The 54,217-nt window shown below is 65.1% G+C and carries 56 protein-coding genes (1 of these 56 cut by a window edge); 22 read left to right on the top strand and 34 right to left on the bottom strand.

Translation table 11 applies throughout. The annotated features are described in order from the left end of the window. The 8 genes from C0Z18_RS20165 to C0Z18_RS20130 form a co-directional block, all read right to left on the bottom strand. Positions 1–127, bottom strand: the beginning of a protein-coding gene (locus C0Z18_RS20165; protein WP_102647201.1) for a sugar-binding transcriptional regulator. 872 nt of this gene lie to the left of the window's left edge; 127 of the gene's 999 nt are visible here — the first part of the coding sequence; it begins with the start codon at positions 125–127; the stop codon falls past the left edge of the window. 40 nt (positions 128–167) lie between these two features. Then, positions 168–1,649, bottom strand: coding sequence for a xylulokinase (gene xylB, locus C0Z18_RS20160; RefSeq protein WP_102647290.1), 1,482 nt, complete (start codon positions 1,647–1,649; stop codon positions 168–170). Between the two features lie 94 nt (positions 1,650–1,743). After that, positions 1,744–3,144, bottom strand: coding sequence for a D-arabinitol 4-dehydrogenase (gene dalD, locus C0Z18_RS20155; protein WP_102647200.1), 1,401 nt, complete (start codon positions 3,142–3,144; stop codon positions 1,744–1,746). Positions 3,145–3,403: 259 nt separating this feature from the next. After that, entirely contained in the window at positions 3,404–4,186 is a 783-nt protein-coding gene (locus C0Z18_RS20150) for a metal ABC transporter permease (protein WP_102647199.1), read from the bottom strand. Beyond that, complete coding sequence (locus C0Z18_RS20145; RefSeq protein WP_102647198.1) at positions 4,179–5,126, bottom strand: ABC transporter ATP-binding protein; 948 nt, start codon at positions 5,124–5,126, stop codon at positions 4,179–4,181. Before C0Z18_RS20145 ends, C0Z18_RS20150 begins: the two co-directional genes overlap by 8 nt. After that, positions 5,123–6,043, bottom strand: coding sequence for a metal ABC transporter solute-binding protein, Zn/Mn family (locus tag C0Z18_RS20140; protein WP_102647197.1), 921 nt, complete (start codon positions 6,041–6,043; stop codon positions 5,123–5,125). Before C0Z18_RS20140 ends, C0Z18_RS20145 begins: the two co-directional genes overlap by 4 nt. A gap of 44 nt (positions 6,044–6,087) precedes the next feature. Then, positions 6,088–6,558, bottom strand: a complete 471-nt coding sequence (locus C0Z18_RS20135; protein WP_102647196.1) for a Fur family transcriptional regulator — start codon at positions 6,556–6,558, stop codon at positions 6,088–6,090. A 126-nt stretch (positions 6,559–6,684) separates the two neighbouring features. Next, a complete protein-coding gene (locus C0Z18_RS20130; RefSeq protein WP_102647195.1) occupies positions 6,685–7,287 on the bottom strand; it encodes a LysE family translocator in 603 nt (200 codons plus the stop codon). A 104-nt stretch (positions 7,288–7,391) separates the two neighbouring features. Here C0Z18_RS20130 and gcvA point away from each other — a divergent pair, with 104 nt between their 5' ends. Further along, positions 7,392–8,306, top strand: coding sequence for a transcriptional regulator GcvA (gene gcvA, locus C0Z18_RS20125; RefSeq protein ID WP_102647194.1), 915 nt, complete (start codon positions 7,392–7,394; stop codon positions 8,304–8,306). 21 nt (positions 8,307–8,327) lie between these two features. Here gcvA and C0Z18_RS20120 read toward each other — a convergent pair whose 3' ends face one another. Continuing rightward, positions 8,328–9,026 (bottom strand): NUDIX hydrolase, encoded by a 699-nt coding sequence (locus C0Z18_RS20120; protein WP_199189504.1) that lies wholly within the window; start codon positions 9,024–9,026, stop codon positions 8,328–8,330. A 125-nt stretch (positions 9,027–9,151) separates the two neighbouring features. Between C0Z18_RS20120 and prs the strand changes: the two genes are divergently transcribed. Beyond that, positions 9,152–9,991 (top strand): ribose-phosphate diphosphokinase, encoded by an 840-nt coding sequence (gene prs, locus C0Z18_RS20115; protein WP_102647192.1) that lies wholly within the window; start codon positions 9,152–9,154, stop codon positions 9,989–9,991. Between the two features lie 35 nt (positions 9,992–10,026). Next, entirely contained in the window at positions 10,027–11,787 is a 1,761-nt protein-coding gene (locus tag C0Z18_RS20110) for a nicotinate phosphoribosyltransferase (protein WP_102647191.1), read from the top strand. Positions 11,788–11,859: 72 nt separating this feature from the next. Here the strand turns inward: C0Z18_RS20110 and kynA are convergent, their stop codons facing one another. Genes kynA through kynB form a run of 3 tightly spaced genes read right to left on the bottom strand, consistent with a single transcriptional unit; the run spans position 11,860 to position 14,791 of the window. Next, on the bottom strand, positions 11,860–12,837 hold the full coding sequence (gene kynA, locus C0Z18_RS20105; RefSeq protein ID WP_102647190.1) for a tryptophan 2,3-dioxygenase: 978 nt from the start codon (positions 12,835–12,837) through the stop codon (positions 11,860–11,862). 20 nt (positions 12,838–12,857) lie between these two features. Next, positions 12,858–14,108 (bottom strand): kynureninase, encoded by a 1,251-nt coding sequence (gene kynU / locus C0Z18_RS20100; protein ID WP_102647189.1) that lies wholly within the window; start codon positions 14,106–14,108, stop codon positions 12,858–12,860. A gap of 35 nt (positions 14,109–14,143) precedes the next feature. Further along, positions 14,144–14,791, bottom strand: coding sequence for an arylformamidase (gene kynB / locus C0Z18_RS20095; RefSeq protein WP_102647188.1), 648 nt, complete (start codon positions 14,789–14,791; stop codon positions 14,144–14,146). Positions 14,792–14,920: 129 nt separating this feature from the next. On the opposite strand from kynB, the gene C0Z18_RS20090 reads away from it, so the two are divergent. Both C0Z18_RS20090 and C0Z18_RS20085 read left to right on the top strand, forming a co-directional pair. After that, positions 14,921–15,424: an Lrp/AsnC family transcriptional regulator gene (locus C0Z18_RS20090; RefSeq protein ID WP_102647187.1), complete on the top strand. Its 504-nt coding sequence runs from the start codon at positions 14,921–14,923 to the stop codon at positions 15,422–15,424. A 140-nt stretch (positions 15,425–15,564) separates the two neighbouring features. Beyond that, positions 15,565–16,167: a hypothetical protein gene (locus tag C0Z18_RS20085; protein ID WP_146014053.1), complete on the top strand. Its 603-nt coding sequence runs from the start codon at positions 15,565–15,567 to the stop codon at positions 16,165–16,167. A 26-nt stretch (positions 16,168–16,193) separates the two neighbouring features. On the opposite strand, the gene C0Z18_RS20080 is transcribed toward C0Z18_RS20085, so the two are convergent. Continuing rightward, a complete protein-coding gene (locus tag C0Z18_RS20080; protein WP_102647185.1) occupies positions 16,194–16,703 on the bottom strand; it encodes a flavin reductase family protein in 510 nt (169 codons plus the stop codon). A 290-nt stretch (positions 16,704–16,993) separates the two neighbouring features. On the opposite strand from C0Z18_RS20080, the gene msrA reads away from it, so the two are divergent. Beyond that, the gene (gene msrA, locus C0Z18_RS20075) at positions 16,994–17,545 is read left to right on the top strand and encodes a peptide-methionine (S)-S-oxide reductase MsrA (protein ID WP_102647184.1); all 552 of its coding nucleotides are present in this window, start codon (positions 16,994–16,996) and stop codon (positions 17,543–17,545) included. Positions 17,546–17,597: 52 nt separating this feature from the next. Here the strand turns inward: msrA and C0Z18_RS20070 are convergent, their stop codons facing one another. The 3 genes from C0Z18_RS20070 to pdxH all read right to left on the bottom strand — a co-directional run bounded on the left by C0Z18_RS20070 (position 17,598) and on the right by pdxH (position 20,895). After that, positions 17,598–18,848, bottom strand: coding sequence for a DUF72 domain-containing protein (locus C0Z18_RS20070; RefSeq protein ID WP_199189503.1), 1,251 nt, complete (start codon positions 18,846–18,848; stop codon positions 17,598–17,600). 37 nt (positions 18,849–18,885) lie between these two features. Next, positions 18,886–20,106: an SAM-dependent methyltransferase gene (locus C0Z18_RS20065; RefSeq protein ID WP_102647183.1), complete on the bottom strand. Its 1,221-nt coding sequence runs from the start codon at positions 20,104–20,106 to the stop codon at positions 18,886–18,888. A gap of 147 nt (positions 20,107–20,253) precedes the next feature. After that, positions 20,254–20,895 (bottom strand): pyridoxamine 5'-phosphate oxidase, encoded by a 642-nt coding sequence (gene pdxH, locus C0Z18_RS20060; protein ID WP_102647182.1) that lies wholly within the window; start codon positions 20,893–20,895, stop codon positions 20,254–20,256. Positions 20,896–21,072: 177 nt separating this feature from the next. Between pdxH and C0Z18_RS20055 the strand changes: the two genes are divergently transcribed. After that, the gene (locus C0Z18_RS20055) at positions 21,073–21,945 is read left to right on the top strand and encodes a tRNA threonylcarbamoyladenosine dehydratase (protein WP_102647181.1); all 873 of its coding nucleotides are present in this window, start codon (positions 21,073–21,075) and stop codon (positions 21,943–21,945) included. A gap of 34 nt (positions 21,946–21,979) precedes the next feature. On the opposite strand, the gene trxA is transcribed toward C0Z18_RS20055, so the two are convergent. From trxA to tsaE, 4 genes are all read right to left on the bottom strand, one after another. Continuing rightward, positions 21,980–22,828: a thioredoxin gene (gene trxA / locus C0Z18_RS20050; RefSeq protein WP_102647180.1), complete on the bottom strand. Its 849-nt coding sequence runs from the start codon at positions 22,826–22,828 to the stop codon at positions 21,980–21,982. Between the two features lie 51 nt (positions 22,829–22,879). After that, positions 22,880–23,773, bottom strand: a complete 894-nt coding sequence (locus tag C0Z18_RS20045; protein WP_102647179.1) for a pirin family protein — start codon at positions 23,771–23,773, stop codon at positions 22,880–22,882. A gap of 96 nt (positions 23,774–23,869) precedes the next feature. Further along, entirely contained in the window at positions 23,870–25,480 is a 1,611-nt protein-coding gene (locus tag C0Z18_RS20040) for an N-acetylmuramoyl-L-alanine amidase (protein ID WP_102647178.1), read from the bottom strand. Further along, complete coding sequence (gene tsaE, locus C0Z18_RS20035) at positions 25,462–26,001, bottom strand: tRNA (adenosine(37)-N6)-threonylcarbamoyltransferase complex ATPase subunit type 1 TsaE (RefSeq protein WP_102647177.1); 540 nt, start codon at positions 25,999–26,001, stop codon at positions 25,462–25,464. Before tsaE ends, C0Z18_RS20040 begins: the two co-directional genes overlap by 19 nt. Positions 26,002–26,018: 17 nt before the next feature. On the opposite strand from tsaE, the gene queG reads away from it, so the two are divergent. The 5 genes from queG to plsY all read left to right on the top strand — a co-directional run bounded on the left by queG (position 26,019) and on the right by plsY (position 30,140). Beyond that, positions 26,019–27,335, top strand: coding sequence for a tRNA epoxyqueuosine(34) reductase QueG (queG, locus tag C0Z18_RS20030; protein ID WP_102647176.1), 1,317 nt, complete (start codon positions 26,019–26,021; stop codon positions 27,333–27,335). Between the two features lie 43 nt (positions 27,336–27,378). Then, complete coding sequence (locus tag C0Z18_RS20025) at positions 27,379–27,864, top strand: methylated-DNA--[protein]-cysteine S-methyltransferase (RefSeq protein WP_102647175.1); 486 nt, start codon at positions 27,379–27,381, stop codon at positions 27,862–27,864. Further along, the gene (gene xerD, locus C0Z18_RS20020; protein WP_102647174.1) at positions 27,861–28,859 is read left to right on the top strand and encodes a site-specific tyrosine recombinase XerD; all 999 of its coding nucleotides are present in this window, start codon (positions 27,861–27,863) and stop codon (positions 28,857–28,859) included. Before C0Z18_RS20025 ends, xerD begins: the two co-directional genes overlap by 4 nt. Before the next feature lie 56 nt (positions 28,860–28,915). Next, the gene (gene ybaK, locus C0Z18_RS20015) at positions 28,916–29,407 is read left to right on the top strand and encodes a Cys-tRNA(Pro) deacylase (protein ID WP_102647288.1); all 492 of its coding nucleotides are present in this window, start codon (positions 28,916–28,918) and stop codon (positions 29,405–29,407) included. Positions 29,408–29,480: 73 nt separating this feature from the next. After that, complete coding sequence (plsY, locus tag C0Z18_RS20010; RefSeq protein WP_102647173.1) at positions 29,481–30,140, top strand: glycerol-3-phosphate 1-O-acyltransferase PlsY; 660 nt, start codon at positions 29,481–29,483, stop codon at positions 30,138–30,140. A gap of 87 nt (positions 30,141–30,227) precedes the next feature. Here the strand turns inward: plsY and C0Z18_RS20005 are convergent, their stop codons facing one another. Continuing rightward, positions 30,228–30,713 carry a YajQ family cyclic di-GMP-binding protein gene (locus C0Z18_RS20005; RefSeq protein WP_102647287.1) on the bottom strand — a complete coding sequence of 162 codons (486 nt, stop codon included), beginning with the start codon at positions 30,711–30,713 and terminating at the stop codon, positions 30,228–30,230. Between the two features lie 233 nt (positions 30,714–30,946). Between C0Z18_RS20005 and murB the strand changes: the two genes are divergently transcribed. Next, positions 30,947–31,990 carry a UDP-N-acetylmuramate dehydrogenase gene (murB, locus tag C0Z18_RS20000; RefSeq protein ID WP_102647286.1) on the top strand — a complete coding sequence of 348 codons (1,044 nt, stop codon included), beginning with the start codon at positions 30,947–30,949 and terminating at the stop codon, positions 31,988–31,990. Between the two features lie 39 nt (positions 31,991–32,029). Here murB and argF read toward each other — a convergent pair whose 3' ends face one another. Beyond that, positions 32,030–32,959, bottom strand: a complete 930-nt coding sequence (gene argF / locus C0Z18_RS19995) for an ornithine carbamoyltransferase (protein ID WP_102647172.1) — start codon at positions 32,957–32,959, stop codon at positions 32,030–32,032. Between the two features lie 246 nt (positions 32,960–33,205). On the opposite strand from argF, the gene C0Z18_RS19990 reads away from it, so the two are divergent. Further along, entirely contained in the window at positions 33,206–33,535 is a 330-nt protein-coding gene (locus C0Z18_RS19990) for a DUF3579 domain-containing protein (protein ID WP_102647171.1), read from the top strand. Between the two features lie 225 nt (positions 33,536–33,760). Here the strand turns inward: C0Z18_RS19990 and rpsT are convergent, their stop codons facing one another. Then, positions 33,761–34,033: a 30S ribosomal protein S20 gene (rpsT, locus tag C0Z18_RS19985; protein ID WP_102647170.1), complete on the bottom strand. Its 273-nt coding sequence runs from the start codon at positions 34,031–34,033 to the stop codon at positions 33,761–33,763. Positions 34,034–34,512: 479 nt separating this feature from the next. On the opposite strand from rpsT, the gene murJ reads away from it, so the two are divergent. Next, complete coding sequence (murJ, locus tag C0Z18_RS19980; protein ID WP_102647169.1) at positions 34,513–36,063, top strand: murein biosynthesis integral membrane protein MurJ; 1,551 nt, start codon at positions 34,513–34,515, stop codon at positions 36,061–36,063. 5 nt (positions 36,064–36,068) lie between these two features. Continuing rightward, entirely contained in the window at positions 36,069–36,908 is an 840-nt protein-coding gene (locus C0Z18_RS19975) for a SirB1 family protein (RefSeq protein WP_102647285.1), read from the top strand. Positions 36,909–37,005: 97 nt separating this feature from the next. On the opposite strand, the gene C0Z18_RS19970 is transcribed toward C0Z18_RS19975, so the two are convergent. The 5 genes from C0Z18_RS19970 to lpxK all read right to left on the bottom strand — a co-directional run bounded on the left by C0Z18_RS19970 (position 37,006) and on the right by lpxK (position 40,916). Beyond that, complete coding sequence (locus C0Z18_RS19970; protein ID WP_102647168.1) at positions 37,006–37,764, bottom strand: 3-hydroxyacyl-CoA dehydrogenase; 759 nt, start codon at positions 37,762–37,764, stop codon at positions 37,006–37,008. Positions 37,765–37,914: 150 nt separating this feature from the next. Next, complete coding sequence (adk, locus tag C0Z18_RS19965; RefSeq protein ID WP_102647167.1) at positions 37,915–38,577, bottom strand: adenylate kinase; 663 nt, start codon at positions 38,575–38,577, stop codon at positions 37,915–37,917. Positions 38,578–38,848: 271 nt separating this feature from the next. Continuing rightward, positions 38,849–39,667, bottom strand: coding sequence for a 3-deoxy-manno-octulosonate cytidylyltransferase (kdsB, locus tag C0Z18_RS19960; RefSeq protein WP_102647166.1), 819 nt, complete (start codon positions 39,665–39,667; stop codon positions 38,849–38,851). Positions 39,668–39,718: 51 nt separating this feature from the next. Then, the gene (locus C0Z18_RS19955; RefSeq protein WP_102647165.1) at positions 39,719–39,916 is read right to left on the bottom strand and encodes a Trm112 family protein; all 198 of its coding nucleotides are present in this window, start codon (positions 39,914–39,916) and stop codon (positions 39,719–39,721) included. Next, positions 39,897–40,916 (bottom strand): tetraacyldisaccharide 4'-kinase, encoded by a 1,020-nt coding sequence (gene lpxK, locus C0Z18_RS19950; RefSeq protein WP_102647284.1) that lies wholly within the window; start codon positions 40,914–40,916, stop codon positions 39,897–39,899. The genes C0Z18_RS19955 and lpxK overlap by 20 nt, the downstream gene beginning before the upstream one ends. A gap of 403 nt (positions 40,917–41,319) precedes the next feature. Between lpxK and xseA the strand changes: the two genes are divergently transcribed. Then, positions 41,320–42,723, top strand: coding sequence for an exodeoxyribonuclease VII large subunit (gene xseA, locus C0Z18_RS19945; RefSeq protein WP_102647164.1), 1,404 nt, complete (start codon positions 41,320–41,322; stop codon positions 42,721–42,723). A gap of 262 nt (positions 42,724–42,985) precedes the next feature. Next, positions 42,986–43,564 carry a superoxide dismutase [Fe] gene (gene sodB / locus C0Z18_RS19940; RefSeq protein ID WP_102647163.1) on the top strand — a complete coding sequence of 193 codons (579 nt, stop codon included), beginning with the start codon at positions 42,986–42,988 and terminating at the stop codon, positions 43,562–43,564. Between the two features lie 117 nt (positions 43,565–43,681). Here sodB and clpP read toward each other — a convergent pair whose 3' ends face one another. Continuing rightward, on the bottom strand, positions 43,682–44,317 hold the full coding sequence (clpP, locus tag C0Z18_RS19935; protein WP_102647162.1) for an ATP-dependent Clp endopeptidase proteolytic subunit ClpP: 636 nt from the start codon (positions 44,315–44,317) through the stop codon (positions 43,682–43,684). A gap of 235 nt (positions 44,318–44,552) precedes the next feature. Between clpP and C0Z18_RS33240 the strand changes: the two genes are divergently transcribed. Next, positions 44,553–45,518 carry a sigma-70 family RNA polymerase sigma factor gene (locus C0Z18_RS33240; protein WP_102647161.1) on the top strand — a complete coding sequence of 322 codons (966 nt, stop codon included), beginning with the start codon at positions 44,553–44,555 and terminating at the stop codon, positions 45,516–45,518. 26 nt (positions 45,519–45,544) lie between these two features. Here the strand turns inward: C0Z18_RS33240 and C0Z18_RS19925 are convergent, their stop codons facing one another. After that, positions 45,545–46,819, bottom strand: coding sequence for a sensor domain-containing phosphodiesterase (locus tag C0Z18_RS19925; RefSeq protein WP_102647160.1), 1,275 nt, complete (start codon positions 46,817–46,819; stop codon positions 45,545–45,547). Between the two features lie 218 nt (positions 46,820–47,037). Continuing rightward, a complete protein-coding gene (locus C0Z18_RS19920; protein WP_102647159.1) occupies positions 47,038–48,489 on the bottom strand; it encodes an aminotransferase-like domain-containing protein in 1,452 nt (483 codons plus the stop codon). A 120-nt stretch (positions 48,490–48,609) separates the two neighbouring features. Between C0Z18_RS19920 and C0Z18_RS19915 the strand changes: the two genes are divergently transcribed. Beyond that, positions 48,610–48,951, top strand: a complete 342-nt coding sequence (locus tag C0Z18_RS19915) for a DUF2917 domain-containing protein (protein WP_102647158.1) — start codon at positions 48,610–48,612, stop codon at positions 48,949–48,951. A 50-nt stretch (positions 48,952–49,001) separates the two neighbouring features. Here the strand turns inward: C0Z18_RS19915 and C0Z18_RS19910 are convergent, their stop codons facing one another. After that, a complete protein-coding gene (locus C0Z18_RS19910) occupies positions 49,002–50,237 on the bottom strand; it encodes a citrate synthase (RefSeq protein ID WP_102647157.1) in 1,236 nt (411 codons plus the stop codon). 120 nt (positions 50,238–50,357) lie between these two features. On the opposite strand from C0Z18_RS19910, the gene C0Z18_RS19905 reads away from it, so the two are divergent. Beyond that, on the top strand, positions 50,358–51,770 hold the full coding sequence (locus C0Z18_RS19905) for a CoA transferase (protein ID WP_102647156.1): 1,413 nt from the start codon (positions 50,358–50,360) through the stop codon (positions 51,768–51,770). A 49-nt stretch (positions 51,771–51,819) separates the two neighbouring features. On the opposite strand, the gene C0Z18_RS19900 is transcribed toward C0Z18_RS19905, so the two are convergent. Then, positions 51,820–52,569, bottom strand: coding sequence for a GntR family transcriptional regulator (locus C0Z18_RS19900; RefSeq protein WP_102647155.1), 750 nt, complete (start codon positions 52,567–52,569; stop codon positions 51,820–51,822). Between the two features lie 204 nt (positions 52,570–52,773). Here C0Z18_RS19900 and C0Z18_RS19895 point away from each other — a divergent pair, with 204 nt between their 5' ends. Next, the gene (locus tag C0Z18_RS19895; RefSeq protein ID WP_102647154.1) at positions 52,774–53,616 is read left to right on the top strand and encodes an aldo/keto reductase; all 843 of its coding nucleotides are present in this window, start codon (positions 52,774–52,776) and stop codon (positions 53,614–53,616) included. Between the two features lie 264 nt (positions 53,617–53,880). Here the strand turns inward: C0Z18_RS19895 and C0Z18_RS33555 are convergent. Further along, positions 53,881–54,217 (bottom strand): hypothetical protein (locus C0Z18_RS33555; RefSeq protein ID WP_233217401.1); only part of this gene is annotated, 337 nt, incomplete at its 5' end.

Here is a 54,217-nt window from a genome sequence, read left to right as displayed (position 1 = left end):
CGAGCCGCTGAGCCACCGGCCGCGAAACCTGCAGCTTCTCCGCGATCTCGTTTTGCGTGTTCCCCGCGACGTAGTAGAGCCACGCGGCGCGCGTGGCCAGGTCGAGCTTTTCGTTGACTTTTGACACGGTGATAGACCCGATGCGGGTGAAGCTACAAAAAATTGCGTTAAGCGAGTCTTGCGCGCGAGGGCTCGAACAACGGCCGCACGTGGCGGTACAGCTCGCGGTATGCGCCGAGGCGCTCCCGCAATTGTGCATGACGCTCGGCGGTCGGTGTGAACTGCGCGACCACCGGCGGTTTGGCGAGCACCTGCCGCGGGTCGCCGCCGGCCGCGAGCCAACCCAGGCGGGCGGCTCCGAGCGCGGCACCGGTTTCGCCGCCGCCGTGTTGACGAGTGGGCGTGGCAAGCGCGTCGGCCAGCAACTGAGCCCAAAACGCGCTGCGCGCGCCGCCGCCGAGCAGCGATAGCGCGCTCGGCGCGGTACCGGCCGCCGCCAGCGCGTCCAGGCCGTCGGTCAGTGCCAGCGTGACGCCTTCGAGCACGGCATAGCCGAGCAAGGCCCGATCGGTCGCGTGCGTCATGCCGAAGAACACGCCTTGAGCGTAGGGGTCGTTGTGCGGCGTCCGCTCGCCCGATAGATACGGCAGAAAGATCGGCGCCGATTCGAGCGCCTCGGGCGCGAGGGCGGCCGCTTCCCCGACGAGCGTGGGCTCGTCGGTGCCGGTCAGCTTGCAGACCCAGCGCAGGCAACTGGCCGCTGACAGCACGACGCTCATCTGATGCCAGCGTTCGGGAATCGCATGACAGAATGCGTGCACGGCCGACGCCGGATTCGGCGAAAAGCGGTCGCCCACCACGCAGAGCACCCCGGACGTACCGAGGGAAACGAAGCCGTCGCCGGGCTCGGTCGCGCCGATGCCGATCGCGCTCGTCGCGTTGTCGCCGCCGCCCGCCGCTACGACGACTTCCCCGCTCAAACCCCATTCGCGCGCGATGTCGGCGCGCAGCACACCCGAGGGCGCGCTGCCTTCGGCGAGTCGCGGCATTTGAGAGCGGTTCATGTCGCACGCGTTCAACAGCGAGTCGGACCAGTCGCGGCGAGCGACGTCGAGCCACAGCGTGCCGGCGGCGTCGGAAGGATCGGAGACCTTCTCGCCCGTCATGCGCAAGCGCAGATAGTCTTTCGGCAACAAGACGCAGGCGGTGCGGCGGAACACGTCCGGCTCATGGCGGGCAACCCACAGCAGCTTGGGTGCCGTAAAACCCGGCATCGCCAAGTTGCCGGCGACCGTATGCAAATCGGGCGCGCGGCGCGTGAGTTCGTCGCATTCCTCGACGCTGCGCATGTCGTTCCACAAGATGGCCGGACGCAAAACGCGATCGGCGGCATCGAGAAGCACGGCGCCGTGCATCTGACCTGAGAGACCGATACCGCGTACCTGCGCGAAAGCATCGGGACAGACCGCGCGTAGTTTGGCGATGGCCTCGCAGGTCCCGCGCCACCAGTCGGCCGGGTCTTGCTCGGCCCAGCGGGGATGCGGGCGGGACACGTGAAACGGCGAACCCGCGGTGGCGAGCACGCGCGCGTCGGCGGACAGCAACAAGACTTTTACTTCGGACGTGCCTAGGTCGATGCCGAGGTACATGGCGGACGGCCCCTTGATCGATACGATCGGTGACGGAGTCGGAAAACGCGAATGCGCTACTTTAACCGCGCGGTGCGGCTTGCGCCAAGGCGCATCAACGCGCCGGCGCGCCCCGCGAGGCGAGCCACGCATCGACGCGTTCGAGCGCGGCTTGAATCACCCGCTCGAGCCGGGCGTCGTCCGCCAAGCTGCCCCACAGCGCGCGCGACGCGCAAAAGCGCGCGAGCGGCTCGGGCGTGTCGAACCACGCGCGCACCGCGGCTTCATCGAGCAAACCGTCCTGGTACGCATAGGGCAGCGCGCCTTTGTGCCATTGGTCGAGGAAGCGGAAGAACAGCGCCGGCAAGATCGCGGTGGCGTTCGGCTGCGCGTTGCGCGAAAAGCTTTCGACGAGCGTCGGGGCGATAAACCCCGGGATTTTCGAAAAACCGTCCGCCGCGACGCGTTGGTTCGTATCTTGGATGTAGGGATTGCTGAAACGATCGAGCACGACGTCGCGATAGCGCGCCAGGTCGAGCGGGCTCGGCGTCAAACAAGGGATGACGTCTTGTGTGACGTACTCGTGGGCGAAACGGCGCACGTCCGGATCGAGCGTTCCCTCGTGGATGTAGGTATGGCCGACGAGCGTGCCGGCCCAGGCGATGCAGCTATGGCTCGCGTTCAGAATGCGGATTTTCGCTTCTTCGTACGGCATGACCGAGTCGACCAGTTCGGCCCCCGCACGCTCCCACGCCGGACGTCCTGCTTTGAAGCGATCTTCGATCACCCATTGAATGAACGCCTCGCCCATGACGGGGCAGCTATCCGGAACGCCCGTCGCCTCGAGCACGCGTGCGCGCACGTCGTCCGTCGGCCGCGGCGTGATGCGATCGACCATCGAGTTCGGGCAGGTGGTGTTCGCCTCGAACCACGCTTCGAGCGCCGTTTCGCCGCGTGCGGCCAGGAAGGCGCGCATGCCCGCTTCGAAGCGCTCGCCGTTGCTGCGCAGGTTGTCGCAGCTTTGCAGCGTGACGGGACCCGCGCCGCTCGCGCGCCGTGCCTCGAGAATCGCGGCCAGCGCGCCGTAAATCGTGGTGCGAGCGCCGCCCAAATCGGCGGCCAAATCCGGGTTCGCCGTATCGAGCCGATCATGCTCGTCGAGGTAGTAGCCGCCCTCGGTCACCGTAAACGAAATGATCTTGCAAGCAGGATCGGCGCCGGCCTCGACGATCGGCGCGAGCGTGGACGTCCACGGCAACACGCGCGTGATCGAGCGGATCGTCTCGTAGGCACGCTCGCCCTGCGGCGTGACGGTCTCGAGCGTATAGACGCCGCGCTGTTTGGCCAGCGCCTCGAGCGTCTCGTTCATATCGGCGCGAATGTTGCCGACGGTCAGCGACCAAGGCGCCTCGTTCGGTGCGGTGGCGGCGGATAGCCGATGCAGATACCACGCTTGGTGGGCGCGATGAAACGAGCCCACGCCCAGATGCAAGATCACGTTCGAGCCGTTGTGCATCGTTTGTCTCCTTTGTGAGCGCGAATACGGTCGCCAATGCAGGCTCGCGCCCCAGCAATGTTGAGTGCGGCGGGCCGACCGCCGCCTAAAAATGGATCTTTTGATCTCTGACTGAGCGAATGATCGGTTTGTGGCGCGCGAAAGTCAAGGCGCGGTGCAGCGCGAAAATCAGTGCGAGCGTGGGGGGGCGGCGGGAAGGGAAGGGCACGCCCTGGCCGGGAAGCCGGCTGGAGGGCGTGGGACGAGCGCGAAGACGGTTTTAGCGGCGGCGCAGCAAACTGGCGCCGTAGACGAGCGCGGAAAGCGCGGTGATCCAAAAGCTCGTCGGCCAATCGGTGTAGAAGGCGAGCGTCACGCCCAGCCAAGCCTCGCCGAGCGCGAACAGCGCCGCGAGCGCCACGCCGGTGGCGAGCCGCGTCGAGAGGTTTTGGGCGGCGGCGGCCGGCCCGACCATCAGCGTGAACACGAGCAGAACGCCGACGATCTGCGTGCAGGCGGCGACCGCAAGCGCGGCGATGGCCAGGAACAGGACGGAGACCAACCGCAGCGAGACGCCTTTCGCTTCCGCCAGTTCCGGCTGCAAGGTCGCGAACAGCAGCGGCCGCATGATCGAAGCCAACGCGATCAGGCTGGCGGCGCCGATGCCCGCGAGCACGAGGAGCGTTTGCTTGGTCACGCCGAGCACGTTGCCGAACAGCAATGCCGTGACTTGCGTGGCATAGGCCGTGAAGAAATGCAGAAACAGCAAGCCGCAGCCGAGCGCGAGCGAGAGCACGACGCCGATCGCGACATCGCGGCCGGCCAGCCGTTCGCCGAGGGCGCCCATCGACAGTCCCGCCGCTAGCGTGAAACCGATCATGCCCCAAAGCGGCGAAATGCCGACGAGCACGGCCCCGGTCGCGCCGGTGAATCCGACGTGCGACAGCGCGTGGCCGGCGAACGTTTGTCCGCGCATGACGAGAAAGTAGCCGACGATGCCCGCGAGCACGGCGACGATGCCCGACGCCGCGAACGCGTTCACCATGAAGTCGTATTCAAACATCGTGCGTGTGTCCGTGTGATGAGTCGTCGCCGTGGCGGTGGCCGTGCCCATGGTCGTGCTCATGCCCATGGTGCGCGCCGTTGCCGTCGCTCTCGTGTCCGTGATCGTGCTTTTCCACTTCGACGTCGCCCGACATGACGAAAATGCGTCCGTTCACGCGCATGACGTCGATCGGCGAACCGTATAGCCGCGAGAGCACCGGCCGCGTGATGACTTCGTCGACGGTTCCCAGCGCGGCGCTGCCGCTACCCAAATAAAGCACGCGGTCGATCGCATTGAGCAGCGGATTGAGTTCGTGCGCCGAGAACAGCACGGTGATGCCGAGCTCTCGCTGCGCTCGCCGCACGAGCTCGACCACGCTGCGTTGATGGTGGGGATCGAGACTGATGAGCGGTTCGTCGAGCAGCAACAGCCGCGGCTTGCCGAGTAGGCACTGAGCCAGCAGCAGCCGCTGGCGTTCGCCGCCGGAAAGCTCCGTGAGCGGCCGTGCGGCGAGCTTGCCGGCGCCGACGAGATCGAGCACGCGCTCGACGTCCGCGCGGGTCGCGCTGTCGGCGATCGGCAGGCCCCAGCGGTGACCGTCCGCGGCCATTGCGACGAAATCGCGGCCCAGCACACGACGGCTCGCCAGCGCGCTGCGCGTTTGCGGCATGTAGCCGATCGACGGATTGCCGCGCTCGACCGCTTGCGAACCCAGGCGGATCCGGCCGCTCGCCACCGGCACCAAGCCGAGCACGGCGCGCATCAGCGTCGTTTTGCCGGCGCCGTTCGGACCGAGCACCCCGACGAATTCGCCTTGATCGATGGTCAGGCTTACATCGCGCAAGATCGTGCGTCCGGCCAATTCGAGCGAGACGTGTTCGAGCTCCAAAGCGGGGCCGTACGAACGGCCGGTCAAGGCCGTAGGCGAAGGCGGGTCGCGCAGGCTATCGTCGTTCATTGTCCGCGTTCCCCGAGCGCGCGTGCCAGGGCGTCGATTTGCGTGCTCATCCATTGCTGATATGTCGTTGAAGCAGGCTCGGTTTCCGTCACGCTGACGCTCGGCACCTGCGACGCACGCGCCGATTCGAGCATGCGGCGAGTCAATGGGGTCACGGCTTGCGCGTTATAGACGAGCACGTGAACTTGCCTGCTGCGCAAGTCCCGCTCGAAGGCGACGATATCCAGTGGTGCGGGTTCTGTGTCGTTCATCACCGCCAATTGAAAGCGCGCGTTGCGCATCGTGAGGCCGATCGCGTCGCACAGATAGCCGGCGACGGGTTCGGTAGCGGTTACGGCGGTGCCTCGGTATTTCGCCCGCAGCGCGTCGATCTTGTGCTCGACTGGCTCGAGCGAGGCGAGGAACGCGGCGAGGTTCGCGTCGTAGTCGGCCTTGTGCGCCGGATCGGCGCGATCGAGCGCATCGACGACCTTCTTGGCCACGGCGGGCATCGTCTTTGGGTCGTACCATAGGTGCGGGTTGTCGCCGGCCTTCTTGCCGACGAGTTCGGCCGCGACGATCACGATCCGCTTGTCGTTGCGCGATGCCGCCAAGAGCTTGTCCATCCACGGGTCGTAATCGGCGCCGTTGTAGACGACGAGCGCCGCGCGGTGCAGATCGCGGGCCGTCTTCGGGCTCGCTTCGAACAAGTGCGGGTCTTGGTCGGGGTTGTTCAAGATACTCGTGACGCTCACATGCGCGCCACCCAGTTGTTTGACGACGTCGCCGTAAAAGTTTTCCGCGGCCACGACCGGAAGCGGGCTCGTTTGCGCGAGCGCGGCGGTGCTGACGGTCAGTGCGGTCAGCGCCAATGCGATGCGGCGCGTGAGTGCTCGCGCATGCCTTGCCATGCGACCGGTACGGTCGATCGATGTCATTTGTTCTCCTAATTATCGTGAGCGGCGTGTGGATAGGAAGGGCTTCATCGACGCTCGCGCGACTCGCCGCGCTTGTGCCGGCATTGGCCGCACAGCCCGCTCAATTCGACCACTTGCTTATGCACTTCGAAGCCATGGGCGGGCGGCGTGGACGAGAGCCGTTCGGCCAGTTCCTCGCCGGGAATCTCGAGCGTGTCGCCGCAGCGTTCGCAGATCAGGAACTGGCTTTGGTGCGGCTTGCCGATTTCGCAGCACGCGACGAAGGCGTTACGCGATTCGATGCGATGGACGAACCCGTGCTCGACGAGAAAATCCAGCGCGCGATAGACGGTGGTGGGCGGCACGCGGCCGCGTTCGGGTTCCAGGGCGGCGAGCAGATCGTAAGCGCCGATCGGCTTGCCGGCGGCGGCCACGAGCGCATATACCTGGCGCCGCAACTGCGTGAGCGCCAGGCCATGTTCGGCCGCGTACGCATCGGCGCGCGCGAGCCGGGCTGTCAAAGAGGCGGCGGACATGGGGTCGTTCCGTAAGGAGGCATGGGTGAGATGATATAACATATCACTCAAGCGTGTCTTGGAACGATATCAACGGCGACCTACCGGGGGGCGCGGCCGGGGCGTGCGCGGCGCGTGACGGCGCAGTTAAACGGTGACGGCGAGAACGAGCGCAACGGCGGCCATGCATCCGCCGAACAGATAGCCTTGGAGTTTCGCGGACTTTTCGTCGCTGAATCGATGGAATACGACGCGTCCGCCGTAGATCCAAGGAAAGTGGCAGACGATGCAAAGCACGGTAAAGACGAACGTGATTTGCAGCACTTGTTGCGCAAGCGAAATCCCGGGCCGTAGGAATTGCGAGAACAAGACGAAAATCATCGAATGGATTTTCGGATTGAGCGAGACGGATAAAAATCCGTCGATTGCGGTGAGCCGCGGCATGGCCGTCTTCTTATTGCCTTTCGACGGTTTGACGAAGCCATACGCGAGATAAATCGTATAGGCGATGCCGAGCCACTTGAGCACGTGAGCGGCGCCCGGCACGTCATGCAGGACGCGGCTCAACTCGAAGCCGTAGACGAGGCACCAGATGAAATTGGCGGCTTCGAATCCGAACCAGAAGGGCATCGTGCCGCGCACGCCGAAGCGCCCGCCCGCGGTGGCGAGGATCGTATTGCCCGGACCGGGGCTGATGATCATCGGCACCGAAAAGCCGACGATGAGCATCCATATTTGCAGCGAAACCATGCGTTCTCCTAATGATCGATGACTGGCGATCATTAGACGCAGGTTCGCGCGCGGCACCAAGCGAGGGATTTTCATCGACTCGATAACATGAGATTATCGAGCGCATGCGCCGCCTACCTCCACTGGGCGCGGTTCGCGCCTTCGAGGCCGCCGCGCGTCATTTGAACTTCACGCAAGCGGCGGCCGAATTGCATGTGACCCAGGCCGCGATCAGCCATCAAGTTCGTCAACTCGAGCAATGGTTGGGGCTTCGTTTGTTCGAGCGGCGCGGCCATCAATTGACGATCACCGAAAAAGGCCGCGCCTATCTAGCGGACATCTCGATCGCGCTCGATCGGATCGCCTCGGCCACGGCGCGCGTCAAGCACGGCAGCGAAGGGCCGCTGCGCATCACCGCCTTGCCCTCGTTCGCGGCCTGTTGGCTCGTGCCGCGCCTGGACGCGTTTCGCAAGCATCATCCCGATATCGAGTTGAAGCTGACGACCTCGACCCAGCTCTGGGACGGGATCGACGATCGTTTCGATCTCGGAATTCGCTCCGGTTTGGGCCGATGGCCGGGCTTGAATGCCGAACTCCTTGCGACCGAATCGCTGAGTCCCGTGTGCGCGCCGTCGCTCGCGGCGGGCGCCCAGGCACTGCTCGAACCGGCCGATTTGCGGCATGCGCATTTGCTGCACGACGTGCCGCGCGGCGGCTGGCGGATGTGGTGCGAGCGCGCGGGTGTGACCGATATCGACGTCGATGCCGGTCTCGCTTTCGACGACGCGGCGCTCGTTTTGCAAGCTGCCATGCGCGGGCAGGGCGTGGCGCTCGGCAGGCTGACCCTCGCGCGGCACGATCTACGTGAAGGCCGCCTCGTCAGGCCGTTCGATCTCGAGATTCCGAACGACTACAGCTATTGGCTCGTCTATCCGGATGCGAAGGCCGAGCGAGAGGATGTCGCGGCGTTTCGCGATTGGGTGCTCGGGCAAGCGAAGCTGGATGGCGAGGCGAGCGCGCGCGCCGCGCAGGCGGCTTAAGGGGCGCTCAGCCTCGCGTTCTCACCAACTCGCGCGCTTGAACAAGCCGAGTTTGTCCGCGCGGAAAAGCCGCGCGGGTCTTTGATTCCCGACTTGATAGTCGTCGGTCGCGATCAAGACGCCGGCCTCGTCCACCGCTTCCCCGGCCTTGACGTCGCCCACCTTGATGCCGAGCCGCGACCGGAAGGTCGCGCGCGTGACCGCTTCGCCGAAGACGCCTTCGTACGTGTGTTGCAATTGCGTCAACGTGAACTTCTCGGGTAGCAGCCAGCACGGCAGCGTCGAGTAGCTCGACTTGTTCCGGACGCGCAGCACAGCGGCGCGCACTTGCTCGCTATGGTCGAACGCCAGCTCGGGGATGGCATCCACCGAATAGAACTCGAAGACGCCGCCGCGTACCGACGCCAATTCTTCGAACGGCACCAGCGCGACGTAGCTGATCGCCACCGACCATCCGCGCGGATCGCGCTCGGGGCCCGCGAACGTCTGCAACTGCTCGAGGTAACGCGGCGCGAGCCCAGTCTTTTCCCGCAACGTACGGCGCGCCGCGTCTTCGAGGGAAGCGTCCTCGTCGGCATGGATATAGCCGCCGGGCAAAGCGAGCGCCCCCGCGTACGGTTCGCCCGGGCGCCGGTGGAGCGCGACCATCAAGCCTGGCTCCGCGAGCGTCAACAGCACTACGTCGACGCTCACGTCCGGCTTCTTGTACGTCTTGGTCATCGGTCCTTCTCCCTTGCTCGACACCGCCATGAAAAGATTTTAGCAAAGATAGTTGCAAATATCGACTATGTCGTCTTATACTTCGATCCACGTTAGTCGAACATTACAACTATGTGGAGAGGGCCATGATCGGCATCACGGCGGTAGCTCATACGACGCATTCCCCGGACGGCTCCGGGTTCGCTCGGCGTCCCGTGGAAATGAAGGTGTTGAAGTTTCCGGGCGGCGAGTTGCATGTGACGGTCGAAACGGGGATCGCCGCCGATGCCGTCGAGGTGACGGCTCACGTTCCCCATGCTGACGCCGCGATGACGCTGCTCATGGCAACCGATGCGCTGCGCCGCGCTTATCCGGGTGCGCCGATCGATCTGCACCTGCCGTACGTTCCCTATGCGCGCCAAGATCGCGTCGCGAATCCCGGCGAATCGTTGAGTGCCAAGGTGTTTTGCGATCTGATCAACGCGCAGCAGTATCGCCGGGTCGTCATTCAAGATCCGCACAGCGATGTCACGCCGGCGTTGCTCGAGCGTGTCGTCATCGACGATCCGATCCCGGCGTTACGCCGTACGCTCGAGCGCATCGGCACGCCCGTGGCGCTCGTCGCACCCGATGCCGGCGCGCGCAAGCGAGTGCTCAAACTGGCCGGGCAACTCGAACTGCCCGTCGTATTTGCCGATAAAGTCCGCGATACGCGCACGGGCGCCATCACCGGCACCGAGATTCAGGGTGAGCTGCCCGATTGCGCGCTGCTCGTGGTCGACGATATCTGCGACGGCGGTCGTACCTTCACCGAACTTGCGCAGGCGGTGCGCCGCAAACAAAGCGGCGCAGGCATGCCGCGCCCCCTGTACCTCTACGTGACGCACGGCATTTTCAGCAAGGGCCTCGACGCTCTGCTCGACGGTTACACCGCCGTGTTCACGCGCAACAACTGGACGAGCGATACGCGCGCCATTCACGTCTAACACCACAGCACGAACGCATTCCGAGGAGAAAGAGCATGAACGGACTGATCCCCTTCAATCTCTGTGATTTCTATAAAACCGGCCATCCGGCGATGTACCCGGGCGAAACGACGAAACTCGTGGCCAATTTCACGCCGCGCTCCGCCAAACACGCGCCGGTGCTTCCGCAGTTTTTCGACAACAAGATCGTTTGGTTCGGCTTGCAGGGCTTCATCAAGGAGTTCTTCCTGGGCGTATTCCAACGGGAATTCTTCGAAGCCCCGAAGGCGGAGGCGCTGCGCAAATACAAGCGCCGCATGGACACCGCGTTGGGCCCGGATGCCGTTCCCGTCGATCGCCTGGCTGCGTTGCACGATCTGGGCTATCTGCCGCTCGAGTTGCGCGCGTTGCCCGAAGGCGCGCGCGTGAACATCAAAGTGCCGCCGGTCGTTTTCGTCAATACGCATCCCGATTTTCCGTGGGTATCGACCTACTTCGAGACGCTGTTCAGCGCCGAACTCTGGAAGCCGTCCACGGTGGCGACGATCGCTTTCGAATTCCGCAAACTGCTGACGTATTTCGCCGAGCTGACGGGGGCGCCGCAAGCGTTCGTCGATTGGCAAGGACACGATTTTTCGATGCGCGGGATGAGCGGCATCCACGACGCCATGCGTTGCGGTATGGGGCACTTGCTGTCGTTCACGGGTACGGACACCGTGCCCGCCATCGACTACGCCGAGGACTACTACGGCGCCGATGCGGACAAGGAACTGGTCGGCGGCTCGATTCCCGCATCCGAACATAGCGTCATGACGTTGCGCATTTTGTTCACGCTCAAGCGCTTGGCGACGGGCCGGGGCGATGCCATGTTGACGCCGGCGGCATTGAGAAGACTCACGCCGGAGGACGTCGCCCGCGAAGTCCAGCGCATCACGAAGGAACTCGAGGAAACCGGCTACGAGGAGAAGGGCCTGCGGCGCTTGGCCGAACGCGAAGTCATCCGCGAGTTCGTCACGCAAGATTATCCGGCTGGGATGGTGTCGCTCGTGTCCGACTCGTTCGACTACTGGAACGTCATTACCGTCATCGCGAAGGAGTTGAAGGACGAAATCTTGGCGCGCAAGCCTAATGCGCTGGGCCAAAGCCGCGTGGTGTTCCGCCCCGATTCCGGCGATCCCGTTCGCATCTTGGCGGGCTACGACGACGGCGAGTTGGCGCGCGATGCCGACGGTGCCTTGCGCATGGTCGACGGCAGGTACGTCGTGGCAGCCACCGAGCGGACGATCACCGAGGCCGAGCGCAAGGGCTCCGTGCAATGCCTGTGGGAGGTCTACGGCGGCACGCAGACCGAGAAGGGCTACAAGATGCTCAACGACAAGGTCGGCTTGATCTACGGCGATTCGATTTCATTGCCGCGCGCCCTGGAGATCATGCGCCGGCTCGCCGCCAAGGGGTTCGCGTCGAGCAACGTCGTCTTCGGCATCGGTTCGTACACCTACAACATGCTCTCGCGCGATACGTTCGGCTGGGCGATGAAGGCGATCTACGCGCAAGTGGGCGACGAGCCGGTGGACATCTACAAGGACCCGGCCACCGACGACGGCACGAAGAAGTCGGCTCGTGGCTTGCTGCGTGTGGAAAAGGACGGCGGCGACTACGTGCTGCACGAGCAACAGACGCTCGACGCGTTCGAAGCGGGCGAACTCAAGCCTGTGTTTCGCAACGGGGAGTTGCTCGTCACGACTACCCTGGCCGAAATCCGCGAACGGTTGAAGGCTTCATGGGTTTGCCCCGAACCGGGCAGCATTGCGATCTGACGACGGCACCGGCATTTCCGTTCGACGCCAAGCATCGAACGGGGATGCCGGACCTTGCTGCCACGTCCCGCCTCACAACACGGTCCGCACGTGCCAAAGCTCCGGAAACAGCACGACGTCGAGCATCTTGCGCAGATAAGGCGCTCCGCTCGTGCCGCCCGTGCCTTGCTTGTAGCCGATGATGCGTTCGACCGTCGTCACGTGACGGAAGCGCCATTGGCGAAACGCATCTTCCAGATCGACGAGTTCCTCGGCCATTTCGTAGAGCTCCCAATGCTCCGACGGATTGCGATAGACCTCTAGCCAGGCCGCTTCGACCGATGCGTCGTAGACCGTCGGCGCAGTCCAATCGCGATCGAGCCGCTCGGCGGCGATCGCGAAACCGCGACGCGCGAGCAGGCGGACCACTTCGTCGTAGAACGACGGGGCCTCGAGCGTGGCCTGCACCTCGGCGAGCACATCGGGCCGGTGAGCGTGCGGCTTTAGCATCTGCGCGTTCTTGTTGCCGAGCACGAATTCGATCTGCCGATACTGATACGACTGAAAGCCCGACGACGAGCCCAAATGCGGGCGCATCGCCGTGTATTCGGACGGCGTGAGCGTGGCCAGCACGTTCCACGCTTGCACGAGCTGCTCCATGATGCGCGAGACGCGCGCGAGCATTTTGAACGCGGGCGGCAACTCGTCGCGCCGCACGCAGCCGAGCGCCGCGCGCAACTCGTAGAGCGCGAGCTTCATCCAAAGCTCGCTCGTCTGATGCTGAATGATGAACAGCATTTCATTGTGATCGGGCGAGCGCGGATGCTGCGCATGCAAGATCGCATCGAGCGAGAGGTAGTCGCCGTAGCTCATCGACTTGGAGAAGTCGAGTTGCGCCTCGTGCCAGCCTGCATCGCCCGCGGGTACATGCGGTGCGGCTTTCCCCGATCCGTCGCCCGCCGCGCTATCGCCGCCATGGCCGAACGGGCAGCCGCGCGCGGCTTGCGGGGTCGGCATCGGTATCGGCTCGGCCGTTTCGGGCACTTCCGGTAGGCGCATATGTCCGGTCATTTAGGATTCCTCTGCTTCGTTCAGGTAACGGAGTGGCGGGCTGCGAACTCGGGTGCGCGCCACGCTTGCGTATCGAGCACGTCGCGCAGTGTCTCCACGGCGTCCCAGACATCGGCGAAGCGCGTGTAGAGCGGCGTGAAGCCGAATCGCAGCACGTGCGGCTCGCGGTAATCGCCGATCACGCCGCGCGCGATCAGCGCTTGCATGACTTCATAGCCGTGCGGATGTTCGAAGCTCACGTGCGAGCCGCGCTGCGTGTGCGCGCGCGGCGTGACGAGCGTCAGCGGATGGTCCGCGCAGCGCGTTTGAACGAGATCGATGAATGCATCCGTGAGCGCCAGCGATTTGCGCCGGATCGCGGCCATGTCGGTTTCGAGAAACACGTCGAGCCCGGCTTCGACGAGCGACATCGAGACGATCGGCTGCGTGCCGCACAAGAAGCGGCCGATGCCTCCGCCCGGCGTGTACACAGGATTCATCTCGAACGGCGCGGCGTGGCCCCACCAGCCCGAGAGCGGTTGGACGAGCGCATCTTGATGACGCTTGGCAACCCACGCGAACGCCGGCGACCCGGGGCCGCCGTTCAGATACTTGTAGGTGCAGCCGACCGCGAAGTCGGCCCCGACCGCGTTCAAGTCGACGGGAACCGCCCCGGCCGAGTGAGCGAGGTCCCACAGCGCGAACGCGCCCGCGCGCTGGATCAACTGCGTGAGCGAGGCCATGTCGTGCATGTATCCCGTTCGATAGTTCACGTGCGTGATCATGGCGAGCGCCGTATCGGCGCCGATGGCGTCCGGCAACTCGGCGGGATCGTCGACGAGACGCAGGCTATAACCGCGATCGAGTTGCTCGATGAGCCCTTGCGCGATGTACAGATCGGTCGGGAAATTGGCGCGTTCGGAGACGATCACGCGGCGGCTCGGATCGCGCTCATGCGCCATTCTCAACGCCGCGGAAAGGAGTTTGAACAGATTGACCGAAATCGTATCGGTGACGACGATCTCGTCGGCCGCGGCGCCGACGAGCGGTGCGAGCTTATGGCCGAGGCGGCGCGGCAGCGCGAACCAACCGGCGGTGTTCCAACTGCGGATGAGCCCTTGCGTCCATTCCTTGGCGATGACGGCTTGTGCGCGCGCGGCGGCCGCGGCGGGTGGCACGCCCAGTGAATTGCCGTCGAGATAGATGACATCCGGGGTCAGCGCGAATCGATCGCGCAAAGGGGCGAGGGGATCGTCGCGATCGAGCGCGAGTGCATCGGCGCGTGTCTTCATGAAATGGATATACGAAGTGGGGAAAATGGGTGCGGTCACGCTTCGTTGCGTGGGTCCCAGGCGCGCAGCACCGCGCGTACGGGACTCGCATCGAGCGTGGTGAGCTTGAGCGGCAGCGCGATCAATTCGTAATCGCCGGGTGCGACGGCATCGAGCACGAGCCCTTCGAGGATCGCCATGCGGTGCGTCCGCACGCGACCATGGGCGTCCATCGTTTTCGATTCCTGAGGATCGAGCGAAGGCGTATCGATACCGATCAACGTGACGCCGCGCTCGGCGAGGAAGTCGATCGTTTCAGGGGCGACGGCGCAAAACGTCTCGTCCCACTGCGCGAGAGGCGCTTGCGCATAGGTGCGCAGCAGCACGCGCGGCGGGAGCGCTTCGGCGAACGGGGCCACATGCTCGGGCCGCACCAGTGGACTCGCGCCGATGCAGTGCACGACGCGGCATTTGCCGAGGTAGGGCGTAAGCCCAACGTGCCCGATCGCGGCGCCTTCGGCGTCGTAGTGCAGCGGCGCATCGGCATGCGCGCCCGTATGCGGCGAGCAGGTGAGCCGCGCGACGTTCACGGGCGAGCCCGCTTCCATGCGCCAGACGCGCTCGATGCCGACCGGCGTGTCGCCCGGCCACACGGGCGTGCCGGCCTCGATGGGCGGCGAGATGTCCCAAATCGTCTCCGTCATGTCTCCTCGCTTGTCGGGATGCTTGGGACGATGATAGGCAACTTCGCGCGCAAAGTGCTTGCGAAATTCTCGCCACTAACGGGGCAGACTAGAACATAATTCGAGATAAACCTAAAAAGGGGGCCAAAAATGAACGCGATCACGCTGGACGCCACCGATTGCCGTATCCTGAGCGTTCTCCAAAACGAAGGGCGGATCAGCAACCTCGATCTGGCCGAGCGCATTTCGTTGTCGCCGTCGGCGTGCCTGCGCCGGCTGCGGCTGCTCGAAGAGCAAGGGGTCATCGAGCGCTATCGGGCATGCTTGAACCGCGAGGCGCTCGGCTTCGAGCTCGAAGCTTTCGTTCAGGTTTCGATGCGCAACGACCAGGAAAACTGGCACGAGCGCTTCGCCGAGGCGGTACGCGCCTGGCCGGAGGTGGTCGGCGCCTTCGTCGTCACCGGGGAAAGCCATTACGTGCTGCGCGTGCTCGCGCACAACCTGAAGCACTATTCCGATTTCGTGCTGAGCAAACTGTACAAGGCGCCGGGCGTCATGGACATCCGCTCCAACATCGTCTTGCAGACGCTCAAAGAGGACTCGGGCGTGCCCGTCACGCTCACCCCCACCGAGCCGGCGGCGCCGGCGCGCTAGCTCGCGGCGCGGGCCGCGCTTGCGAAAACTCGCAAAAACGCGGCGGGGCGGGTAATTCAGTCCGAGGTCGCTGCCTACAGCCAGTCGAGCGAAGGGCGGCCGCTATCGTAGGCCGATCCTTCCTCGAACTGGAGATGCATATGAAATGGAAGCAAGCGGCGATCATCCTGCTCGACCCCGACGACCCTATCATCAACATGGATGCTTATGCGTGGAAGCAGCGCTACGCGATTCCGGATCGGCGCTGCTTCACGCTACCGCACGCATCGGGCTGCAAGGTTCGAGGCTTTACGCCGATCACCGAGGGGTGCCTCTCGTTTTCGGATTTGAAGACGAAACTGATCATCGTGAGCCACGGATTGCCGGAGGGGATCAGCATCGCCCGCAAGACCAGCGATGCCGTCGCGGTGTCCGGTTGGCTCGAGCAATGGGGGATGCGCGAAGCGGGGCTGATCGCCTTTCGCGGCTGTTTGCTCGGCGCGGCCGGTTTCTTGCAAGATCTCGCCACGATGATCGCGGCGCGCCGGATGGGAGTCGGTTGGCTGATCGGCTATCGCCACAAGGCGCACCAGTGGCGCGGTACGTGGCACGAGTGCTCGGGCCCCCTGGATAAGCGCCTGCGCGACTTGAGTGGCGGCATGAGCAAATATTCCGACGATTATCGGGTGCGGATCGTGCAAGGCAATCGCAGCGTGACGCCAGGCGTCTACTCGCGCCGTTATCAACTCGAAACGCTCGTCTGATGCCGCCGGCCGCGACGGCGCAGGCCTTATAGCGGTTTCACGCCATGAAACGCGCCGCCGTGAAAAATCAGCGGCGCGATTTCTTCGGCGTCGGGGTTCACGCCGCAGCGTTCGACTTCCCCCACGAAAATGACGTGATCGCCTTCTTCGTAGCGGCTGCGGTTGTGACACTCGAACCACGCGAGCGCACCGTCCAGCACGGGCATGCCCGTGTCGCCGGCCGCGTGGGAGACTCCCGCGAAGCGGTCGCCCTTGACGGTCGAGAAGCGCCGGCAAAGATCGAGTTGCGAGGCGGCCAACACGTTGACGACGTAGTGGCTCCCGGCTTGGAACACCGGCATCGAGGCGGATTTCGTCGCCAAACTCCAGAGCACGAGCGGCGGATCGAGCGAGACGGAGTTGAACGAACTGGCCGTGATGCCGATGAGCTGCCCCGACGGGGCCCGCGTGGTGATGACGGTGACGCCTGTCGCGAATTGGCCCAGTGCACGCCGGAACGCGGCCGCGTCGAAGTTGGGCGGGCTTGCGTGTTTCATCGTGCGAAGGCCCCGGTCGGGCGCGCGGCCGCCGCAGAGGGCGCGTACGAAAGAGCGGCGGAAAGGGAAAAGTCCAAGGTTGACGGTTCGGCGTAAGTTGCGAGTAGCGCAGATTCTAATGGAATCGGCATCGGCCGATGGCGTCATGCGCAACTCGCGCCCGTGGTTTGGCGCGCGATTCGCGTTGGCTGACAACTTGTGCGAAAACGCACTAAGCTAGTCTCTCGGAGCGCAGTGCGCACATCGGGTGTATTGCCATCAAACGCGCAAGCATGAGGAGAGCGAAAGCCATGAGTCAGACCACCGAAACCGCGATGCTGGGCGGCGGGTGCTTCTGGTGCCTCGAAGCGGTTTATCTGGATGTCGAAGGCGTCGAAAGCGTCGAATCGGGCTATGCGGGCGGGACGCTCGCGCGGCCGACCTACGAGCAAGTCTGCGATGGCGGCACGGGCCACGCCGAAGTGGTGAAGGTCGAATTCGATCCGGCCCGAATCAGCTATCACGAGATTTTGAAGATTTTCTTCGCGATCCACGATCCGACCCAGTTGAACCGGCAGGGCAACGACGTGGGCGACCAGTATCGGTCCGTGATTTTCACCGACGACGATCGTCAGCGCGAGATCGCCCTCGAATCGATCCGCGAACTCGAGCGCGAAGCCGTGTTCGACGCGCCGATCGTGACGAAGGTCGAGCCGCTCGAGGGCAACTACTGGCCGGCCGAAGCCTACCATCAGCGCTATTTTGCCCAGCACCCCGAGCAGGGTTATTGCGCCTTCGTCGTCGCACCGAAAGTGGCGAAGTTCCGGGCGAAGTTCGCCAGTTGGATGCGTCCGGGCGCTTAGCTTCCACGCGCGCTGGTTCGAAGGCGTTCGCCAAAAGGCGAGCGCCGAGCGCTCAATCCGGCCCGGGTTCGTGCGCCGGCGCCGTCTCTTCCCGCAACCGCGCGCATGCCGCGGCGATGTTGCGCGCGAGCGCGAGGCACGTCAGCGGCGCCGAGCCCTCGGCTTTGTTGTTGGTCACGATGAGCACGGGCTGTCCCGCGATCGCGTAGCGCGCGGCAAGCTCGGCCAGCGCCGTGCGCGTGGCCGGGTCTTCGTCGACGATCCGGTTGAACGGCTCGTATTTCGCTTTCGCCTGCTCGTACTTGAAGCCCCCGTGCAAACTCCACCGCACGACGAGCGGGCCGCTCGGGGCTTCGCCGTCGAGCAGGGCGAGCGCGGCCGCTTGTCTGAGCGGATCGGGCATGCGTGCGTGCAGCCCCACGCAGTAGCGCACCCCGCGCTCGCGCAGCATGCGGATGAGCCGCGGCGTCAGCAGGCAGGCGTCTCGAATTTCGATTGCGTAGCATGGACCCCAAACGTCGTCCGAATCCGGCGTATCGCCCGGCGGCGGTGACGGCAGCGGCGGTAGCGCGTCGAAAAACGCGCCGAGCCGTTCGACGAAGGCGAGCGGATCGGCCAGGATGCGCTCGGGCAACGGCGGAAACTGGAAGACGAGCGAGCCGGCCTTGGCCCCGAGTCCTTCCAAGCAAGGCGTCACGAACTCGCTTGCGGCGAGCCTCGCATCGAGGAAGCAGGGATTGTCGGCGATCGGTTCGCCGCGCTCGGCGCGCAGCATCGCATCGGTCACCGACGCCGGGGCTTTGACGACGAAGCGGAACCCGTCGGGGACCTGTTGCGCGTAGCGCAAATAGTCGGCCACCGAAAGCGGCGCGTAAAACGAGCGGTCGATGCTGACCGTGCGCAGCAGCGGATGCGCGCCGTAGGCGGCGAGCCCATCGCGTGCGAGCTTCGAGTCGCTGTAGGCCTCGCCGTAGACGATGCCTTCCCAGCCCGGAAACGACCATGACGAGGTGCCTAGGCGCACCTGCGGCGGCAACGCCTGCGCCCAGGCGAGCGCCTCGGGCGAGGGGGGCGCGGCGAGGACGGCCCGCGCGCGGCGGGCGCGCTTGGGGGCGGCGGTGCCGGTGACGTTACCCGTGGTGGAGCCGGTGCCGGAGCCGGCGATGGGGCCGACGATGGAAACGGCAGGGGACGAAGCCGCGCCCGGGCGCTCCGTCATCGCTTCGTTGCCGGACGCCGCCGCGGGGGCGGCGTCCAAATCACCGAATAGATCGAATTGCGAATCGTGTGTACTGGCTGCCATCGGTTGCCGGACCCTGGCGAAAGGGTCCCAGTGCGCGCTACGCGCCGAGCGGCCGATCGTACATGTAGCGGCGCGACCAAGGCAACGTTTGGGCGCTGCGGCCCGCCCTGCGGCATACGATCTGGAACAGCGAAACGTCGTCGTTTTCGAACGCATAGGCGCATCCGGCCAGATAGACGCGCCAGATGCGGAATTTTTCGTCGTCGACGAGCGTTTTCAACTTCTCGCTGTGGCGCTCGAAGTTTTCGGTCCAAATCTCCAATGTCCGCGCGTAATGCCGCCGCAAGCTTTCGACGTCCACCGGCTCGAGCCCGCCGCGCTGCATCGACTCCAAGGCCAAGCTGATGTGGGGCAGCTCACCGTCGGGAAACACGTACCGGTCGATGAACTCGCCGCCGCCGAGCGCGGTTTCGCCGCTGTCGTAGTCGGTCGAGGTGATGCCGTGGTTCATCGCGATGCCGTCCTCGACCAGCAATTGACGGATCTTGCCGAAATACTCGGGCAAGTTTTTGCGCCCGACGTGCTCGAACATCCCCACGCTCGTGATGCGATCGAATTGCCCTTCGATATCGCGATAGTCTTGCAGCCGGATCTCGATCTTATCGGCCAGTCCGGCCGCTTTGACGCGCTCGGTGGCGAGATCGAATTGGTTCTGCGATAGCGTGACGCCCAAACACTGCGCGCCGAATTTGCTCGCCGCGCGCAGCACGAGCGCACCCCAGCCGCAGCCGATGTCGAGCAGGCGCTGACCCGGCTGCAACTGTATTTTTCTCAATATGTGGTCGATCTTTTTCAACTGCGCCGCGTCGATCGTCTCGTCGCCGTTTTCGAAGTAGGCGCACGAATAGACCATGTTATCGTCCAACCACAGCTTGTAGAACTCGTTCGATACGTCGTAGTGGTACTGGATCGCTTTCTTGTCCGAGTTTTTCGTGTGATTGAAGTAGCGACGCACGCGGGCGAGCTTGCTTGCGCTCGTCACGGTACTCCTCGCGAGGGAGTAGCCGATCGTAATGATGTCGGACAGTTTGCCCTCGATGTCGATTTTGCCTTTCACATAGGCTTCACCGAGATTGTCGAGACTCGGTTCGAGCAGTAAGGGCAGTGCCGAGGCCGAGTTGACCTTGAGGGTGACTTGCGGCGCGGCGAAGCTGCCGAAGTCGAGTTGCTGACCGTTCCATAAGACGAGGCGCGCCGGCAGGTTCGTCTCGTTGCGCACGTCGTCTACCCACTGCGCTAGCTTTTTCTCCCAGAACATGCGTTTTCTCCGTTGACGTTGATAGTTCAAAGCAGAGCAAAGCAGCCGCCCGCTCCTCGCAAGCGAGGTGCGGACGGCGTGTTCTTGCACAGACGGTCGAGCCGGCCGTCCCGGCGGGGCGGCGGGCGCAGGCGCGTCAGCTCGCCATCAAGGCGAAAGTCGCGAGATGCGCCAGGTCTCGGCGGCGCTCTGGCGTGTATAGAGAATGCGGTCGTGCAAGCGCGACGGGCGCCCTTGCCAAAATTCGATCGTTTCGGGCACGAGGCGGTAGCCGCCCCAGTGCGGCGGTCGAGGCGGATGCTCCCCGAAGCGCTCGGCGAACGACTTTTCGCGGGCCTCGAGCAGCGCGCGGCTTTCGATCGGCCTGCTCTGATCGGACGCCCAGGCGCCGATGCGCGAGCCGAGCGGACGCGAATGGAAATAGACGTCGCTATCCTCGGCGTTCGTCTTGACCACCGTTCCTTCGATCCGCACTTGACGCTCGAGCTCGATCCAGTAGAACAGCAGGCACGCGTGCGGATTGGCCGCCAAATCGAGTCCCTTGCGGCTTTCGTAGTTCGTGAAAAACACGAAGCCGCGCTCGTCCACGCCCTTGATCAGCACGATCCGCGCGGACGGATACCCGCGCGCGTCGACCGTGGCGAGCGTCATCGTATTGGGCTCGGGCAGCCGCGCGTCGAGTGCCTGTTTGAACCAGACGTCGAATTGGCGGATCGGGTCGGCATCGACACTCGTTTCATCGAGTGAGCCGCGCGCATAGTCTTTTCGGAGATCGGCGAGGGTAGTCATGTTGTTATGCGGCCACTACAGTCGGGGTCAGTATAGCCAACCTGCGAGAAACATGCCGCGTGTCGCGTAGCCGCAATGCGTGGTTCCGTGCGCGCGGGCCCACGGCGCAGGGCAGCGCGGCTAGCGCGGGCTCAATGAGGCAAAATACGGGCTTCGCTCGTATGAATTACACGCATCATGTCCAGCCCTAGCGCCACCGCGATCCATTCCGATGTTACTCCCGCAGCCGGCGCCGTAGACGACGCCGGCGAGGCCGATCGCGCGCGCCGGTTCGGCGGCATCGCCCGGCTGTACGGCGACGCCGCGCTCGCTGCGTTCGAGCGCGCGCATGTGGCGGTGATCGGGATCGGCGGGGTGGGGTCCTGGGTGGCCGAGGCGCTGGCGCGTAGCGCGATCGGCACGCTGACGCTGATCGATCTCGACAACGTCGCCGAAAGCAACACGAACCGGCAAATTCACGCGCTCAACGGCAACTACGGCAAGCCGAAGGTCGATGCGATGGCCGAGCGTATCGCGCTCATCGATCCGGCTTGCGACGTGCGCCGCGTCGAGGATTTCGTCGAGCCGGAGAATTTCGCGGCCTTGCTCGGCGGCGGCTTCGACTATGTCGTCGACGCGATCGACAGCGTCCGCACGAAAACGGCCCTCATCGCGTGGTGCGTCGAGCATGGGCAGCCGCTCGTCACGGTGGGCGGAGCGGGTGGGCAGCTCGATCCGACGCGCATCCGCATCGACGATCTCGCGTTGACGATCCAAGACCCGTTGCTGTCCAAGGTGCGCGCGCAATTGCGCAAGCAGCACGGGTTCCCCCGTGGGCCGAAGGCGAAATTCAAAGTGAGCGCCGTTTATTCCGACGAGCCGCTCATCTATCCCGAGGCGGCGGTCTGCGATATGGACGACGTCGCCCAGCACGTGAGCATCTCGCCGGGACACGCCGGGCCGGTCGGGCTCAATTGCGCGGGATTCGGCTCGAGCGTGTGCGTGACGGCGAGTTTCGGCTTCGCGGCCGCCGCGTACGTGTTGCGCGCATTGGCGAAAGCGCCCGGCTGAACGCTGGCCCGCCGGGTGGCGGGCCGCCGGTTCGTTAGTACAGGACGGCGCTGAGCTTGCGCCGCCATTGCGAGACGAGCTCCGGGCGATGCGCGGCCAAATCGAAGACCGACAGCATCGTTTTGCGGCCGGCGTCGTCGCGGAACGAACGGTCGCGTTTGACGATCTCCAGCAGATGCTCCAGCGCGGGTTCGTAGGCGCGGCGCGCGATCAAGGCGTTCGCCAAATCGAAGCGCGCCTCCAAATTGCCGGGGTCGGCCGCGACTGCCGCCTCGAGTGCGTCGGTCGGCGGTAGATCCGTGGCCGCATCGAGCGCGTCCAGGCGTGTTTTGAGCACGTTGTAGCGCGGATCGATGCCTTGCGTGATTTTCGGCGAAAGCAGTTCTGCCTCGCGGCGCGCATCCTCGACTTGTTCGTCCTCCAGCAATAGCTCGATCAAATCGAGCCGCGCTTCGTCCAAGCCCGGATCGAGGGCCAAGGCCGCTTGCAAATGATCGCGCGCCACCGCGAGCTCGCCTTGCTCCAGCGCATGGAGCGCCGTGCGATGCTCTGCTTGTGCGGGATTCGGCACGAGGCGCTCGATGAATGCGCGCAGTTGGTTTTCGGGCAGTACCCCGGTGAATTGGTCGACGGGGCGTCCGTCGACGAATGCCACGACGTGCGGAATGCTGCGGACTTGGAAGTGCGCCGCAAGCTGCTGATTTTCTTCGACGTCCACTTTCACGAGCCGCCAGCGGCCCGCGTACTCTTGCTCGAGCTTTTCGAGCAACGGGCCGAGGGTCTTGCACGGGCCGCACCACTCCGCCCAGAAATCGACCAACACGGGCGTGAGAACGGAGGCGTCGATCACGTCTTTTTCAAAGGTAGCCAAGCTGGTGTTCATCGCGTCCCTCAATGGTTGTCGGTGCAGCAGATGGGTACGGTTCGCGTCGTTTCAACCTTGCGGCGGCTTGGCCCCGCGCTCGGGCAGCGGGATCCATTCCGTCTCGCCGGGCACCCGGCCCATCGTCTGCGCGGCCCAAGCCGCCTTGGCGCCGGCGATCTTTTCACGCGAACTCGCCACGAAATTCCATTCGATGAAGCGTTCGCCGTCGAGTTTCGCGCCGCCGAGCAACATGACCGTCGCGCCCGCACGGCTCGCGAGCGTCGCCGTTTCGCCGGGCACGAGCACCGCCATGTGATGCGGCTCCAACGGTTCGCCGTCGATCGCAAGGTCGCCGTCGACGAGATAGACACCGCGCTCCTCGTGCTCGGGCGTCAGCGCGAGCGCGCCGTCGGGGGCGAAGTTCGCCGCGACGTATAGCGTGGGCGAGTAGGTTCGCGTGGGGGCTTGCAAGCCGAAGGCGCTGCCGGCGATCACGGTGAGCGTGACGCCGTTGCGTTCGGTTTGCGGCAGCGTCGCCGCGCCGTGGTGCTCGAACGACGGTTCGTCGTCTTCATGCGCGAGCGGCAGCGCCACCCACGTTTGGATTCCGTGCATCACCTGGCCTTGGCGCCGCTCTTCGTCGGGCGTCCGTTCGGAGTGGACGATGCCGCGGCCGGCCGTCATCCAATTGACGTCTCCGGGCGTGATCTTCTGCACGGAGCCGATGCTGTCGCGATGAAGCATCGCGCCTTCGAACAGAAACGTGACGGTGGCGAGCCCGATGTGCGGATGCGGACGCACGTCCACGCCCGTGCCCGGCGCGTAAGCGGCGGGGCCCATATGATCGAAAAAAATGAACGGGCCGACGAGCCGCGCCGCCAGCGCCGGTAGGACCCGGCGGACCAAGAGGCTGCCGATGTCGCGCTGCGTCGGCTTGAGGATGGCTTTTACGGATGTCGGCACGGCGCACTCCCTGCGAGGGATGGGGGCCGATCATTGTACTTCGCCTCGCCGATCCGCCGCCGCGGCCCGCGCGGGGATGCGCGGGCCGATGCCCCGTCACGCCATGCGGTTCTTGGCAAGCGGCGGATTGGCCGCGAAGTAGCGCTTGATGCCCTTGAGGATGGCGTTGGCCATCTCGGCGCGGTAGCCGTCGTCGTTCAAACGCTTTTCTTCGTCCGGGTTGCTGATGAAGGCGGTTTCGACGAGGATCGACGGGATATCGGGCGCCTTCAGTACTGCGAAGCCCGCCTGTTCCACCGATCCCTTGTGCAGCTTGTTGATCTCGCCCACTTCCTTGAGCACGAAATTGCCGTAGCGCAGGGAGTCTCGGATTTGCGCCGTCGTGGACATGTCGAACAGGGCGCGATTGACGGTTTCGTCTTGCGTCTTCACGTTGATGCCGCCGATCTGATCGGACGAATTCTCCCGATTCGCCATCCAACGGGCCGCCGCGCTCGTCGCTCCGTGCTCGGACAGCGCGAAGACCGACGAGCCGCGCGCCTCGGGCGTGGTGAAGGCATCGGCATGGATGGAGACGAACAGATCGGCGCCGACGCGTCGTGCCTTTTGCACGCGCACGTTCAGCGGGACGAAGAAGTCGGCATCGCGCGTCATCATCGAGCGCATGTTCGGCTGCGCGTCGATCAGCGCGCGCAGCTTCTTGGCGATATCGAGCGCCACGTGCTTTTCGTACGTGCCGGCGCTGCCGATCGCGCCCGGGTCCTCGCCGCCGTGGCCCGGATCGATCGCCACGGTCAGCAAGCGCACGGTCTTGCCCGACTTCGGCGCCGTGAACGCATAGGCGTCGCCCCCTTCGAGGCCGTCTTTCGCGGCGTCCTCGCTCTTGCTCGGGCCGCTCTTGCGTTGGGCGAGCGTGGGCGGCTCGGCCGCGGGTTTCGGCGCCTTGCGCGTGGCGCCGCCGCTCGGGTTCGGGCCGCTCGCGCTCGGGGCGGGCGTGCCGGTTTCGCCCGGTTGCGTGTTCTGCGCGTAGCGCTCGAAGAACGCATCGCTGTTGTCCTGCGCGGACGGCGGCGAGGCCGGGCCCGCATTGGGTCCCGCAGGCCCCGCGAGCGGCGCGGGCGTTTGCATGGCATCCGCGCTGCGCGCGCTTTGGTCCAAGCGCTTTTCCTTGCGCTCGGTCTCGGCCAGCAATTCCATCAGCGGATCGGGGGCGACCGTCGGGTACAAATCGAGCACGAGCCGATAGCGGTAGCTGCCCACGGGCGGCAACGAAAATACCTGCGGCTTGACCGAACCCTTCAAGTCGAACACGAGCCGCACGACATGCGGCTGAAACTGCCCCACGCGCACCGTTTGGATTTGCGGGTCGTTCGGCGTGATCTTCGAGACGAGATCGCGCAGCGCCTGGTCCAGATCTAGACCGTTCAAATCGACGACCAGGCGATCGGGCCCTTGCAGCAGTTGCTGCGTGGTTTGCAGCGGTTGATCGGACTCGATCGTCACGCGCGTGTAGTCGCGCGCCGGCCAAACCCGCACGCCGAGCACGGAACTGGCCAGCGCGAGGCGGGGCAAAGCGAGCGAGGACGCGAGCCCGAGCACGAGCGTCGAGGCGCCCGCGCGCAGCACTTGGCGGCGGCGCCAGTTGTGAGTGGCCGTCGCGGCCGATTCGATCGACTTGAACGGCTTGATCAACATCTTTCGAGACATGCTTTTCCTGATTCGCTATAGGCGCGGGCGTCGAGCCGGCGCCGATCGTCGTCGATGGGCTCGAGCGCGAACACGAGATCGGGCGTGCCCAGCAGGGCTCCGGCCTTTTGCGGCCATTCGACGAGGCAGACCGCGCCCGCATCGAAATATTCCCGAAAGCCCGCGTCGGCCCACTCCGCCGGATCGGCGAAGCGGTAGAGATCGAAGTGATAGAGCTCGAGTTCCCCGTTGTTCAACGCGAGGGTGTACGGTTCGACGAGCGTATAGGTCGGGCTGCGCACGCGGCCCTTGTGCCCGAAGCCGGCCAGTGTCGCGCGCACGAGCGTGGTCTTGCCCGCGCCGAGGTCGCCCAGTAGCTGCACCTGCAGACCGCTAAAGCCGGGAAGCCGCCGGACCTGCGCGATCGCCTGCGCGAAACGCGCGCCGAACGCATCGGTGGCCGCGAGGTCGTCGAGCGGGAAGCTGCGCTCGAGAAGCGCTTTCGCGGGCGGAAAAAACGACGGTGCGGGCGCGGCGGGCATTCTCGTAAAATAGCGGGATGAAACGAAGTCCGGAACAGGCCGCCCATGGCGCGCGTACGCTCGGCGAGGCCGAAGCGGGCGGCGGCGCCGACGATCGGGCGCCGCCCCTCGACGACGCCGCGCTCGCGGCGCTGGCGCGGCAAATCAAAGCGTGGGGCCTCGAGCTGGGCTTTTCGGCCGTCGGCATCAGCGACACCGATTTGTCCGATGCCGAAGCGGCGCTGACCGCCTGGCTCGAGGCGGGCTGCCACGGCGAGATGGATTATATGGCCAAACATGGCGCCAAACGCGCACGGCCGGCCGAGCTTGTGGCCGGCACGCGACGTGTGATCACGGCCCGCATGGCCTATTTGCCGGCCGCCGCGTTCTCCCCGGAGCCCGATGTAAGCGCATCGTCAGGCGAGCCGCGCGCGACGGGCGGCGATTGGCGCGCGCGCGAACTGGCGCGGCTCGGCGACCCGGCGGCGGCCGTCGTCTCTATCTATGCGCGTGGGCGCGATTATCACAAGGTGATGCGCCAGCGTCTGCAGCAATTGGCCGAGCGCATCGAGCGTGTGGTGGGCGCCTACGGCTATCGCGTTTTCACCGATTCGGCACCCGTGCTGGAGGTGGCGCTCGCGCAAAAGGCCGGCGTCGGTTGGCGCGGCAAGCACACGCTGCTGCTCGAGCGCGACGCGGGTTCGCTCTTTTTCCTCGGCGAGATCTACGTCGACCTCGCTTTGCCGGCCGATGCTCAGACGGATCCCGAGCGGGCGACGCGCGAGGCCGGCGCGCATTGCGGGCAGTGCACGCGCTGCATCGATGCATGCCCGACCGGCGCGATCGTCGGCCCGTATCGCGTCGACGCGCGCCGCTGTATCTCGTACTTGACGATCGAGTTGAAGGGCAGCATTCCCGAACCGTTGCGGCCGCTGATCGGCAATCGAATCTACGGGTGCGACGATTGCCAGCTCGTCTGCCCTTGGAACAAATTCGCGCAGCCGGCGCCGGTCGACGACTTCGACGTGCGTCACGGGCTCGATCGCGCTACGCTGGCGGACTTGTTCGCCTGGAGCGCCGAAGAGTTCGATACGCGGATGCAAGGCAGCGCCATCCGGCGCATCGGCTACGAACGGTGGCTGCGCAACCTGGCCGTGGCGATGGGCAATGCGCTACGCGCCGGGCTGCGGCCCCCGAGCAGCGCGGCGCCGGCGCCGGTGCACGCGCGAGCCGCCGAGCCCGCGGCGCCGAGCAGTGAGGCGCGCGAGCGAATCGTCCAAGCGCTGCGCGCACGCGCGCAAGATCCGTCGCCGCTCGTGCGCGAGCACGTGCAATGGGCGCTGCAAGCGGCGTAAGCTACGAGGCGTGGAAGCCGCCGCCATTCACCGGAGAGAATCGATGTATCACGCCGTCGTGGGCGCACCGTTCGGCAAAGTCGGAATCGAAGTCGATGCTGTTGCCGGCGTCGTGCGATCGATCGTCTATCTCGAGGATTCAGTCGCCGCTCGCGCGCCCGATTCGCCGATCGCCGAGCTTGCCGCGCGGCAGATCGAGCGTTATCTCGGCGATGCGCGTGCGCCGTTCGATTTGCCGCTCGCCGCTGCCGGCACGCCGTTTCAGCGTCGCGTCTGGCAGGCCATGTGCGAGATCCCGCTCGGCAGCGTCATGAGCTACGGCGCGCTCGCGGCTCGAGTGGGCGGCGTGGCGCGCGCCGTGGGCCAGGCCTGCGGCGACAATCCCTTTCCGCTCGTGGTGCCTTGCCATCGCGTGGTGGGGGCGAACGGCCTAGGCGGGTTTTCGCATCACGCGGGGGACGGCTTTTATCCGCGCGTCAAACGCTGGCTGATCGCGCACGAAAGCAGCCAACTGGCGCTCGCGCTATGAGCGAGGCATCTGATACGGCGGACGCGGCAGGTACGGCGGCGCTGGCCGCGCCTCCAACGCAGGGGCCGGACGAGGCGCCGGCCGACCCGGCCGTGCTCGCATTGCTAAGCGCCAACACGCGCTCGATCGATGCGTTCGCCGATGCGCTCTGGCTCGAGCACGGGCTCTCGCGCAATACGCTCGATGCGTACGGCCGTGACTTGCGTCTATTCGCCGATTGGCTCGCCCGCACGCATCGCGTAGGCATCGATGCGGCGCTCGAGCGGCACATCAACGGTTACATCGCCGCCCGTAGCGACGGCAAGGCGACGTCGTCGAATCGCCGGCTTTCCGTCTTTCGCCGCTACTACGCGTGGGCCTTGCGCGAGCATCGCGTCAGCGTCGATCCGACGATGCGCATCCGCTCGGCGATGCAGGCGCCGCGCTTCCCCTCGACGTTGTCCGAGGCGCAAGTCGAGGCCCTTCTGGCGGCCCCCGACGTCGATACGGCCCTCGGCCTGCGCGACCGCACGATGCTCGAGCTCATGTACGCGAGCGGTTTGCGCGTCAGCGAACTCGTCGCGCTCAAGACCGTGGAAGTGGGGTTGAACGAAGGCGTCGTGCGCGTGATGGGCAAGGGCTCGAAAGAGCGGCTCGTGCCGTTCGGCGAAGAGGCGCACGGCTGGATCGCGCGGTATTTGCGCGACGCCCGCCCGGCGCTCATGGGCGCGCGCGCGGCCGACGCGCTATTCGTGACGGCGCGCGGCGACGGCATGACGCGTCAGCAGTTCTGGAACATCATCAAGCGGCACGCGCGCGCCGGCGACGTTCAAACGCCGCTGTCTCCGCATACGCTGCGGCACGCGTTCGCCACGCACCTGATCAATCACGGGGCCGACTTGCGCGTCGTACAGCTATTGCTCGGCCATGCCGATATCTCGACGACGCAAATCTATACCCACGTCGCGCGCGAGCGCTTGAAGATACTGCATGCGACGCATCATCCGCGCGGATGAGGACAGCGGCGCTCGCCCCCGGTGAACGCGCGCGCGGTTGCGCTTACAATGCGCCGATGAGCAAAAGCAAACATGTTTCGGAGACCCCGGCGACGCAGTTCTTGCGGCGCCATGACGTGCGCTTCGGCGAGCATCCCTACGACTACGTCGAGCACGGCGGGACCGGCGAATCGGCGCGCCAGCTCGGCGTGGACGAACACTGCGTCGTCAAGACGCTCGTCATGGAAGACGAAAGCGCGAAGCCGCTGATCGTCTTGATGCATGGCGATCGCACCGTCTCGACCAAGAACCTGGCGCGTCAGATCGGCGCGAAGCGCGTCGAGCCCTGCAAGCCCGAGGTGGCCAACCGGCATTCCGGTTACTTGGTCGGCGGCACGTCGCCGTTCGGCACGAAAAAGACGATGCCCGTTTATGTCGAATCGAGCATTCTCGAACTCGACTCGATCTATCTGAACGGCGGGCGTCGAGGCTATTTGATCAGCCTCGCGCCGTCGGTATTGACGTCGCTGCTCGGCGCGCGCCCCGTGCAATGCGCGAGCGTCGATTGAGCCGCGCCGTTCGGTAGAATGAGCCGCCCGCGCGCCCGCGCGTTTTGCCCGCTAAGTCGAAAGAGCCCCCCCTATGTCATTGTTGATCGCCACCGTTGCCGCCTATTTGATCGGATCGATCTCGTTCGCCGTGATCGTCAGCGCCGCGATGGGGCTGGCCGATCCCCGTTCCTACGGATCGAAGAACCCCGGCGCGACGAACGTGCTGCGCAGCGGCAATAAGACCGCGGCTATCCTGACGCTTCTCGGCGACGCATTCAAAGGCTGGCTGGCCGTTTGGCTCGTTACGCGCGTCGGGCCTCGCTTCGGCTTGGGCGATACGGCCGTGGCGTTGGCCGCGATCGCCGTCTTCCTCGGTCACCTGTATCCGGTCTTCTTCAAATTCAAAGGCGGCAAAGGGGTGGCGACGGCCGCCGGCGTGCTGCTCGCGATTCATCCGGTGCTGGGCCTCGCCACCGCGTTGACCTGGCTCATCGTCGCGTTCTTCATGCGCTATTCGTCGCTCGCGGCGCTCGTATCCGCGGTATTCGCGCCGCTGTTCGACATCTTCTTGTTCGGCGAGAACGAGATTGCCTGGTCCGTCTTCGCGATGAGCGCGCTGCTCGTGTGGCGCCATCGCGCCAACATCGGGAAATTGATCGCCGGCACCGAGAGCCGGATCGGCGATAAGAAGAGCGGGGCGCAAGCGGCCGCGAAGGCCGATGCGGGCGAGGCGCATGCGCGCAAGCATTGAGCGCGGACGGCCGCGGTAGTCGCGGCTAGGCGCTCGAGCCCGCGCCGGGCCGCAGCCGTGGGCGCGGTGCCGGGTCCCCCGCGCGCGTCAGTCGCGGAAGTTGTTGAAGTCGAGCGGGGTATCGGTCACGTCTTTGCGCAGCAGCGCGATGACGCTTTGCAGATCGTCGCGCTTGGTGCCCGTCACCCGTACGGCATCGCCCTGAATGCTCGCCTGAACCTTGATCTTGCTGTCCTTCACGAGCCTCACGATCTTCTTGGCCAGATCACCGGACACGCCTTTCTTGATCGTGACGATTTGCTTGACCTTGTCGCCGCCGATCTTTTCGATCTTGCCGTATTCGAGGAAACGCACGTCGACGTTACGCTTGGCCATTTTCGAGAGCAGGACGTCCTTCACTTGGCCGAGTTTGAAGTCGTCGTCGGCGAACATCGTCAGTTCGCGTTCCTTTTGTTCGACGCGCGCGTCCGACCCTTTGAAGTCGAACCGCGTTGAGATTTCCTTGTTCGATTGCTCGATCGTGTTTTTGACTTCGACCATGTTGGCTTCGCAGACGACATCGAACGACGGCATATTCATTTCTCCCGACTTGTGTTTTGAACGGCGGCACCGACCGCCGCATGCATGGCTTGCGTGCCCGCGCATCGACCGCTGATGCGGCGCGAGCACTCGCTATAATCTCGACCGAACGCCATTTTACCGACGCCTTTCTTCCTAGAAAACGCCGGGGCCGCATTCGCACCGCGCGATACGTCGCATTGTGCGACGGTTATCCCGACGCTGCAGCGCAAGCGCGCTTTTCGCCGATGCCCTTTCCTGATTCCGATTCCGATTCGCTGGTGCTTGTTCCCGACCAATCGCTGCGCGCTTACAACACGTTCGGCTTCGATGCGCGCGCGCGCTGGTTTTGCCGCGTTCAATCGCCGGGCCAATTCGTCGCCGCGCTGCGCGACCCCCGCGTGGCCGGCGCGCCGCACCTCGTGCTCGGTGGCGGCAGCAACGTCGTGTTCACGCGCGATTTCGACGGCGTCGTCTTGCTGGTTGCGCTCGCGGGCAAGCGCCTCGTACGCGAGGACGACGATGCATGGTACGTGGAAGCGGCCGCGGGGGAGAACTGGCACGGGTTCGTCGCGTGGACGCTGGCGAACGGTTTTCCCGGCCTGGAGAATTTGGCGCTGATCCCCGGCACGGTGGGGGCCGCGCCGATCCAAAACATCGGCGCATACGGGCTCGAGATGGCCGAGCGCTTTCATTCGTTGCGCGCGATCGAACTGGCGAGCGGCGATGTCGTGGAGCTCGATGCGGCGCGATGCCGCTTCGGCTACCGAGATAGTTATTTCAAGCGCGACGGGCGCGATCGCTTTGCGATTACGGCGGTGACGTTTCGGTTGCCGAAGGCGTGGACCGCACGCGCCGACTATGCGGACGTTGCGCGCGCCCTCGAGGCGGGCGCAGGCGCGGCCACGCCGCAGGCGATTTTCGATGCCGTGGTCGCGGTGCGCCGCGCGAAGTTGCCTGATCCGGCCGTGCTCGGCAACGCAGGCAGTTTTTTCAAAAATCCGGTCGTCGATGCGGCGGCGTTCGATGCGCTGCGCGCGCGCGCGCCGCAACTCGTGTCGTATCCGCAAGCCGATGGCCGCGTGAAGCTGGCGGCCGGGTGGCTCATCGATCGATGCGGGTGGAAGGGCCGGGCGATGGGCGCCGCGGCGGTTCACGAACGGCAGGCGCTCGTTTTGGTCAATCGCGGCGGCGCGACAGGCGCCGAAGTGCTTGCGCTCGCTCGAGCCATTCAAAGCGATGTGCGCGCGCGCTTCGGCGTGGAGCTCGAACCGGAACCGGTCGTCGTTTGAGGAAATAACGGGGCGAAAGCGGCGCCCCGGTTCGGTATTTCAGTGATTGAGCTTGCCGAGCAGCAAGAACTCCATCAGTGCCTTTTGAACATGCAGCCGGTTTTCCGCCTCGTCCCAGACGACGCTTTGCGGGCCGTCGATCACTTCCGCCGTGACCTCCTCGCCGCGATGAGCGGGAAGACAGTGCATGAACAAGGCGTCGGGACGAGCGACCGCCATCATGTCGCCATCGACACACCAGTCGGCGAACGCTGCTTTACGCGCTTCGTTTTCGGCTTCGAAGCCCATGCTGGTCCAGACATCGGTCGTGACGAGATCGGCGCCCCGGCACGCTTCGTTCGGATCGGCGAATTCCTCGAAGAACGGCGCGCTTTCGGCCGCCACGAGCGCCGGATCGAGCTTGTAGCCCGGCGGCGTGGACACGCGCAGCTTGAAGCCGAGAATCTGCGCGGCTTCGATCCACGTGTAGAGCATGTTGTTCGCGTCGCCGACCCACGCCACCGTCTTGCCTGCGATCGGACCCCGATGCTCGTAGAACGTAAAAATATCGGCGAGCACCTGGCACGGGTGATATTCGTTCGTCAGCCCATTGATGACGGGCACGCGCGAATTTTCCGCGAACCGGCGAATGATGTCCTGGCCGAACGTGCGGATCATGATGATGTCCACCATCCGCGAAATGACCTGCGCGGCGTCTTCGATCGGCTCGCCGCGGCCCAGTTGGGTATCGCGCGTGCTCATGAAGACGGCATGGCCGCCTAGCTGGAAGATACCGGCTTCGAACGAGAGGCGCGTGCGGGTCGAGTTCTTCTCGAAGATCATCGCAAGCGTACGGTCGTGCAGCGGGTGATACGTCTCGTAGTTCTTGAACTTGCGTTTCAAAATGCGCGCGCGTTCTAGCACGTACTCGTAGTCGTCCCGGGAGAAGTCGTTGAACTGGAGGTAGTGACGGATTTGTTTGGCGGCCATGAAACGAATACGGCGGGCTTCACCCGGCGCGTGAGCACCGGACGGCGCCGCCGTCGAATGTGGTAACTGCAAGCAGCATAAAGGATTTCGGCAATTTTGACGAGCCGGGCGGCCCGCTTGCGCGCCTGCGCCGCGCGGTATGCTCCGTTTGTGTGCGGTGCGGCAAAAGCGCGTTGCGGTGGTATAATCGACGAGTTTTCCCAAGCCCGGCGGGCAGGCTTCGGGCAAGTCTCATGGGTTTGTTACATGGCCGAAGCACCCCACACTGAATTCTTCATTCAAGGCATCACGAAAGGCGGAAAGAAATTTCGGCCCAGTGATTGGTCCGAGCGTCTGGCAGGGGTCATGTCCTGCTATGGTCCCGGCGCTCAAGGGCCCAATGCGCGGTTGCAATACTCGCGCTACGTCCGCCCCATCCTCCTCGGCGATCTGAAGTGCGTGATTCTCGATTCGCGTTTGCGTGAAATCGAGCCGATGGCGTTCGACTTCGTCATGAATTTCGCCAAGGACAACGATCTCGTCGTCACGGAAGCGTGCGAATTGCCTGACGATCACGGCGCCTCGCGCAAGGCTTAACGGGCCGGCGCGCCCGGCCTTGGTCGCCCGGCCGCGCCGGATGACGGTCGGGCGAGAACGACGTACCAACAGAAGCGCAAAAAGAAGCGAAGCGCAAAAAAGCCTGCAATGTGAGCATTGCAGGCTTTTTTGTTGCAGCTTACATCGGCGATCGCTTCGCCTGTCGAGCAGGGCGAAGCGGGTCGATCGATCGCTAGCGAAGCCCCCGTTCGGGGCTAGCGCAGCTTACGCTGCGGCTTGCAGGCCCTTGATGGCCGCAGCCAGGCGGCTCTTATGGCGAGCAGCCTTGTTCTTGTGAACGATCTTCTTGTCGGCGATGATGTCCATCGTCTTAGCCGACGCGCGGAAGAGCTCCGCTGCCTTGGCTTGGTCGCCGGCTTCGATCGCCTTGCGAACGGCCTTGACCGCCGTGCGGTACTTCGAGCGCAGAGCCGAGTTGTGCGAGTTCGCCTTGGCGGCCTGACGGGCGCGCTTGCGTGCTTGTGCGGAGTTAGCCATGAGAGTTCCTTGTCCTGTACTGTTTCGGCGCCCGGCCGGTAGGTCGATCGAGTGCCGCTTTTTGGTCCAAACTTCCGGAAGCGATTGCCCGGAAGTGCAAAAACATCGGCGAAGCGTATTCGAGGTTTTCGCGATTCACCGCGAATACGGCGCCTAGCGACCACTAGCCGGCGCCCGCCATGGGGTCCTTAGCCGGCCTCTGAGCCAGCTACCGGGGCCGGCCGAAAACGAGGAAAGGCCGGTCGGCGACCGAGGTCGAGCTTCGAAACGCGCGAGTATAGCAACAAAATCAGATAGATGGCAAGCGCGCTCGGGATGCTGCACTGCTGCAACCCACGGCGGCGCGCACTGTCGAAGGGGGCCGGATGCGCGTTCGGCTGCCCGCCCGACGTCCTCTAACCCGCCACGCCGGCGATGGCGCATTTCGCCGATACCCGAAGCGGGCGGCGCGGCGGCCGGTGTCCGTATAATTGCGCCCCATGAATCTCTTCCGAGCCCTGCTGACGGTCAGCGGCTTCACGCTGCTGTCGCGCGTGACCGGACTGGCCCGCGAAACGCTGATCGCCCGCGCGTTCGGCGCCAGTCAATTCACCGACGCATTCTACGTCGCCTTCCGTATTCCGAACCTTTTGCGGCGCCTGTCCGCCGAGGGGGCGTTCTCGCAAGCATTCGTGCCGATCCTGGCCGAATTCAAGAACCAGCAAGGGCACGATCCCACCAAAGCGCTCGTCGATGCGATGTCCACCGTCCTCGCCTGGATGCTCGCCGTCGTGTCTTTGCTCGGCGTGGCCGGGGCGACGTGGGTCGTCTACGCGGTCGCATCGGGTCTGCGCGCGGACGGCCAGGCATTCGCGCTCGCGGTGACGATGACGCGGATCATGTTCCCGTACATCATCTTCATTTCGCTGACGACGCTCGCCGCCGGCGTGCTGAATACCTACGGCACGTTTTCGCTGCCGGCCTTCGCGCCGGTATTGCTGAACGTCGTGTTCATCATCGCCGCCGCTTTTGTCGCGCCGCACATGAAGGTGCCGGTCTATGCGCTGGCTTGGGCCGTCATCGTCGGCGGGATCTTGCAATTTCTCGTGCAGGTGCCCGGGCTGCGCAAGATCGACATGGCGCCGCGCATCGGCTTCAATCCGGTCGCCGCGCTCGCGCACCGCGGCGTGAAGCGCGTGCTCGTCAAGATGGTCCCCGCCACGTTCGCCGTTTCGGTGGCGCAACTCAGTTTGATCATCAACACGAATATCGCGTCGCGTCTCGGGCCGGGCGCCGTTTCCTGGATTTACTACGCCGACCGGCTGATGGAGTTTCCGACGGCCTTGCTCGGTGTCGCGCTCGGCACGATCTTGCTGCCGAGTCTGGCCAAAGCGCATGCGGACGCGGATCCGCACGAGTACTCGTCGCTGCTCGATTGGGGATTGCGCGTGACGTTTTTGCTCGCGATGCCGAGCGCGCTGGCCTTGTTCTTGTTCGCCGAGCCGCTCACCGCCGCGCTGTTCGACTACGGGCGCTTCGACGCTCATGCCGTCGTCATGGTCGGCCGGGCGCTTGCCGCCTACGGAGTCGGTCTCGTCGGCCTCATCCTCATCAAGATCCTGGCACCGGGCTTCTACGCCAAGCAGGACATCAAGACACCGGTGAAAATCGGCGTCGTCGTGCTCGTCGTCACGCAGTTGTCCAACTATGCGTTCGTCCCGCTCATCGGGCCTGCGGGCCTCACGTTGAGCGTCGGGCTCGGCGCTTGCGTAAACGCTTCATTGTTATTCATCGGTTTGCGCCGGCGCGGGATCTATACTCCGTCGAGCGGGTGGCTGCTGTTTCTCGTGCAACTAATGGGTTCGTCGTTGATGCTCGCGGGCGCCATGCATTGGTGCGCGATCAATTTCGACTGGATCGGCTTGCGCCATCACCCGCTCGCGCGCATCGCGCTGCTCGCCGCGTGCCTTGTGATATTCGCCGCACTATATTTCAGTATGCTTTGGCTCATGGGCTTCAAATACGCTTACTTCAGAAGGCGTGCCAAGTGACGGTCATGACATCCGTACTCGATTACTTCGCCACCCTCGTTGCCGACGACGACAGCTTGCCGCTCACCGAGACGGCGATTTCGCTCGCGCAGGACACCTATCCCGATCTCGACCTCGAAGGCGTGCTCGCGGAGTTGGACGAACTCGCGCTGCGAATCAAACGGCGGCTACCGGAAGGCGCCGATTTGACTGAAAAAATCGGTGCGCTCAACCGCTTTTTCTTTCGCGAACTCGGGTTCGCGGGCAATCTGAACGACTACTACGACCCGGACAACAGCCATCTGAATGTCGTGCTCAAGCGCAGACGCGGGATTCCGATCTCGTTGGCCGTGCTTTATTTGGAGCTCGGCGAGCAAATCGGCGTGCCGGTGAAGGGCGTCTCGTTCCCCGGTCATTTTTTGCTGCGCGTCACCCTGCCCGAAGGCGACGTCATGCTCGATCCGACCACGGGGCAGTCGCTGTCCGAAACACAGATGGTCGACATGCTCGAGCCGTATATCTCGCACACCGAGCAGTCGGTCGGCAACGCCTTGCGGATGTTGCTGCAGCCCGCCACGCCGCGCGAGATAGTGGCGCGCATGCTGCGCAACTTGAAGTCCGTTTATTTGCAGTCCGAACGTTGGCAACGCTTGCTGGCGGTGCAACAGCGGCTCGTCGTGCTGCTGCCCGGCAACATCGAGGAAGTGCGCGATCGGGGCTTCGCCTACGCGCGGCTCGATTATCTGCGCCCGGCGCTCGAAGACCTGGAGCGTTATCTGGAAGATTGCCCCGATGCCGAGGATGCGATGGCCGTCGAATCGCAGTTGAGCGAATTGCGTCAGCGCACCGATCACGGCGACGTTTGAGGCATAGGGCAACAGGGGCTCGATAACGAAACGCCCGGCCGGCGCGCACGCGCTGGCCGGGCGTTTTCGCTTGACGCCGTGCCCGAGGGGAGCCGATTTACTTCGGCTGCATGCGGATGGCCCCGTCCAGGCGAATCACTTCGCCGTTGAGCATCGGATTGTCGAAGATCTGCTTGACGAGCATCGCGTATTCAGCCGGCTTGCCGAGCCGCGGGGGGAACGGCACCATCGCGCCCAGCGCGTCTTGCACTTCCTTGGGCATACCGAGCAGCATCGGCGTTTCGAAGATGCCGGGAGCGATCGTCATGACGCGGATCGCATTGCGGGATAGATCGCGCGCGACCGGCAGCGTCATGCCCGCCACACCGCTTTTCGATGCGGCATAAGCCGCTTGGCCGATTTGTCCGTCGAATGCGGCCACCGAGGCGGTGTTGACGATCACGCCGCGCTCGCCGTTTGCGTTCGGCTCGTTTTTCGCCATCTCGAAAGCGGCGAGCCGCAGCATGTTGAACGTGCCGATCAAGTTGATCTCGATCGTGCGTTGAAACTTCTCGAGCGGGTGAGGGCCGTCCTTGCCGACCGTCTTGATCGCCGGCGCAACGCCCGCGCAGTTCACGAGCCCGACGAGCGGGCCTAGCCGCGTGGCCGCTGCGACGGCTTGCTTGGCGTCGGCCTCGCGGCTCACGTCGCATTTGACGAACGCGCCCGCAAGTTCGCTCGCGAGCTGGGTGCCGGCATCTTCGTTCAGATCGGCGATGACGACCTTGCCGCCGTGTTCGGCGATGAGCCGTGCCGTTGCCGCGCCAAGGCCCGACGCGCCGCCGGTGACCAAAAATGCGTTGCCGCGAATCTCCATGCTGGTGCTCCTTTCATTTTTTCAAGAGGGTGCATTCCCGGTGCCGCTCGGCTCGTGACCGGTTGGCTTGCGGGCCGCCGACGATTGTAATCGCTCGCGGCCATAAAAAAACCCGCCTCGAGGGGCGGGTTGTGCTGGGTTGACGGCGCGTTATTTCAACGCTTCGAACACCCGTTGACGGATTTCTTCGACGCTGCCGAGGCCCGAGATGCGGCGATACTGCGGCGCGCTCAAACCGTTTTCGACGCCGCGTTGTGCCCATTGCTGGTAGTAGTCGACAAGCGGCTTCGTTTGGGAGACGTAGACGTCGAGACGCTTTTTCACGGTCTCTTCCTTGTCGTCGTCGCGCTGGATCAGCGGCTCGCCCGTGACGTCGTCCAGGCCTTCGACCTTCGGCGGATTGAACTTGACGTGATAGGTGCGGCCCGATTGCGGGTGCGTGCGGCGGCCGCTCATGCGGACGATGATTTCGTCGAACGGCACGTCGATCTCGAGCACGTAGTCGATCGCGACGCCGGCTTCCTTCATCGCTTCCGCTTGCGGCAGCGTGCGCGGGAAACCGTCGAACAGGTAACCGTTCTTGCAGTCGGCCTCGAGCAGGCGCTCCTTCACCAGATTGATGATGAGCGTGTCCGGCACGAGCTCGCCCGCGTCCATGAAGCGCTTGGCTTCGACGCCGAGCGGCGAGCCGGCCTTGACGGCGGCGCGCAGCATGTCGCCGGTCGAAATCTGCGGGATCCCGAATTGTTCTTTGATGTAGTTGGCCTGGGTACCCTTGCCCGCGCCCGGCGCGCCCAACAGGATCAAACGCATGCTGTTCTCCGAATCGAATGTGAATGCTGCGGCGCAAAGCTAAAACGCACAATCGAGATGCCGATGGCACACGCTTCCATCCGTTGCGTCGCGAGCGGCGCAAAGGCGCTCGGCCACACGCGTTGGGCGGGCCGCATCGTTCGGTACGACGCGGTCGGACGCCGGTGGGCGATCGAGCGAAACGAACGGGAATCGGAAGCGAATAGTGCGAAATGCTCGCGCAATCGGCCCTGATTATGCCATGGGTCGTTAGGGCTTCGACCGGAAAAGGTTAGGTCTTCGACAGGAAAAGTGTGCGCACGCGCTCTAGGTCGGCCAGCGTGTCGACGCCGGGCGCCGGCGCCTCGCGCGTGACCCGCACCGCGATGCGCTCGCCGTGCCACATCGCGCGCAATTGCTCGAGCATCTCGGCGTGCTCGATCGGCGCCTGAGCCAGCGTGGGATACGTGCGCAGAAAACGCGCGCGGTAAGCGTACAGCCCGATGTGACGGAGCACCGCGCCGGCCGCCGGCGCGGGCATCGCCGCGACGTCGATCGTTCGCGCGCCGCATTGCGGCGCGTAGGCGTCGCGTTGCCAAGGAATCGGCGCGCGCGAGAAGTAGAGCGCGACGCCGCGCGCATCGAGCACGACTTTGACGACGTTCGGATTGAAGACCTCGGCCGCATCGACGATCGGATGAGCGGCGGTCGCGATGGCGCAATCGGGGTGAGCGGCCAGGTGCGACACAACGTCGCGTACGAGCGCGGGGTCGATCAGCGGCTCGTCGCCCTGCACGTTGACGACGATCGTGTCGTCGGGCAGCGCGAGCCGCGTGGCCACTTCGGCGAGACGGTCCGTGCCCGAGGGATGATCGGCGCGCGTGAGCAGCGCGTCGAACCCGTGGGCTTCGACGGCTTGAAGGACGCGCGCATCGTCGGTTGCAATCAATACGCGTTGCGCGCCCGCTTCGCGCGCGCGTTCGGCCACGCGCACGACCATCGGCTTGCCCGCGATGTCGGCGAGCGGCTTTTCAGGCAAACGCGTGGAAGCGAGACGTGCGGGGACGACCGCGACGAAAGGCGGCGTGTCGAGACGGGCGTTGGCGGTCATCGAGGTGCGGAAAAAGTGCGGATACGTGAGGCGTTGGGCGGCGAGGGGGCTTCAGGCGCCGCCGGCCGGATCGACGAGGGTGCCTTCCACGGTTTGGCGCGCTTCGTCGACGAGCATGACGGGGATGCCGTCGCGAATCGGGTAGGCCAGCTTATCGGCCTGGCAGATCAGTTCTTGCTGGCCGCGGTCATAGGTGAGCGGCCCCTTGCAAATCGGGCAAACGAGAATTTCAAGCAGGCGAGCGTCCACGGAGTTTCTCCACAACCAAATCGATGAGGCGAGCAGGGAGCGTGGCTTCGACCGGGACCACCCAGATGCGAGCGTCACGCCAAGCGTTCAATTTTACTGCATCCTTCTCGGTCACCAAGATCGTGTCGACGCGCTCGTCCGCGAACGGGTTGTCGTCGAACGCGTAATGATCGGGCAGCGCCCGCGTGGCCGGGGCAAGCCCGGCCGCGCGCAGCGTCGCGAAAAAGCGCTCGGGCGCGCCGATGCCCGCGGCGGCCAGCACGCGCTCGCCGGCGAATTGCGATAGTGGGCGCCGCAGGCTCGGATCGCCGACATGCCATGCGTCGCCGGGTGTCAGCGAGAGTGCGAATGTATCGGGCCACGGCGGCAGCGTGCGCTCGAACGGGTTGTTCACGAGCGTGGCGTCGCGCCTGCGCGAGAGCGGCTCGCGCAGCGGCCCGGCGGGCAACAAGAAGCCGTTCCCCGCCAAGCGCTGATCGAAGAGCACGAGCTCGACGTCGCGCGCCAGGCGGTAGTGCTGCAAGCCGTCGTCGCTGACGATCACGTCCACGTCGACGTGCGCGGCACGCAGCGCCTTCGCGCAGGCCACGCGGTCGCGTGCGACCCAAACGGGCGCGCTCGTGCGCCGTGCGATGAGCACCGGTTCGTCGCCCACTTGCTTCGCGGACGAAGCCGCGGTGACGGGGCGCGGCTCGGCGCCTTTGCCGCCATAGCCGCGCGAAACCACGCCGGGGGTGAAGCCCGCCGCGCGCAGCGCTTCGACGAGGGCAATGACCGTGGGGGTTTTGCCGGTGCCGCCTACCGTTACGTTGCCCACGACGACGATCGGCACGCCCACGTTGACCCGTTCGCGCCAGCCGAGCGCGAAGGTGGCGCGCCGGATCGCGGCGATTGCACCGAATACGCAGGCAAGGGGGATCATGCACCAAGCGAATGCGCCGCGACGTTGCCATTCGCGAGTGACATAGGCTTCGGCGCGTGCTTTGAATCGGTCGGCCATGCGGTTCATCGGGCGGGCGGGGCCTCGGGTTATGGCGGGACCCGGCACTGTAGCGCGCCCCCCGAGCCCGCCGCAAGCGCGCCTTGCGATCGATCTTGGCCGGTGCGGGACGGTGAGCGGCTTCCCCGTCTGTGGATAACTCTGTGAAGAACTTCCATCGCCGCGACCGCAGAGGCCGATAAATCGGACTTCTTATCGGCCAAGTCCATTCGATGGCGTAAAAATAGTCGATAAAAATCAATGACTTGCGATGTTTCATCGCGCGCTCCGCGAGCCCGCTTCGGTGTTCTCGGCCATCGCCGGTGGCGCTTCGCTATGTGGGAAACCTTGCATGACATGACGGAGCACTGGACGGGCGGCGCCGCGCGGTCTATTGTCCTGACCGGTCCGAAAAAGGTTTTGCATGCAATCTCGCCCTCCATTTCCGCCCGGCGGCTCGTCCGCGCCGCTCCCCGCCGCCGCTTTCGAAGCCGATGTGGCCGTGCCCGTTTCCGTGCTCAATCGCGCCATCGGCACGATGCTCGAGCGCTCGTTTCCGCTCGTTTGGGTGGCGGGCGAAGTGTCGAATTTCACGCGCGCCGCGAGCGGGCATTGGTATTTCTCGATCAAGGACGCGGGCGCGCAGATGCGCTGTGTCATGTTCCGCGGCCGTGCCCAGTACGCGGAATTCACGCCGCGCGAGGGCGACAAGATCGAGGTGCGTGCGCTCGTGACGATGTACGAGCCGCGCGGCGAGCTGCAATTGAACGTGGAGGCCGTGCGCCGTACCGGCACGGGGCGCCTGTACGAGCAGTTCCTCAAGCTGAAGGCGCAACTCGAGGCGGAGGGGTTGTTTGCCGCCGAGCGCAAGCGGCCTTTGCCTTCGCATCCGCGAACGATCGGCATCGTCACATCGCTGCAAGCCGCGGCGCTGCGCGATGTCCTCACGACGCTCGCGCGCCGTGCGCCGCACGTGGCGGTCATCGTCTATCCCGCGCCCGTGCAAGGCGCGGGGGCCAGCGAGAAGCTTGCCGCGATGGTCGAGACCGCGAACGCGCGTCGCGAGGTCGACGTGCTGATCGTTTGCCGCGGCGGCGGTTCGATCGAAGATCTGTGGTCGTTCAACGAGGAGCGGCTCGCGCGTGCGATTGCGGGGAGCGAGTTGCCGGTGGTGAGCGGCGTCGGGCACGAGACGGATTTCACGATCGCCGATTTCGCGGCCGATGTGCGGGCGCCCACGCCCACGGGCGCCGCCGAACTCGTGAGCCCGCAACGCACGATGCTGTTGCGCGAGTTGGACCATCGCACCGCCGCGCTCGCGCGTGGATTCGGGCGGCTCATGGAGCGGCGGGCGCAGCAGCTCGACTGGCTTGCACGCAGGCTCGTGAGTCCTGCCGAGCGTTTGCGCCGGCAACGCTCGCATCTTCAGCAATTGCAGGCGCGACTGGCCTCGGCGGGCGGGCGTCCGTTGCGCGACGCGCAGGCGCGTTTTGCGCTCGTGCGCCTTTCGTGGCAGCGCTGGCGGCCCGATCTCGCCGCCCCGCGCGCCGCGCTGGCGGGGCTGTCGCGGCGGCTCGCCGTCGGCGTGGAGCGGCAGCGCGAGCGCCGCTGCGCGCAGGTGGCGACGCTTAAGGCCCGGCTCGAACTGCTGAGCCCTCAACGGACGTTCGAGCGCGGCTACGCGGCACTCATCGATACGCAAACGGGGCGCGCGGTGCGATCGCCGTCGACTTTGAAGCGCGATAAACGGCTGACCGTGCATGTGGCCGAGGGCTCGGTCGACGTCACGCTCAAGGATGTGCAAGCTCGATTGACCGGCGACTTTTAAAGGCCGCCCGCCCGCTTTGCCGCGTGCCGAACGGATGGGCTTGCCCTCAGATGCGGCGATTTGGGGGCGGATGTCCGTCATTTGCCTCCATCTATGCGACGAAATGCGTCTTGCGAGAGCATTTTTTACGCTGATTACGGCGGCTGACGGTCAATGCTGCCCATAAAGGCCGCTCGTTTGCGGGGTTATTCCAACTCGCCTACAATCCAATGCTCCAAAGCGTTAGCCGCCTACTTCCCCATAACACAGAAGGAACAGCACCATGGAACATACGCTCCCGCCGCTGCCGTACGCGAAGAACGCGCTCGCTCCGCATATGTCGGAGGAAACGCTCGAGTTTCACTATGGCAAGCACCATCAAGCCTACGTGACGAACTTGAACAACTTGATCAAGGGCACCGAGTTCGAAAACCTGTCGCTCGAAGAGATCATCAAGAAGTCGTCGGGCGGTGTTTTCAACAACTCCGCGCAAGTGTGGAACCATACGTTCTTCTGGAACTGCCTGAAGCCGCAAGGCGGCGGCGCGCCGAGCGGTGCGCTGGGCGACGCGATCAACGCGAAGTGGGGCTCCTTCGACGCGTTCAAGGAAGCGTTCTCGAAGGCCGCCGTGGGCAACTTCGGTTCGGGCTGGACGTGGCTCGTGAAAAAGGCCGACGGCTCGCTCGACATCGTGTCGACGAGCAACGCCGCGACGCCGCTGACGACCGATGCCAAGGCGCTGCTGACGATCGACGTGTGGGAACACGCGTACTACATCGATTACCGCAACGCGCGTCCGAAGTTCGTCGAGGCGTACTGGAACCTCGTGAACTGGGATTTCGCCGCGAAGAACTTCGCGTAAGTTACGGTTGCACGAAGGCAAGGGCGCCGCAAAGAGCGCCCTTGCAACAAGAAGGCTCTTCTCACCGGAGAGCTTTTTTTTCGTGGAGCGGCGCCATCGCAGGGCGCCGTTCCCATATTAGAGCGTCGTGCGCCTCGCAAAGTCCGCGAGCGAGACCCGATCGGCGAGTACATCGTCGATCAGCCCATACTCTTTTGCCGCGATTGCCGACATGAAATTGTCGCGGTCGGTATCCTTGGCGATCTGCTCGATCGACTGACCCGTACGCTCCGCCAGTATGCCGTTGAGCCGCTCGCGCAAAAACAGCACCTCTTTCGCCTGAATCTCGATGTCGGCGGCCGTGCCTTGATTGCCGCCCGACGGCTGGTGAATCATGATGCGCGCATTCGGTAGCGCGAAGCGTTTGCCCTTCGCGCCGGCGGCGAGTAGAAACGAACCCATGCTCGCCGCGAATCCCGTGCACAACGTCGAGACTTGCGGCTTGATGAACTGCATCGTGTCGTAGATGGCAAAGCCGTCGTACACCGAGCCGCCCGGCGAATTGATGTAAAAGAAAATATCCTTGTCAGGGTTCTCGGACTCGAGAAACAGCATCTGCGCGACGATCAAGCTCGCCGTGTCGTCGGTGACGGGACCGACGAGAAAGACGATCCGCTCGCGCAGCAGCCGGGAATAGATGTCGTAGGCGCGCTCGCCCCGGCCCGATTGCTCGATGACGGTCGGCACGAGTTGACTCGATGGATGGGAAGGCATGGCGCTCCTCGGGTGAGAATCGACGATGTCCGCTTAGCGAGGATACGCTTCGCAAGCGGTCTTTGCTGTCATGACGCACGGCCCGCCGATAGTGTGACGTTCGGCCGGCGAAACGCCCGCGCGAGCCGTCCTACGGAAAAAAACATCCGCAGGGGCGTCACATCGGAGCATGCTCGAACGTCAATATGAGGCAGGCGCACCGCGCGCCGAAAGCTCGACTTTAGGAGCCAATTCAATGAAACAAGAAGAAATAGAGAAAACATCGGGTTTCGAGGCCGCCCGTGCGCGGCTCATATCGATCGCTTATCGCATGCTCGGCAGCCGTGCCGAAGCCGAGGACGTCGTGCAAGACGCATGGCTGAAATGGCACGCGGCAGCGGCGGAAGAGCTGCGTACGCCGCTCGCCTGGCTCACCACGGTGACCACCCGCCTGGCGATCGACCGCATCCGGCGTCTGCAATCCGAACAGACGGCGCGCGCGAACGATTGGCTATTGCAGCCTTGGCTCGATGAGTGGGTCCCCTCCGCCGAGGACGAGGCATTGCGCGCGGCGTCAGTATCGGAGGCCGTCGCGCTGATGATCGAGCGGCTCTCGCCGGACGAGCGCGCGGCGTTCGTGCTGCACGAAGCGTTCGACTACGACTACGCGCAAATCGGCGAGGTCGTCGGCAAGACGGCCGCGCATTGCCGTCAATTGGCGCACCGGGCCCGGCAGCGTCTGGCCGGCGCGGCATCGCGCGATCGCATCGAGGCCGCGCAATCGGGTGCGGGTAGCGCCCGGCGCCTGCGCGACGTCATTCACGAGGCCGATGCCGCCGGCGCCTTGCGCTTGTTTGCCGTTAATCCGATGACCATCGCTGCCGGCGCGAATCAGGCGGGCGCACGCGCGGCCGCCGTGGGCACGGCGCGTTCGGCCGTCGAACGGGTGGTGGGGCAAAGCGAGGGCGCTTCGGTCGAGGTCTATGCGTTGCCGTCGGATTGGGGGGGCGCGTTCGCGCTCGTGCGCGCCTGTGAAGTGGTCGGTCTCGTTCGCTTCACGTGGATGCGCGCACGCACGGGCCGTTGGAGGGGCGAATTCATGCTCGTGACGAGCGGGCCCGACGTGGACGCGCTCAACCGGCGCTTCGGTTCGCAAGCGATCGCCGAATTGATCACGCGCATCGCCGGCCGATCGTCGCTTGCGACGCAATGCATGGCCTGACGCGCGTTTTATCCCTCTCTTCTCTCTTATCTGCGGCTCGACGCCGCTTCCCAATCGATATCGACGCACAGCACCTGCAGCCCTTGGGGCGTTTGCGCCGCGATCGATGCCGTGACGCACAGATGCGCTTCGTTCAGCGAGAGGTACGGCGCCGTCACATGCACGGGCCCGGGTGCCCGAACGGCTTCCGTGAAGTACGGACGATGCGCCCAGTTCGCCCCTTCCGAATGCAGCAGCGGCCGAAAGCGCTTCGCGCGTCGCGACACGCGCCCGTTCGGCACGACGTTATCGCCGATCTGCCGGCCCTCGGCGTCGAGCACGAAGCAGCGTGCGGTATCCGGTAGCGCCAGCAGCGCGTCGCAAGCGGCCACCACGGGCTTGCCGGACACGAACTGCTCGCACGCTTGCTCGAGCGACTTCACGTAAGGCTCCAGGCGCTCCGTCTGCGCACGCTCGCGGGCGGCGATGCGCTTGCGCAATGCCGCCGACAGCCCGTCGATGAGCCCGGCCGCGGCTTGTGGTTCGACCGGTTCGGCGCTCGGCTCGGCGAAAAAGCTGCCTTGCACGAAATCCACGTTGCATTCGAGCGCGATCAGCGCGTCGCGCTCGGTCGCCAGGCCGCCCATGAGCACGAGTTGCCCCGATTCATGGAGCAGCGAAACGAGTTGAGGCAACACGCGCTCGAAATGTGAGTGCTCGCTTGCTTGCGCGAGGATGCCGCGATCGAGCGAAACGATGTCCGGATGCAAATGCCAGACGCGATCGATGTTCGAGTGCTTCGCCCCGAATCCGCCTAGCGCGATCAAAAAACCCGATTTGCGCAAGCCGTCGACGATCTCCGCGAAGCGGCCCGTTTCGCCGCCCGCTTGCTCCGGAACCTCGAGCACCACGCGCTGCGGCGGCAGCCCGAGCGACTTCAGATTCGCGAGCAGTGCATCGCCGTAGCTCGTATCCATCAGCGCCGCCGGATGCAGGCTCAAGAAGAGCCACTCGTCGTGACCGTCGATCGCGCTGAAATTGCCCAGATGCAGCGATTCGGCGAGCCGCCCGAGCTCGAGCAGATCTCCGCGCCGCGCCGCTTGCGCGAACACGTCGCGCGAAGGCACCTGCCGCCCTTCGTCGTCGTGGGCGCGTAGCGAGGCGTGATAGCCGATCGCCCGTCGATGCGAGACCGAAAAGACCGGCTGGAACACGCTGAACACGGTGTAGCCGCCATAGACGACGGTGCGGCGGCTACCCGCGTCGTCCGCGACGGGACGAGGCGGCTGAAAGCCGGGAGGATCGAGATCGATCATGCTCATGGGGAAATCGACGGGGTGAAAACGGGCGCTTGCGCGCGACGACGCGGGGCGTCAACTACGAACTGTACAGCATACGAGAGCAAGTTCTATGCGCGATGTCAAAACGCTTGGCGTTGCTCCTCGCGAGGCGTATTCGCGCACAGCCCTGGTGCTGAGCCGCTGCTGGCGCGGCACCGGGACGGGGCGCGCTCTCATGACAGGTGCATCGCGCGCCGGCCTCAAGAGGCGATCGCTCGCTCGGCGGGCGCGGTGGCCGAGACCGGCTCCAGTTGTCCCGCTCGCACGAAAAACGCCTGAGCACGTGGGTCCTGCGCGTAAGCGGCGTTGACCCGAATCCAAGGGCTCGGCTCGCTATTCGGGCGAAAGTAGGCCCCTGTCGCGATCGTGACGTCGCACTCGGACGCACACGCCACCAAGGTTTGCGAATCGTCGATGTGCGGCACGCGGGCCCAGATGAACTTGCCGCCCGCCGGCGGCGCGAACAATTGCCAGCCGTTTGCCTCGAGCGTGCGCGCCGTCGCACCGAGCGCGTCGCTCATGCGCCGGCGCAGCCGCTCGAGAAATTTTCGGTAGGCGCCGCGCTCGAGCATCGTCAATGCGACCGCTTCCGCGAATTGCGATCCGCTGATGCTCGTCAGCATCTTGATGTCGCCCAGCGCTTTGACGGTCTTGTGGCACGCGGCAATGAAGCCGATGCGCAGCGACGAGGAAAGCGTTTTGGATAACCCGCCGATGTAGATGACGCGCTCGAGCTGATCGAGCGCCGCGAGACGGTCGGTCGTATCGGCTTGGAAATCGGCGTAGATATCGTCTTCCACGATCGTGAAGTCATACTCGTGCGCGAGTTGCAGGAGTCGGAACGCGACCGAGGGCGCCACGATCGTCCCCGTGGGGTTGTGAAACACGGTATTGACGAAGACCGCGCGCGGGCGATGCAGCTTCAACTGCGCTTGCAGGAACTCGATGTCGGGGCCCGTGGCCGTGCGCGGAATGCCGACCACGTTGATGCCGTGCAACTTTAGGAGTCCGAACAAGTTGTAGTAGCCCGGGTCTTCGACGAACATCGTATCGCCGGCACGCAGCAGATACCGGACGATCAGGTCGATCGCCTGACTCGCGCCCTGGGTGATCAGGATTTGCGCGGCGTCCGCGGAGATCCCGAGCGGGGCGATGCGCGCTTGCAGGTGTTCGCGCAACGCGGGATTCCCGAGCGGCGTAGCGTAGTCGATCAGCGAACCGGGATCGGTGCGCGCCACGTGCCGGACGGCTTGCGAGATGCCCTCCATGTCGCGCCATGCCTCGGGGATGAACCCGCTGCCGAGCTTCAGCGTTTCGCCGGGGTGATTGAACTGCGCGAGGATGTAGTTCGATTCCTCCTCGGCCCGGCGCGGGTCCGACGCACCCGCGCGATCGAGGGCGGCGTGCGCGCTTGCGCTGACGTAAAACCCCGATCCGTGGCGCGACTCGACGAGGCCCAGCGACACCAGCCGGTCATAAGCCTCGATCACCGGAAATCGGCTGACGGCACAGTCTTGGGCAAGTTGGCGGATCGACGGCAATTTGGCGCCCGCATGCGCCTCGCGCGAGCGAATCCACGCTTCCATGGCCGCGACGATCTGCTCGGTCATCGGCACCGCGCTCTCGCGGCTGATTTTTATCTGCATCGACACGCTCCGACTGTTCGGTATTTCAACTGAACAGTTCGGACAAAACTGTTCAGTACTGTGCATGTGATTGTAGTCGCGCCATCGCAATAATGCGTAGACGGAACAATTTTGAAGGAGTAGGCGATGCGCGAAATCCGAACGTTCGAGATGGGATACGACGAACCCGCAGCGTCCTGGCGCGTGGGCCGCGCGCTCGTCGTCGAGGTGCAGCAGGGCACGCTGTGGCTGACGTTCGAAGGCGATGCCGAAGACTATTGGGTCGATCCGGGCCAGTCTTTTCTGTTGCCCGCCGGGACGCGGGCATGGATCGGCGCGGGGCGAGGGGATGTGCGCTTGGCGCTCATCGACGCAAGCGCCCGGGGTCAGCTCGACCGGAATGCGCTGCCGGCGGCCGGTTCGAAAACCGCGGCCGCGCGGGTAGCGCCCACCGGCTTCGCGACGCGCTGGCGGCATGCGGCGGCTTGACGGGCGGCATGCACGTCGCGCACGCAGGAGCGCATCTGCGTATCAAGGCATCAACGCATCGGTTCGTCGGGGCCGACGTAGCGTGCGCGTGGCCGAATGAGCCGGCCGTCGTCGATCTGCTCCATGGCGTGCGCGATCCAGCCTGCTGCCCGGCCGAGCGCGAACAGCGAGAACGCCGCGCCCTGCGGCAAACCGAGGACCCGTTCGAGCGAGGACAGGGCGAAGTCCACCGTGGGGGCGAGCCCCGTCGCGTCGAACGCGGCGCGCACGATCGAATCGATTTGGCCGAGCGTCTCACGCTCGGCGCGAGTCGTAGCTTGCTGCGCCAGCATCTCGAGCAGGATCGCCGCGCGCGGGTCACCGCTCGGATAGAGCATATGACCGAAGCCGGGCAAGACGGTGCGTTGCACGACATCGGTTCGCGCGAGCCTGGCGGCCAGATAGCGGTCCACATCGCCCGCTTCCCGCGCCTCGTGAAACAGGGCGGTGACGAGCATCGTCTCGCCGCAGTGGCGCGGCCCGGCCAGCGCCGCGAGCCCGCCGGTGACCGCGCCGAACAGATGCATGCCCGTGGACGCGATACATCGGACGGTGAACGTGGACGCGTTCAATTCGTGATCGGCGCATACGACGAGCGCCGCGCGCAGCAAGTCGAGGTGCCTGCGCTGGCGAATGCCCCAAGCGGCGGCGAGCTGTCGATGCAACGGTTCGCGCGAGAGGGGTACGGCCGCGAGCGCGGCGGCCAACACGCGCATCAGCGCCGGCGCGGTCTCCAACTGAGCCTGCCGGCCCGTCGAGAACAGACGCGGCATATGCGCCGCCGCGGCGGGCAGCATGACGAGCGCGCGTTCGTGCGGCGCGCTGGCGATCGTCTGCTTGATCCACGTTTGCCAAGCCGATGAGGCGATCGGTGCATCGGGCGCGGCATCGAAACAGCTCTGATCGCATTCCCATAGCCACGCGGCGGCTTCCTCTAGCGTGGCGGTGCGCGCGAGTTCGATGGCGTCGCGTCCGCGATAAAGGAGTCGGCCATCGGCAATCGACGTGATGCGCGATTCGAGTACCGGTACGCCCCAATCGAGTACCTTCTGCGCGACCTTGCCCGCACGCTTGCCGTCCGCTTTGCGGCGCGCGAGCCGTCGCACTTCGTCGGCGGCATAAAGCCTGCGCTTGCCGGTGCTCTCCGGTGCGGAACTGAGCACGCCCCGGCTCACGTACGAGTACAGCGTGGGGAGGCTGATGCCGAGGGCGGCGGCCGCTTCGGCGGCGGTCAAGTAAGTCGACATGATCTGAAGTCGCGAGAAGAACCCAACAAATCGATATATGTTGATTATTTGAATCGAGATTGATCGATATGGACCTCGATTTTAGACTCATCGACACCTCAACTGCGTTCGGTTAGCACCATGACAGCGTTTAGCGCACTCCAATACGTGTGGTCCTTGGCCGGTTGCGACGCGGCTGCGTTGGAAGACATCCGGCTTGCCGGGGAGGACCCCGGACTGCCGTCCGTCTACCGCGTCGGCGCGCTCGCCAATGCGACGATCGGCGCGCAAGCGCTGGCCGCCGCCGAATGTTATCGATTGCGCACGGGGCGGCGCCAGCGCGTCGAGCTCGAGCAGCGGCGTGCGCTTGCCGTGTTTCGAAGCGAACGTTATTTGCGTATCGATGAAGGGCCGCCCCCCGAGCTGCGCGATCCGTTGATGGGGTTTTACGAAACGCGCGACGGACGATGGATTCAACTCCATACGAATTTCCCGCATCACAGGCAAGGCGTCGTGAAGGTGCTCGGCTGCGCCGACGATCATGCCGCGGTCGCCGAAGCGATTCGCGGCTGGGATGGCGCCGCGCTCGATCAGGTGCTCGCCGATGCCGGGCTTTGCGCGGCATTGATCAGGAGCCCGGAGGAATGGGCGGCGCTGCCGCAAGCCGCCGCGCTCGCAGCCCGTCCGTTGTTCGAAATCGAGCGGATCGGCGGCGAGGCGGGCGATGCGCCGCCCATGCCGATCGGCGGCGCCGGCTCGTTTGCGACGAGGCCGCTCGAAGGGGTACGCGTGCTCGACCTGAGCCGCATCATCGCAGGGCCGGTGGCAGGGCGTACGCTTGCGCAGCATGGGGCGGACGTATTGCTCGTCAACGGGCCACACTTGCCGAACATCGCACCTCTCGTCATCGACAACGGTCGCGGCAAACGTTCCGCGCTGCTGGATCTACGGCGCGAGGACGAGCGAGCCGTGTTGCATGCCCTGGCTCGGGACACCGACGTGTTCCTGCAGGGGTATCGGCCCGGCGCGCTCGCGGCGCACGGATTCTCGCCCGAGGCGCTGGCACGCGCGAGGCCCGGAATCGTCTACGTTTCCATCTGCGCTTACGGATACTCGGGCCCGTGGTCGCAGCGGCGTGGCTTCGACAGTCTCGTGCAATCCGCGAGCGGCATTGCCTGGACCGAGCGCGAGGCGGCGGGCGCGGCGGCGCCTAAGCATTTGCCTTGTCAGGCGCTCGATCATGCGACGGGATACCTCGCGGCGTTCGGTGCGATGGTGGCGTTGCAGCGACGGGCCGTCGAGGGTGGTAGCTGGCATGTGCGCGTGTCGCTGGCGCAGACCGGGCGCTGGTTGCAATCGCTGGGGACGATCGCCGACGGCTGGCGCGCGCCGAATGTACGGCCGGGCGACGTGCGCGACCTCATGCAGACGATGGATTCGCCGTTCGGCAAAGTGCTGGCTGTGGCGCCGGCCGAGGCGATGTCGGCGACGCCCGCGCGATTCGACCGTCCGCCTGTCCCGCTCGGCACCGATCGGGCGAGTTGGGGCGTGTAGCGCGGCGCCGGCCTGCGCGATGCGCGGCGCATGGCTCGCTTGTGCCGCGCTACTTGCGAAGCTCTGCCACGAAGTCGTAGTAGTCGTTACGGCAGTACGTATCGGTGAGTTCGATCGCGCGTTGATCGGCCGTGTAGCCGATGCGCGTGATGAGCAGCAGCGCGTCGTGCGTCGCGATGCCCATCTGGCGCGCGATTTCCTCGCTCGCGTTGACGGCGCGGAAATGCTGCAGCGCGCGGACGATTCCGAGGCCACGCTGCTCGAGATAGCTGTACAAAGAGTCGCCGATCGCATGCGGATCGGGTATGACCGATGCGGGTAGTGTCGAATTCTCGACGGCCATGACGATGCCATTGGCTAGCCGTAGCCGCTTCAGCCGCGTGACGGCGGCGGCCGGCGACAAACCGAGCTGGATGACTTCGTCGCGGCTGGCGGGCTGGATTTCTTGCGAAATCCATTTCGAACTCGGCGTAAATCCTCGACGGCGCAGCATCTCGCTGAAGCTCGATAGGCGCGAGAGCGGATCGTCGTAGCGTGGGGTGATGAAGCTGCCCGCGCCTTGCGTGCGGCGGATGAGCCCTTGTTCGACGAGCAGGGCGATCGCCTTGCGGGCCGTGATGCGCGAGACGCCGAGGGCGTCCGACAGCACGCGCTCCGAGGGCAGCGCTTCGCCGGCGTTCCAACGATTTTCGTGGATCGCCTGGCCGAGCTTGCGCGCGAGCTGCAGGTAAAGCGGCGTGTCGTTATCGGGATCGGGGCGCAAATCGCGCCAGCGGTCTTCCGAGGAAGCTTGGGTCATGGAGTATGCGCGGCGAAGGGCAAGCGGCAATTTTAAGTCATCGCGCGGGCCTCAGGGCCGGTTATCGGTGGGCGGGCCTCGAAGCTCGCCTCGTGATGCGTGTCATCGGCTCATGCTTGGCTGGTGCTTGGGTCATGTGCGCGCGGACAATGCCGGCGATGACTACACTCGTGAACATCGTCAATCGTTGAAAAGGAGCCCGATATGACGCGCGACGACGCTTTCGTCACGCTGCCCGACGGCGAGCACATCGCCCGCTTGGGGCAAGGTACATGGGAGATGGGCGAGCGTGCCGAGCGGCGCGGCGCCGAAATCGACGCATTGCGCGCCGGCATCGATCTCGGCATGACCGTGATCGACACGGCCGAAATGTATGGGGAAGGGGCGACCGAGACTTTGCTGGCCGAAGCGCTCGCGGGGCTGCGCGAGCGAGTGTTCCTCGTGAGCAAGGTCTATCCGCACAATGCGAGCAGGCGCGGGGTGGCGGCTTCGTGCGAGGCGAGTTTGCGGCGGTTGAAGACCGATCGGCTCGATTTGTATCTGCTGCATTGGCGTGGCGGTATCGCGCTCGAGGAGACGATCGAGGGGTTCGAGGCGTTGCGGCGCGACGGCAAGATACGCCACTGGGGCGTGAGCAACCTCGACGTCGCGGATATGGACGAATTGATGGACGCGGGCGGGCAAGCGTGCGCCACGAATCAAATTCTCTATAACGTGGCACGGCGCGGACCCGAATTCGATTTGCTGCCGTGGATGGCGGCGCGCCGGATGCCCGCGATGGCGTATAGCCCCATCGATCATATGCGCTTGCCGAAACGATCGGTGCTCGATGTGGTCGCGCGTGAGCGCGCTCTGTCGCCGGTGCAAGTCGCGCTGGCATGGGTGCTGGCGCAGCCACAAGTGTGCGCGATTCCCAAGGCCGGTAGCGTCGAGCACGTGCGTTCGAATCGGCAGGCGCTCGATGTTTCGCTGACCGCCGAGGAACTCGCGGCGATCGACGGCGAGTTCAAACGGCCGCGCAAGAAGGTGCCGCTCGAAATGTTGTGAGTGCGGGAGGCATACGGTCGATTGCCGGGCGCGTGATCGCGGGCGTTGTCGGTGCGGTGGGGGACGCTGCTTCGAACGATCTTGCGTCGGTCGAATGGTCGACGATGATGCATCTTTGAGACGGTGCACTCGGGCGGCCCGCGCCGCTGCGTCGAGCGACCCAGGGCGGCGCGGTGAGTGGGACGCGTGGCTGCGGTGAAAGGGCCGCCACGCTCTCGGTGCAACGTGCGTCGCGCGTTTGGCGCGCGCCGCACGTCTTGCTGTTCAGTGGCCGTGACCGCCGCCCGAACCACCGCTGCCGTTTGCGCCTGAGCCGTTCCCGCCGGAGCCGTGGCCGTTGCCCGATCCGTTGCCTCCGGCGCCGCTGTTCCCGTGGCCGCCGCCCGAGGCACCGCCATTATTGCCGCCCGCACCGTGGCCATTGCCGGAGCCGTTGCCGCCGTGTCCACCGCTCGAGCCTCCACCGCTACTACCGCCCGAACCGCCGCTGCCGCCCGAGCCGTGTCCGCTACCGCCGCCGCTACTACCACTGCTTCCGCCGCCTCCGCCGCAACCGCACCCGCCTCCCGGACCGCCATGTCCGCCACCCGAGCCGCCAGAG

Origin of the sequence: Trinickia dabaoshanensis (genome assembly GCF_002879885.1) — a bacterium.
Lineage (GTDB): Bacteria > Pseudomonadota > Gammaproteobacteria > Burkholderiales > Burkholderiaceae > Trinickia > Trinickia dabaoshanensis.
The sequence above is the reverse complement of the archived record's forward strand: the minus strand, read 5'-3'. Positions and strand labels throughout refer to the sequence as shown.

What these genes read in the sequence shown, in the direction of transcription:
- xylB (WP_102647290.1), bottom strand. Translation starts at nt 1,649, where the DNA reads ATGTACCTCGGCATCGACCTAGGCACGTCCGAAGTAAAAGTCTTGTTG.
- dalD (WP_102647200.1), bottom strand. Translation starts at nt 3,144, where the DNA reads ATGCACAACGGCTCGAACGTGATCTTGCATCTGGGCGTGGGCTCGTTT.
- C0Z18_RS20150 (WP_102647199.1), bottom strand. Translation starts at nt 4,186, where the DNA reads ATGTTTGAATACGACTTCATGGTGAACGCGTTCGCGGCGTCGGGCATC.
- C0Z18_RS20145 (WP_102647198.1), bottom strand. Translation starts at nt 5,126, where the DNA reads ATGAACGACGATAGCCTGCGCGACCCGCCTTCGCCTACGGCCTTGACC.
- C0Z18_RS20140 (WP_102647197.1), bottom strand. Translation starts at nt 6,043, where the DNA reads ATGACATCGATCGACCGTACCGGTCGCATGGCAAGGCATGCGCGAGCA.
- C0Z18_RS20135 (WP_102647196.1), bottom strand. Translation starts at nt 6,558, where the DNA reads ATGTCCGCCGCCTCTTTGACAGCCCGGCTCGCGCGCGCCGATGCGTAC.
- C0Z18_RS20130 (WP_102647195.1), bottom strand. Translation starts at nt 7,287, where the DNA reads ATGGTTTCGCTGCAAATATGGATGCTCATCGTCGGCTTTTCGGTGCCG.
- gcvA (WP_102647194.1), top strand. Translation starts at nt 7,392, where the DNA reads ATGCGCCGCCTACCTCCACTGGGCGCGGTTCGCGCCTTCGAGGCCGCC.
- C0Z18_RS20120 (WP_199189504.1), bottom strand. Translation starts at nt 9,026, where the DNA reads ATGACCAAGACGTACAAGAAGCCGGACGTGAGCGTCGACGTAGTGCTG.
- prs (WP_102647192.1), top strand. Translation starts at nt 9,152, where the DNA reads ATGATCGGCATCACGGCGGTAGCTCATACGACGCATTCCCCGGACGGC.
- C0Z18_RS20110 (WP_102647191.1), top strand. Translation starts at nt 10,027, where the DNA reads ATGAACGGACTGATCCCCTTCAATCTCTGTGATTTCTATAAAACCGGC.
- kynA (WP_102647190.1), bottom strand. Translation starts at nt 12,837, where the DNA reads ATGACCGGACATATGCGCCTACCGGAAGTGCCCGAAACGGCCGAGCCG.
- kynU (WP_102647189.1), bottom strand. Translation starts at nt 14,108, where the DNA reads ATGAAGACACGCGCCGATGCACTCGCGCTCGATCGCGACGATCCCCTC.
- kynB (WP_102647188.1), bottom strand. Translation starts at nt 14,791, where the DNA reads ATGACGGAGACGATTTGGGACATCTCGCCGCCCATCGAGGCCGGCACG.
- C0Z18_RS20090 (WP_102647187.1), top strand. Translation starts at nt 14,921, where the DNA reads ATGAACGCGATCACGCTGGACGCCACCGATTGCCGTATCCTGAGCGTT.
- C0Z18_RS20085 (WP_146014053.1), top strand. Translation starts at nt 15,565, where the DNA reads ATGAAATGGAAGCAAGCGGCGATCATCCTGCTCGACCCCGACGACCCT.
- C0Z18_RS20080 (WP_102647185.1), bottom strand. Translation starts at nt 16,703, where the DNA reads ATGAAACACGCAAGCCCGCCCAACTTCGACGCGGCCGCGTTCCGGCGT.
- msrA (WP_102647184.1), top strand. Translation starts at nt 16,994, where the DNA reads ATGAGTCAGACCACCGAAACCGCGATGCTGGGCGGCGGGTGCTTCTGG.
- C0Z18_RS20070 (WP_199189503.1), bottom strand. Translation starts at nt 18,848, where the DNA reads ATGGCAGCCAGTACACACGATTCGCAATTCGATCTATTCGGTGATTTG.
- C0Z18_RS20065 (WP_102647183.1), bottom strand. Translation starts at nt 20,106, where the DNA reads ATGTTCTGGGAGAAAAAGCTAGCGCAGTGGGTAGACGACGTGCGCAAC.
- pdxH (WP_102647182.1), bottom strand. Translation starts at nt 20,895, where the DNA reads ATGACTACCCTCGCCGATCTCCGAAAAGACTATGCGCGCGGCTCACTC.
- C0Z18_RS20055 (WP_102647181.1), top strand. Translation starts at nt 21,073, where the DNA reads ATGTCCAGCCCTAGCGCCACCGCGATCCATTCCGATGTTACTCCCGCA.
- trxA (WP_102647180.1), bottom strand. Translation starts at nt 22,828, where the DNA reads ATGAACACCAGCTTGGCTACCTTTGAAAAAGACGTGATCGACGCCTCC.
- C0Z18_RS20040 (WP_102647178.1), bottom strand. Translation starts at nt 25,480, where the DNA reads ATGTCTCGAAAGATGTTGATCAAGCCGTTCAAGTCGATCGAATCGGCC.
- tsaE (WP_102647177.1), bottom strand. Translation starts at nt 26,001, where the DNA reads ATGCCCGCCGCGCCCGCACCGTCGTTTTTTCCGCCCGCGAAAGCGCTT.
- queG (WP_102647176.1), top strand. Translation starts at nt 26,019, where the DNA reads ATGAAACGAAGTCCGGAACAGGCCGCCCATGGCGCGCGTACGCTCGGC.
- C0Z18_RS20025 (WP_102647175.1), top strand. Translation starts at nt 27,379, where the DNA reads ATGTATCACGCCGTCGTGGGCGCACCGTTCGGCAAAGTCGGAATCGAA.
- xerD (WP_102647174.1), top strand. Translation starts at nt 27,861, where the DNA reads ATGAGCGAGGCATCTGATACGGCGGACGCGGCAGGTACGGCGGCGCTG.
- ybaK (WP_102647288.1), top strand. Translation starts at nt 28,916, where the DNA reads ATGAGCAAAAGCAAACATGTTTCGGAGACCCCGGCGACGCAGTTCTTG.
- plsY (WP_102647173.1), top strand. Translation starts at nt 29,481, where the DNA reads ATGTCATTGTTGATCGCCACCGTTGCCGCCTATTTGATCGGATCGATC.
- C0Z18_RS20005 (WP_102647287.1), bottom strand. Translation starts at nt 30,713, where the DNA reads ATGCCGTCGTTCGATGTCGTCTGCGAAGCCAACATGGTCGAAGTCAAA.
- murB (WP_102647286.1), top strand. Translation starts at nt 30,947, where the DNA reads ATGCCCTTTCCTGATTCCGATTCCGATTCGCTGGTGCTTGTTCCCGAC.
- argF (WP_102647172.1), bottom strand. Translation starts at nt 32,959, where the DNA reads ATGGCCGCCAAACAAATCCGTCACTACCTCCAGTTCAACGACTTCTCC.
- C0Z18_RS19990 (WP_102647171.1), top strand. Translation starts at nt 33,206, where the DNA reads ATGGCCGAAGCACCCCACACTGAATTCTTCATTCAAGGCATCACGAAA.
- rpsT (WP_102647170.1), bottom strand. Translation starts at nt 34,033, where the DNA reads ATGGCTAACTCCGCACAAGCACGCAAGCGCGCCCGTCAGGCCGCCAAG.
- murJ (WP_102647169.1), top strand. Translation starts at nt 34,513, where the DNA reads ATGAATCTCTTCCGAGCCCTGCTGACGGTCAGCGGCTTCACGCTGCTG.
- C0Z18_RS19975 (WP_102647285.1), top strand. Translation starts at nt 36,069, where the DNA reads ATGACATCCGTACTCGATTACTTCGCCACCCTCGTTGCCGACGACGAC.
- C0Z18_RS19970 (WP_102647168.1), bottom strand. Translation starts at nt 37,764, where the DNA reads ATGGAGATTCGCGGCAACGCATTTTTGGTCACCGGCGGCGCGTCGGGC.
- adk (WP_102647167.1), bottom strand. Translation starts at nt 38,577, where the DNA reads ATGCGTTTGATCCTGTTGGGCGCGCCGGGCGCGGGCAAGGGTACCCAG.
- kdsB (WP_102647166.1), bottom strand. Translation starts at nt 39,667, where the DNA reads ATGACCGCCAACGCCCGTCTCGACACGCCGCCTTTCGTCGCGGTCGTC.
- lpxK (WP_102647284.1), bottom strand. Translation starts at nt 40,916, where the DNA reads ATGGCCGACCGATTCAAAGCACGCGCCGAAGCCTATGTCACTCGCGAA.
- xseA (WP_102647164.1), top strand. Translation starts at nt 41,320, where the DNA reads ATGCAATCTCGCCCTCCATTTCCGCCCGGCGGCTCGTCCGCGCCGCTC.
- sodB (WP_102647163.1), top strand. Translation starts at nt 42,986, where the DNA reads ATGGAACATACGCTCCCGCCGCTGCCGTACGCGAAGAACGCGCTCGCT.
- clpP (WP_102647162.1), bottom strand. Translation starts at nt 44,317, where the DNA reads ATGCCTTCCCATCCATCGAGTCAACTCGTGCCGACCGTCATCGAGCAA.
- C0Z18_RS33240 (WP_102647161.1), top strand. Translation starts at nt 44,553, where the DNA reads ATGAAACAAGAAGAAATAGAGAAAACATCGGGTTTCGAGGCCGCCCGT.
- C0Z18_RS19925 (WP_102647160.1), bottom strand. Translation starts at nt 46,819, where the DNA reads ATGAGCATGATCGATCTCGATCCTCCCGGCTTTCAGCCGCCTCGTCCC.
- C0Z18_RS19915 (WP_102647158.1), top strand. Translation starts at nt 48,610, where the DNA reads ATGCGCGAAATCCGAACGTTCGAGATGGGATACGACGAACCCGCAGCG.
- C0Z18_RS19910 (WP_102647157.1), bottom strand. Translation starts at nt 50,237, where the DNA reads ATGTCGACTTACTTGACCGCCGCCGAAGCGGCCGCCGCCCTCGGCATC.
- C0Z18_RS19905 (WP_102647156.1), top strand. Translation starts at nt 50,358, where the DNA reads ATGACAGCGTTTAGCGCACTCCAATACGTGTGGTCCTTGGCCGGTTGC.
- C0Z18_RS19900 (WP_102647155.1), bottom strand. Translation starts at nt 52,569, where the DNA reads ATGACCCAAGCTTCCTCGGAAGACCGCTGGCGCGATTTGCGCCCCGAT.
- C0Z18_RS19895 (WP_102647154.1), top strand. Translation starts at nt 52,774, where the DNA reads ATGACGCGCGACGACGCTTTCGTCACGCTGCCCGACGGCGAGCACATC.